This window comes from Micromonospora marina, assembly GCF_900091565.1.
GTDB classification, from domain to species: Bacteria; Actinomycetota; Actinomycetes; order Mycobacteriales; family Micromonosporaceae; genus Micromonospora; species Micromonospora marina.
Map to the genome: position 1 here is coordinate 111,309 of NZ_FMCV01000013.1, position 45,296 is coordinate 156,604.

The 45,296-nt window shown below is 73.2% G+C and carries 46 protein-coding genes, 1 tRNA gene and 2 pseudogenes; 18 read left to right on the plus strand and 31 right to left on the minus strand.

From position 1 onward, the window contains the following. Positions 1 to 148 precede the first annotated feature (148 nt). Together GA0070215_RS16915 and GA0070215_RS16920 are read left to right on the plus strand one after the other, a co-directional pair. Complete coding sequence (locus GA0070215_RS16915; protein ID WP_208600363.1) at positions 149 to 598, plus strand: hypothetical protein; 450 nt, start codon at positions 149 to 151, stop codon at positions 596 to 598. Between the two features lie 75 nt (positions 599 to 673). Further along, entirely contained in the window at positions 674 to 1,330 is a 657-nt protein-coding gene (locus GA0070215_RS16920; RefSeq protein ID WP_244167025.1) for a type 1 glutamine amidotransferase domain-containing protein, read from the plus strand. Position 1,331: 1 nt separating this feature from the next. Here GA0070215_RS16920 and GA0070215_RS16925 read toward each other — a convergent pair whose 3' ends face one another. Both GA0070215_RS16925 and GA0070215_RS16930 read right to left on the minus strand, forming a co-directional pair. Then, positions 1,332 to 1,943 (minus strand): histidine phosphatase family protein, encoded by a 612-nt coding sequence (locus tag GA0070215_RS16925; protein WP_091047322.1) that lies wholly within the window; start codon positions 1,941 to 1,943, stop codon positions 1,332 to 1,334. A 49-nt stretch (positions 1,944 to 1,992) separates the two neighbouring features. Then, positions 1,993 to 2,295, minus strand: a complete 303-nt coding sequence (locus GA0070215_RS16930; protein WP_244167026.1) for a VOC family protein — start codon at positions 2,293 to 2,295, stop codon at positions 1,993 to 1,995. A gap of 180 nt (positions 2,296 to 2,475) precedes the next feature. Between GA0070215_RS16930 and GA0070215_RS16935 the strand changes: the two genes are divergently transcribed. Beyond that, positions 2,476 to 2,862: a VOC family protein gene (locus tag GA0070215_RS16935; RefSeq protein WP_091047231.1), complete on the plus strand. Its 387-nt coding sequence runs from the start codon at positions 2,476 to 2,478 to the stop codon at positions 2,860 to 2,862. Between the two features lie 84 nt (positions 2,863 to 2,946). Here GA0070215_RS16935 and GA0070215_RS16940 read toward each other — a convergent pair. Further along, positions 2,947 to 3,023 (minus strand) — tRNA-Thr (locus GA0070215_RS16940). Positions 3,024 to 3,388: 365 nt separating this feature from the next. On the opposite strand from GA0070215_RS16940, the gene GA0070215_RS16945 reads away from it, so the two are divergent. After that, on the plus strand, positions 3,389 to 4,480 hold the full coding sequence (locus tag GA0070215_RS16945) for an ABC transporter ATP-binding protein (protein WP_018788661.1): 1,092 nt from the start codon (positions 3,389 to 3,391) through the stop codon (positions 4,478 to 4,480). A 58-nt stretch (positions 4,481 to 4,538) separates the two neighbouring features. Here GA0070215_RS16945 and rlmB read toward each other — a convergent pair whose 3' ends face one another. Beyond that, complete coding sequence (gene rlmB, locus GA0070215_RS16950; protein WP_018788662.1) at positions 4,539 to 5,654, minus strand: 23S rRNA (guanosine(2251)-2'-O)-methyltransferase RlmB; 1,116 nt, start codon at positions 5,652 to 5,654, stop codon at positions 4,539 to 4,541. Further along, positions 5,654 to 7,069 (minus strand): cysteine--tRNA ligase, encoded by a 1,416-nt coding sequence (cysS, locus tag GA0070215_RS16955; RefSeq protein WP_091047235.1) that lies wholly within the window; start codon positions 7,067 to 7,069, stop codon positions 5,654 to 5,656. Before cysS ends, rlmB begins: the two co-directional genes overlap by 1 nt. Before the next feature lie 63 nt (positions 7,070 to 7,132). Here cysS and GA0070215_RS16960 point away from each other — a divergent pair, with 63 nt between their 5' ends. Further along, positions 7,133 to 7,780 (plus strand): IclR family transcriptional regulator, encoded by a 648-nt coding sequence (locus GA0070215_RS16960; RefSeq protein WP_018788664.1) that lies wholly within the window; start codon positions 7,133 to 7,135, stop codon positions 7,778 to 7,780. 150 nt (positions 7,781 to 7,930) lie between these two features. Beyond that, positions 7,931 to 9,055: a hypothetical protein gene (locus tag GA0070215_RS16965; protein WP_244167027.1), complete on the plus strand. Its 1,125-nt coding sequence runs from the start codon at positions 7,931 to 7,933 to the stop codon at positions 9,053 to 9,055. 134 nt (positions 9,056 to 9,189) lie between these two features. Here GA0070215_RS16965 and GA0070215_RS16970 read toward each other — a convergent pair whose 3' ends face one another. The 3 genes from GA0070215_RS16970 to GA0070215_RS16980 form a co-directional block, all read right to left on the minus strand. Further along, complete coding sequence (locus tag GA0070215_RS16970) at positions 9,190 to 10,878, minus strand: S8 family serine peptidase (RefSeq protein WP_167361525.1); 1,689 nt, start codon at positions 10,876 to 10,878, stop codon at positions 9,190 to 9,192. Positions 10,879 to 10,966: 88 nt separating this feature from the next. Continuing rightward, on the minus strand, positions 10,967 to 11,665 hold the full coding sequence (locus GA0070215_RS16975) for an HAD family hydrolase (RefSeq protein ID WP_018788667.1): 699 nt from the start codon (positions 11,663 to 11,665) through the stop codon (positions 10,967 to 10,969). Then, on the minus strand, positions 11,662 to 12,630 hold the full coding sequence (locus GA0070215_RS16980) for an EamA family transporter (protein ID WP_018788668.1): 969 nt from the start codon (positions 12,628 to 12,630) through the stop codon (positions 11,662 to 11,664). The genes GA0070215_RS16975 and GA0070215_RS16980 overlap by 4 nt, the downstream gene beginning before the upstream one ends. Positions 12,631 to 12,696: 66 nt before the next feature. On the opposite strand from GA0070215_RS16980, the gene GA0070215_RS16985 reads away from it, so the two are divergent. Next, the gene (locus tag GA0070215_RS16985) at positions 12,697 to 13,242 is read left to right on the plus strand and encodes a CGNR zinc finger domain-containing protein (RefSeq protein WP_091047247.1); all 546 of its coding nucleotides are present in this window, start codon (positions 12,697 to 12,699) and stop codon (positions 13,240 to 13,242) included. Here the strand turns inward: GA0070215_RS16985 and GA0070215_RS16990 are convergent. From GA0070215_RS16990 to GA0070215_RS17015, 6 genes and pseudogenes are all read right to left on the minus strand, one after another. Then, complete coding sequence (locus GA0070215_RS16990; RefSeq protein ID WP_091047251.1) at positions 13,206 to 13,805, minus strand: GNAT family N-acetyltransferase; 600 nt, start codon at positions 13,803 to 13,805, stop codon at positions 13,206 to 13,208. The genes GA0070215_RS16985 and GA0070215_RS16990 overlap by 37 nt on opposite strands. Before the next feature lie 54 nt (positions 13,806 to 13,859). Then, positions 13,860 to 15,269: a class II fumarate hydratase gene (locus GA0070215_RS16995; RefSeq protein ID WP_208600364.1), complete on the minus strand. Its 1,410-nt coding sequence runs from the start codon at positions 15,267 to 15,269 to the stop codon at positions 13,860 to 13,862. Between the two features lie 163 nt (positions 15,270 to 15,432). Next, positions 15,433 to 15,671, minus strand: a pseudogene (locus tag GA0070215_RS29140) (hypothetical protein); the annotation flags it as partial. Then, a complete protein-coding gene (locus tag GA0070215_RS17005; RefSeq protein WP_018788672.1) occupies positions 15,668 to 17,335 on the minus strand; it encodes a fumarate hydratase in 1,668 nt (555 codons plus the stop codon). The pseudogene GA0070215_RS29140 and the gene GA0070215_RS17005, both read right to left, overlap by 4 nt. A gap of 76 nt (positions 17,336 to 17,411) precedes the next feature. Beyond that, positions 17,412 to 18,848: an outer membrane protein assembly factor BamB family protein gene (locus GA0070215_RS17010; RefSeq protein ID WP_091047254.1), complete on the minus strand. Its 1,437-nt coding sequence runs from the start codon at positions 18,846 to 18,848 to the stop codon at positions 17,412 to 17,414. 119 nt (positions 18,849 to 18,967) lie between these two features. Continuing rightward, positions 18,968 to 19,456 carry an Lrp/AsnC family transcriptional regulator gene (locus tag GA0070215_RS17015; protein WP_091047257.1) on the minus strand — a complete coding sequence of 163 codons (489 nt, stop codon included), beginning with the start codon at positions 19,454 to 19,456 and terminating at the stop codon, positions 18,968 to 18,970. Positions 19,457 to 19,596: 140 nt separating this feature from the next. Here GA0070215_RS17015 and hppD point away from each other — a divergent pair, with 140 nt between their 5' ends. From hppD to hisC, 4 genes are all read left to right on the plus strand, one after another. Beyond that, complete coding sequence (hppD, locus tag GA0070215_RS17020) at positions 19,597 to 20,802, plus strand: 4-hydroxyphenylpyruvate dioxygenase (protein WP_018788674.1); 1,206 nt, start codon at positions 19,597 to 19,599, stop codon at positions 20,800 to 20,802. Between the two features lie 10 nt (positions 20,803 to 20,812). Next, positions 20,813 to 21,517 (plus strand): RDD family protein, encoded by a 705-nt coding sequence (locus tag GA0070215_RS17025; protein WP_091047259.1) that lies wholly within the window; start codon positions 20,813 to 20,815, stop codon positions 21,515 to 21,517. Between the two features lie 114 nt (positions 21,518 to 21,631). Next, complete coding sequence (locus GA0070215_RS17030; RefSeq protein ID WP_091047262.1) at positions 21,632 to 22,618, plus strand: RDD family protein; 987 nt, start codon at positions 21,632 to 21,634, stop codon at positions 22,616 to 22,618. After that, complete coding sequence (hisC, locus tag GA0070215_RS17035) at positions 22,615 to 23,718, plus strand: histidinol-phosphate transaminase (protein ID WP_018788677.1); 1,104 nt, start codon at positions 22,615 to 22,617, stop codon at positions 23,716 to 23,718. The genes GA0070215_RS17030 and hisC overlap by 4 nt, the downstream gene beginning before the upstream one ends. A gap of 121 nt (positions 23,719 to 23,839) precedes the next feature. On the opposite strand, the gene GA0070215_RS17040 is transcribed toward hisC, so the two are convergent. The 5 genes from GA0070215_RS17040 to GA0070215_RS17060 form a co-directional block, all read right to left on the minus strand. Then, positions 23,840 to 25,093 carry an outer membrane protein assembly factor BamB family protein gene (locus GA0070215_RS17040; protein ID WP_018788678.1) on the minus strand — a complete coding sequence of 418 codons (1,254 nt, stop codon included), beginning with the start codon at positions 25,091 to 25,093 and terminating at the stop codon, positions 23,840 to 23,842. Positions 25,094 to 25,160: 67 nt separating this feature from the next. Next, positions 25,161 to 25,643, minus strand: a complete 483-nt coding sequence (locus GA0070215_RS17045; RefSeq protein WP_018788679.1) for an SRPBCC family protein — start codon at positions 25,641 to 25,643, stop codon at positions 25,161 to 25,163. Between the two features lie 110 nt (positions 25,644 to 25,753). After that, positions 25,754 to 25,963: a DUF397 domain-containing protein gene (locus GA0070215_RS17050; RefSeq protein ID WP_018788680.1), complete on the minus strand. Its 210-nt coding sequence runs from the start codon at positions 25,961 to 25,963 to the stop codon at positions 25,754 to 25,756. A 178-nt stretch (positions 25,964 to 26,141) separates the two neighbouring features. Beyond that, entirely contained in the window at positions 26,142 to 27,341 is a 1,200-nt protein-coding gene (gene fahA, locus GA0070215_RS17055; protein ID WP_091047329.1) for a fumarylacetoacetase, read from the minus strand. Between the two features lie 53 nt (positions 27,342 to 27,394). Further along, entirely contained in the window at positions 27,395 to 28,261 is an 867-nt protein-coding gene (locus GA0070215_RS17060) for a hypothetical protein (protein ID WP_167361526.1), read from the minus strand. Between the two features lie 94 nt (positions 28,262 to 28,355). Between GA0070215_RS17060 and GA0070215_RS17065 the strand changes: the two genes are divergently transcribed. Continuing rightward, a complete protein-coding gene (locus GA0070215_RS17065; RefSeq protein WP_091047270.1) occupies positions 28,356 to 29,552 on the plus strand; it encodes a homogentisate 1,2-dioxygenase in 1,197 nt (398 codons plus the stop codon). Positions 29,553 to 29,587: 35 nt separating this feature from the next. On the opposite strand, the gene GA0070215_RS17070 is transcribed toward GA0070215_RS17065, so the two are convergent. The 4 genes from GA0070215_RS17070 to GA0070215_RS17085 all read right to left on the minus strand — a co-directional run bounded on the left by GA0070215_RS17070 (position 29,588) and on the right by GA0070215_RS17085 (position 32,463). After that, positions 29,588 to 30,574 (minus strand): tetratricopeptide repeat protein, encoded by a 987-nt coding sequence (locus tag GA0070215_RS17070; RefSeq protein WP_026268659.1) that lies wholly within the window; start codon positions 30,572 to 30,574, stop codon positions 29,588 to 29,590. A gap of 49 nt (positions 30,575 to 30,623) precedes the next feature. After that, positions 30,624 to 31,106: a 2-C-methyl-D-erythritol 2,4-cyclodiphosphate synthase gene (ispF, locus tag GA0070215_RS17075; RefSeq protein ID WP_026268660.1), complete on the minus strand. Its 483-nt coding sequence runs from the start codon at positions 31,104 to 31,106 to the stop codon at positions 30,624 to 30,626. Between the two features lie 122 nt (positions 31,107 to 31,228). After that, positions 31,229 to 31,924 (minus strand): 2-C-methyl-D-erythritol 4-phosphate cytidylyltransferase, encoded by a 696-nt coding sequence (ispD, locus tag GA0070215_RS17080; RefSeq protein WP_091047273.1) that lies wholly within the window; start codon positions 31,922 to 31,924, stop codon positions 31,229 to 31,231. A 53-nt stretch (positions 31,925 to 31,977) separates the two neighbouring features. Beyond that, complete coding sequence (locus GA0070215_RS17085; RefSeq protein ID WP_007073334.1) at positions 31,978 to 32,463, minus strand: CarD family transcriptional regulator; 486 nt, start codon at positions 32,461 to 32,463, stop codon at positions 31,978 to 31,980. Between the two features lie 327 nt (positions 32,464 to 32,790). Between GA0070215_RS17085 and GA0070215_RS17090 the strand changes: the two genes are divergently transcribed. After that, a complete protein-coding gene (locus GA0070215_RS17090) occupies positions 32,791 to 33,486 on the plus strand; it encodes a hypothetical protein (protein WP_091047276.1) in 696 nt (231 codons plus the stop codon). 181 nt (positions 33,487 to 33,667) lie between these two features. Here GA0070215_RS17090 and GA0070215_RS17095 read toward each other — a convergent pair whose 3' ends face one another. The 4 genes from GA0070215_RS17095 to GA0070215_RS17110 all read right to left on the minus strand — a co-directional run bounded on the left by GA0070215_RS17095 (position 33,668) and on the right by GA0070215_RS17110 (position 37,319). After that, positions 33,668 to 34,102, minus strand: a complete 435-nt coding sequence (locus GA0070215_RS17095) for a hypothetical protein (RefSeq protein WP_244167028.1) — start codon at positions 34,100 to 34,102, stop codon at positions 33,668 to 33,670. A 39-nt stretch (positions 34,103 to 34,141) separates the two neighbouring features. Further along, positions 34,142 to 35,194 (minus strand): type III polyketide synthase, encoded by a 1,053-nt coding sequence (locus tag GA0070215_RS17100; protein WP_091047280.1) that lies wholly within the window; start codon positions 35,192 to 35,194, stop codon positions 34,142 to 34,144. A gap of 159 nt (positions 35,195 to 35,353) precedes the next feature. Then, positions 35,354 to 36,520: an acyl-CoA dehydrogenase family protein gene (locus GA0070215_RS17105; protein WP_091047284.1), complete on the minus strand. Its 1,167-nt coding sequence runs from the start codon at positions 36,518 to 36,520 to the stop codon at positions 35,354 to 35,356. Between the two features lie 40 nt (positions 36,521 to 36,560). After that, the gene (locus GA0070215_RS17110) at positions 36,561 to 37,319 is read right to left on the minus strand and encodes a methyltransferase domain-containing protein (protein WP_091047287.1); all 759 of its coding nucleotides are present in this window, start codon (positions 37,317 to 37,319) and stop codon (positions 36,561 to 36,563) included. A 45-nt stretch (positions 37,320 to 37,364) separates the two neighbouring features. Here GA0070215_RS17110 and GA0070215_RS17115 point away from each other — a divergent pair, with 45 nt between their 5' ends. The 4 genes from GA0070215_RS17115 (at position 37,365) to disA (ending at position 41,949) form a co-directional block, all read left to right on the plus strand. Further along, positions 37,365 to 38,195, plus strand: a complete 831-nt coding sequence (locus tag GA0070215_RS17115) for a UbiA family prenyltransferase (RefSeq protein WP_036346982.1) — start codon at positions 37,365 to 37,367, stop codon at positions 38,193 to 38,195. Positions 38,196 to 38,337: 142 nt separating this feature from the next. Next, on the plus strand, positions 38,338 to 39,081 hold the full coding sequence (locus tag GA0070215_RS17120; RefSeq protein ID WP_026268662.1) for a hypothetical protein: 744 nt from the start codon (positions 38,338 to 38,340) through the stop codon (positions 39,079 to 39,081). A 104-nt stretch (positions 39,082 to 39,185) separates the two neighbouring features. Next, a complete protein-coding gene (gene radA / locus GA0070215_RS17125) occupies positions 39,186 to 40,628 on the plus strand; it encodes a DNA repair protein RadA (protein ID WP_091047332.1) in 1,443 nt (480 codons plus the stop codon). Between the two features lie 130 nt (positions 40,629 to 40,758). Then, positions 40,759 to 41,949 (plus strand): DNA integrity scanning diadenylate cyclase DisA, encoded by a 1,191-nt coding sequence (disA, locus tag GA0070215_RS17130; protein WP_018788695.1) that lies wholly within the window; start codon positions 40,759 to 40,761, stop codon positions 41,947 to 41,949. Between the two features lie 8 nt (positions 41,950 to 41,957). Here disA and GA0070215_RS17135 read toward each other — a convergent pair whose 3' ends face one another. The 3 genes from GA0070215_RS17135 to GA0070215_RS17145 form a co-directional block, all read right to left on the minus strand. After that, positions 41,958 to 42,722 (minus strand): hypothetical protein, encoded by a 765-nt coding sequence (locus tag GA0070215_RS17135; RefSeq protein ID WP_091047291.1) that lies wholly within the window; start codon positions 42,720 to 42,722, stop codon positions 41,958 to 41,960. Between the two features lie 105 nt (positions 42,723 to 42,827). Next, positions 42,828 to 43,391 carry a peptide deformylase gene (locus GA0070215_RS17140; RefSeq protein ID WP_091047297.1) on the minus strand — a complete coding sequence of 188 codons (564 nt, stop codon included), beginning with the start codon at positions 43,389 to 43,391 and terminating at the stop codon, positions 42,828 to 42,830. Beyond that, the gene (locus tag GA0070215_RS17145; RefSeq protein WP_018788698.1) at positions 43,388 to 43,900 is read right to left on the minus strand and encodes a glycine cleavage system transcriptional repressor; all 513 of its coding nucleotides are present in this window, start codon (positions 43,898 to 43,900) and stop codon (positions 43,388 to 43,390) included. The genes GA0070215_RS17140 and GA0070215_RS17145 overlap by 4 nt, the downstream gene beginning before the upstream one ends. Before the next feature lie 96 nt (positions 43,901 to 43,996). Between GA0070215_RS17145 and GA0070215_RS17150 the strand changes: the two genes are divergently transcribed. Next, positions 43,997 to 44,896 (plus strand): HhH-GPD family protein, encoded by a 900-nt coding sequence (locus GA0070215_RS17150; RefSeq protein WP_091047335.1) that lies wholly within the window; start codon positions 43,997 to 43,999, stop codon positions 44,894 to 44,896. 219 nt (positions 44,897 to 45,115) lie between these two features. On the opposite strand, the pseudogene GA0070215_RS17155 reads toward GA0070215_RS17150, so the two are convergent. Then, a pseudogene (locus tag GA0070215_RS17155) lies at positions 45,116 to 45,296 on the minus strand (AAA family ATPase); the annotation flags it as partial.

Below are 45,296 nucleotides of genomic sequence, written 5' to 3' on the forward strand. Positions count from 1 at the left end.
TGTGACGGGGGTAGTCACTGGTGTAGATATAGCGATACATCGAAGAACGTAAAAGAGGCTGGCTGGATCCCGCCGAAGACACTGACCGAACGGCTGAGGAGAAGCGGTGACCCGGAACCGGGTGGTCTCGTCGCGCGTCCGAACCGGCATGAGAGCTGCCCCCGCCGTGGCGGCCGTCGCCGCCCTACTCGCCCCGCTCGCCGGCTGCGCCCGCACCGAAGCGCCACCCGTCATCACGGACGGGCCCTCGCCGCTGGCCGCCGAGGTCGTGCTCGTGAAGTCGGGCGGCATCGCCGGGGTGAGGGACACCGTCACCGTGCGGTCGGACGGCCACTGGACGAAGACCGACCGGACCGGCGCCTCGCAGGAGGGCCGGCTCGCCGTGGCCGACTTCGCCCGGCTGCAACGACTCGCCACCGACCCCCGGCTGGCCGCCGAGGCCACTGCGACCGAGAACCCGGACAACTGCGCCGACGGGTTCACCTACCGGCTCACCGTCGGCCCGGCCGAGAGCGGGTACGTGGACTGCGGGCCCGCCGCCCGGCAGCCGGCCGTCACCGCCGAGGTGGTCGAACTGCTCACCCGCGCCACCGGCTGATCCGGCTCTCAAACCCCCTGCCGCTGTGACATCGGCCTATGGCCGGCGGACGGCGGCCACGCCAGCATGGACGGCATGACTCGCGCACTCATCGCCCTGACCAGTCACTCCGAGCTGGGCCGCACCGGCCGCTCGACCGGCTACTACGTCGGCGAGGCCGCCGAGCCGTGGGAGGTGTTCCGGGCCGCCGGGTACGACGTCGACCTGGCGTCGGTGGCCGGCGGGGAACCGCCAGTCGACGGGCGGGACGAGAACGACAGCACCCAGAACGACTTCCTCGCCACCGCCGGCGTCACCGACACCCCGAAGGCCGCCGACGTCGACCCGGAGCGGTACGACGTGATCCTCTTCGCCGGTGGCCACGGCACCATGTGGGACTTCCCCGACGACCCCGACCTGGCCCGGATCGCCCGCTCGGTCTACGAGCGCGGCGGCGTGGTGGCCGCCGTCTGCCACGGCCCGGCGGCGCTGGTGAACCTCACCCTCTCCGACGGCTCCCGGCTCGTCGCCGGCAAGCGGGTGACTGGGTTCACGAACAGCGAGGAGGCGGCCGTCGGCCTCACCGACGAGGTGCCGTTCCTGCTCGCCGACAAGCTCGGCGAAGCGGGCGCGCAGCACGTACCGGCACCGGACTTCACCGAACACGTGGTGGTCGACGGGCGCCTGGTGACCGGCCAGAACCCGCAGTCCGCCCGCGCCGTGGCCGACGCCGTGGTGAAGCTGCGCGCCTGATTCAGATCCGGTGGTCGTCGGGCAGGCCGGTGGCGCGCAGCTCGGGCGGCAGGTGGGCGACGTCGTTGAACGCGATGAGCGCCGGCGGTCCGCCCGAGCCGTAGCGGATCACGGTGAGCCCGCAGTTCTGCTGGTTGAGCCCGATCCATCGGCGCTCCGGCGCGTCCAACGCGTTCAGCACCAGCCAGGCGACCAGGAAGTTGTGGGTGACGACCAGTTCGCGTACGTCACCCTCGGTGGGGGCGGTGGCGAACCGGGCCACCGCCTCCGCGGTGACGCGCGGCCCGTCGCGCCGCTCCCGCTCGGTGAAGCCGGCCAGGAACTCCGCGTACGACTCCGGCAGACCGGCCGGGTCGGTGTCGTGCGGCATGTGGTCGCCGGCGCGCTCGTCCGCGCGTACCGGGACACCTGGTAGCGACGCCGCGACCAGCGCGGCGGTCTCCGCGGCCCGGCGGGCCGGCCCATGGTGTACGGCGGTGAGCCCGGCCCCGAGCAGCCGCTCGCCCAGCAGCGTCGCCTGCCGCCGGCCCCGCTCGGACAGTCCGGTGTCCGCCTCCTCCTCCGGCCGGTCCTGCTCGCCGTGACGGACCAGGTAGAGCAGGCGGCTGGGCATCGGCACCTCCACGGTCGGGGACCGCGAGACTAGCCCGCCGCCGCGCCGTTCACCGGCCCTGATGCATCTCGCCGATCCGGATCCGGTTGCCGAACGGGTCGCGGATGCCGAAGTCGATGCCGTACGGCCGGTCGGTCGGCTCGTCGGTCACCTCGACGCCCTTCGCGACCAGGTCCGCGTACGTCTCGTGCGCGTCGTCGGTGGTGAAGAACAGCAACCCGCCCGCGGCGTCCTTGGCCAGCAGCTCCCGGACCTGCTCGGCGGTCTTCGGGTCCAGGGCCGGCGGGCCCGGCTTCTCCAGCAGGATCTCCCGGCCCGGGTCGCCCGGCACGTCGACGGTGAGCCAGCGCATGAAGCCGGCATGGTCACCCCGTTCCTGGCACCCGGGTTCCTCGCCGCCAGCTTCGCGGTATCCGGCGACCGTTACGACCCAGCGCAGTCGAATCCCGCCCGCATCGGGTCTAGCCTGAAGCCGGCAGGCTCAGCCAGGTCCGAGAGGGCACGGAAAATCGCCCGGCGGGGAGAAGACATCGTGGAACGCGTGACAGGCATCGGCGGCGTCTTCTTCCGCGCCCACGACCCGGACCGGATCAACCACTGGTACGCCACCCATCTCGGCGTCGAACTGGCACCGGAGTCCTACGACGTGTCCTCCTGGTGGCAGAAGCCCGGTCCTACCGTCCTGGCAGCCATGCCGGCGAACTCCGAGCACTTCGGCGGCCCCGAGTATTCCTGGTCGCTCAACTTCCGCGTCGACGACCTGGACGCGATGGTCGGCCAGCTGCGCGACGCGGGTATCGACGTCGAGGTGGACCCCGAGGAGTACCCGAACGGCAGGTTCGCGAGCCTCAGAGATCCGGAGGGCAACATGGTCCAGCTCTGGGAGCCGGCCGGGGCCGACGCCCGTGGGCCCGCCTGACCCTCGCGCGGGGTGCCGTCGTGGCGCTGCTGACGGAGCCGGGCGTCCCGCGGCGGCATCGGCCCCGGAACGCCTTTGTGGAACTGGAGCCCCCGGCCGGGATCGAACCGGCGACATCTCGCTTACAAGGCGAGTGCTCTGGCCAGCTGAGCTACAGGGGCGCGTGCGTCGCGCTCAGCATAGCGACTGAGCCCCGGAAATCCCGCCTCGCAGGGCTCCCGAGCACGGAAAACGTCGGCATCCCGACCGGCACGACCGATGGAACATCGCCCCGCCGCGCTCACGGGTGGGGAGATTGATGCCTCGCAGTGCCTTCCTGACCGTTATGCGTATGCGATCCGTCCCATCCCACGTGCCACGCCTTGGCACGATCGCGAAAGCCGTTTATCGTGCAGTGACACGGACGACACTCCGGCCGGCCTCGGCTGCCTGAGCGGCGACCCCGTTGGCCGGTGCCTTGGGCGCCGGTCGCTCCTTCACTCGGATCGTCCGGCACGTTCCTGCCGGTGAAAGGAAGCGCTCCATCATGGCTACGGTCACCTACGCGAAGGCGTCCCGGATCTATCCGGGCACCGAGCGCCCCGCCGTCAACCAGCTCGACCTCCAGATCGGTGACGGGGAGTTCCTCGTCCTGGTCGGTCCGTCCGGCTGCGGTAAGTCCACCAGCCTCCGGATGCTCGCCGGCCTGGAGGACGTCGACGACGGCGCGATCTACATCGACGACCGGGACGTCACCCACCTCCCGCCGAAGGCCCGCGACATCGCGATGGTCTTCCAGAACTACGCTCTCTACCCGCACATGACGGTGTACGAGAACATGGCGTTCGCCCTCAAGCTGCGCAAGACCTCGAAGTCGGAGATCGACCGGCGGGTCAAGGAGGCGGCCGGGCTGCTCCAGTTGGAGGAGTTCCTCAGCCGCAAGCCGAAGGCGCTCTCCGGCGGTCAGCGCCAGCGTGTCGCCATGGGCCGGGCGATCGTCCGCGAGCCGCAGGTCTTCCTCATGGACGAGCCGCTGTCGAACCTCGACGCCAAGCTGCGCGTGCAGACCCGCACCCAGATCGCCTCGCTCCAGGCGAAGCTGGGTGTCACCACCGTCTACGTCACCCACGACCAGGTCGAGGCCATGACCATGGGTCACCGGGTGGCGGTCATGCTCGACGGCGTGCTCCAGCAGGTGGACACCCCGCGGGCGCTCTACGACACCCCGGCCAACGTCTTCGTCGCCGGCTTCATGGGCTCTCCCGCCATGAACATCAAGACGGTGAAGCTGACCGACCAGGGCGGCGCCTTCGCCGAGATGATCGTGCCGCTGACCCGCGAGCAGGTCCAGGCGGCCCGCGCCGAGGGCGGCGACGGCAAGGTCACAGTCGGTTTCCGTCCGGAGGACTGCGACCTGGTCAGCCCGTCCGAGGGTGGCATGCCGGTCGTGGTCGAGCTGGTCGAGGACCTGGGCTCGGACGCCAACATCTACGGCCACGCCGCGCTCGAGGGCCACAACGAGCGGTTCGTGGTCCGTACCGACCGGCGCAGCATGCCGAACATGGGTGACACCGTGTTCGTCAAGCCGCGTACCGGCCGCAGCCACGTCTTCCACGCTGCCAGCGGCCAGCGGATCTGACGTACGCGAGAAAGGGGCGGCCCGCCACGGCGGACCGCCCCTTTCTGTTGTTCCCGGGTCAGACCTCGACGGACCGGCGACGGGCGACCTCGGCGAGCGTGACCGCGGCGGCGACGCTGGCGTTGAGCGACTCCACGTCGGAGACCATCGGGATGCTGACGGTGAGGTCGCAGGTCTCCCCGACCAGGCGGGACAGCCCGCGCCCCTCCGAGCCGACCACCACGACGAGCGGGCCGACGGCGGCCTCCAGGTCGTACAGGTCGGTCTGTCCGTCGGCGTCCAGGCCGACCACGACGAAGCCGGCCTCCTTGCACGCCTTGAGCGACCGGGTCAGGTTGGTCACCTGCGCGACCGGCACGCGCGCGGCCGCGCCCGCGCTGGTCCGCCAGGCGGTCGCGGTGATCCCGGCGGCACGCCGTTCGGGTACGAACACACCCTGCGCGCCGAACGCGGCGGCGGAGCGGATGACCGCGCCGAGGTTGCGCGGGTCGGTGACGCCGTCCAGCGCGACCAGCAGCGGGGCGGCCTGCTCCAGCGCGGTGGCGACCAGATCGTCGAACGGCTCGTAGGCGAACGGCGGCACCTGGAGGCCGACGCCCTGGTGCAGCACGCCGCCGGTCATCCGGTCCAGCTCGGCGCGGCTGACCTCGAGGATCGCGATGCCGCGGTCCGCGGCGGTGCGGACGATCTCCTTGACCCGGTCGTCGATGTCGATGCCCTGCGCGGTGTAGAGCGCGGTCGCGGGCACCTGGGTGCGCAGCGACTCCAGCACCGGGTTGCGCCCGACCAGCAGTTCGGGGCTGTCCTTCGCCGGGTTGGCCTTGCGGCCCGGCGCGACCCGGGGACCGCCCCGGCCGGCGGGCTTGCCCTTGCCGCCCTTGAGTGGCACACCGGCCCGGCTGCCCTTGCCCCAGGTGGTGTCCTTGGTGCCGGGCTGACCGATCTTCGGCGCGCGGCCCTCCTCGGCGGCCGCGCGGCGTTCCTTGTCCTGCTTCCAGGCGGTGCGCTGGGGCAGCTTCTCGGTGCCCGAGTACGCCTTGTGCCAGGGCCGCTCGTCGGCGGGCAGCGTGCGGCCCCGCCCGGCCAAGGAGTCCTTGTTCTTGCCACCGGTGCCCTTGGGGGCGCCCGCCTTCGGCGTCAGTCGCCGGCCACGGCGCTGCGAGTTGCCGGCCATCAGTCCTGCTCTCCAATAGTCCAACGCGGGCCCTGGGGGGTGTCCTCGACGACCACGCCTGCCTGCTTGAGCTGGTCGCGTACGGCGTCGGCGGCAGCCCAGTCCTTGCGGCTGCGGGCCTGCGCGCGCTGCTCCAGGGCCAGCGCGATCAGAGAGTCCACCACGCCGCGCAGGTCGTCCGTGCGGCCGCCGCCGGTCCAGGCCGGGTCCAGGGGGTCGACGCCGAGGATATCCAGCATCGCCCGGGTGGCGGACAGCGTCGTGCGGACGGTCACATCGTCACCGGCGGTGAGTGCGGTGTTGCCGTCGCGGACCACCTCGTGCAGCGCCGCCAGCGCCGCCGACGTGTTGAGGTCGTCGTCCATCGCGGCCACGAAACCGCCCGGCAGGTCGCCGGGTCGGCCCGGGCCGACCCGCTCGGCCGCCCGCTGCACGAAGCCCTCGATCCGCCGGTACGCGACGGCGGCCTCCCGCAGCGCGTCCTCGGAGTAGTCGATGCGGGACCGGTAGTGCGCCGCGACGTAGTAGTAGCGCAGCTCGACCGGGCGCACGCCGAGCGAGGCCACGTAGTCGAGGTCGAGCGTGTTGCCGAGCGACTTGCCCATCTTGGTGCCGCCGATGCCGAGCAGGCCGTGGTGCACCCAGTAGCGGGCGAACGGCAGGTCGGCGGCCTGCGACTGGGCGATCTCGTTCTCGTGGTGCGGGAACGTCAGGTCGAGCCCGCCGCCGTGGATGTCGAACTCGGGGCCCAGGTAGCGCCAGCACATGGCCGAGCACTCGATGTGCCAGCCGGGTCGCCCGCGACCCCACGGCGACGGCCAGTAGGCGTCGGCCGGTTCGCCCGGCTTGGCACCCTTCCAGAGCGCGAAGTCACGCGGATCCCGCTTGCCCCGGTCGGGGCTGTCGCCGGCGGGCTGCATGTCCGCCGGGGCCTGGCCGGACAGCGAGCCGTACGCGGGCCAGGACGCCACGTCGAAGTAGACGTCGCCGGAACCGTCGGTCGCCGGGTAGGCGTGGCCGGTCTCGATCAGCCGGGCGATCAGCTCGTGCATCTCCGGGACGTGCCCGGTGGCCCGCGGCTCGTACGTCGGCGGGAGCACGTTGAGCGCCCGGTAGGAGGCGGTGAGGATCTGCTCGTTGGCGTACGCGATCGACCAGAACGGCCGGCCGTGCTCCATCGCCTTGGCCAGGACCTTGTCGTCGATGTCGGTCAGGTTGCGGATGAACGTGACCTCGAAGCCCTTGCTCAGCAGCCAGCGGCGCAGCACGTCGTAGTTGACGCCGGAGCGAAGGTGGCCGATGTGCGGCGGGGCCTGGAGCGTGAGACCACACAGGTAGACCCCCACCTTGCCGGCTTCCCGCGGGACGAAGTCCCGCACCGATCGGGTGGCGGTGTCGTACAGGCGTAGCGTCACCTCACAAGGGTAGCCGTCCGCACATTTCCGGGTTGGCCGGAGCCGGGTCGTACGCTGCGTGCTGTGGACACGGCGGCGCGCACGGGAGAGACGGCACAGACCCTGGACCGGGGCCTGCGGCTGCTGCACCTGGTCGCGGACGCGCCGGGCGGGCTCACCGTCACCGAGGCGGCGCACCGGCTGGGCATCGGCCGCGCGGCCGTCTACCGGCTGGTCGGCGCGTTGACCGGCCACGGGATGCTCCGGCGCGACGGCGAGGGCCGCCTGCGCATCGGTGTGGGCGTGCTGCACCTGGCGCGCCGCGCCCAGCCGCTGCTGGCCGAGGGGGCGCTGCCGGCGCTGCGCCGGCTCGCCGAGGGGAGCGGGGCGACCGCCCACCTGACAGTGGTCGAGGGCGGCGAGGGGGTCGCGCTCGCGGTGGTCGAACCGAGCTGGACGTCGTTCCACGTGGCGTACCGGACCGGCACCCGGCATCCGCTGGAGCGGGGCGCCGCCGGTCGGGCGGTACTGGCCGGGCGGGCCGGCGATCCGGGGCCGGTGAGCACCAGCGGTGAGCTTCAGTCGGGCGCGTTCGGGGTGGCGGCGCCGGTGCTCGGCGTGCCCGGTCTGGAGGGCAGCGTCGGGGTGGTGTCGCTGACCCCGCTCGACGTGGCCGAGGTCGGCGCCCAGGTGACGGCAGCCGCCGGGGCGGTGGCCGCCGCTCTCTCCTGACCTTCGTACGTCTGTGGATCATGTGCAGGTCGAGGGCCATAGCACACGGACAGAACCGGTCGGGGGTTGTCCACAGGGCGCGGCAGGCGGCACGGCCACGGCTGTCCACAGGGGTACCGATCTCGACCCGCGCGCCGCCACGCTCGTCACATGCCACCTCATCCTCATCGCCCACCGGAGTTGGCCTGGCAGGTCTTCCGGGGCTCGGAAGCGATCCGGCGCGGGCTGCTGTCCCGGCACCATCTGCGGGGCGCGTCCTGGATCCGGCTCCGGCAGGACGTCTACGCCGACGCGCGGCTCGCCCGCGACCACGCGCTGGCCTGCCGCGCGGCGCTGCTGCGCATGCCACCCGGCGCGACGATCGCCGGCCCTTCGGCGGCCTACCTGCACGGGGTCGAGCACGCCGCCGGCTTCGACGACGACGTGCACGTCCTGCTGCCGGCCACGGTCCGGGCCGACTCCCAGCCGGGTGTCCGGGTGCACCACGCCCCGATGTCGAGCACCCGCAGCGGCCTCCTGGTCCCCGTCGGCGCCGGCGCACCCGCGCGAACGAGCCCACCCGCGGGCACGAGCGCACCCGGCGCAGCACCGACGGCGGTCGACCGCCCACCGGGCCGGACCAGATCGCCGCACCCGGCCGACCCCCGCAACCGCCCCGGGCCGCCCGGTCCAACCACCCCACCCTCAGCCGCGGCATCGAACCCGTTCGCACCCACGACCCTCGGCGCGACGATGATCATGACCGGGCCGCCGCCACGGACCGAGCCGGCCGCCTGCGCCTGGGAGACCGCGGTCTGGGCCGATCCCGTGAAGGCGGTCGGCATCATCGACGGGCTGCTGCGCGCCGGCTCGGTGAACCGGTCGGCGCTGGCGAGCGAGGCGGCCCGCAACGCCTGTCGTCCCGGTGGGCGGCGGGCGTCGTGGGTCTTCGGCCTGTCGGACGGGCTGGCCCAGTCCCCGCCCGAGTCGCACCTGCGGGTACGCCTCGTCTTCGCCGGCCTGCCGCGTCCGGTGGCCCAGCATCCGGTGCGCGTGTCGACCGGCCTGATCCTGCACCCCGATCTGGCCTGGCCGGAGTTCCGGGTCGCCGTCGAGTACGACGGTCTGTGGCACTCCGACGCGGACCGGATGCACCTCGACCGGCCGCGGCTCAACCAGCTCGTCGAGGCCGGCTGGCTCGTGCTGCATGCGACCGGCCGCCGTCTGCACAAGGATTTTCCCGCCCTGGTGCGGGAGATCCGCGCCGCGCTGGTGGCCCGAGGGTGGCGCCCGTGACACCGCCCGCCGCCGCCCCACCACCCCGCCGCGCCACCAACCGCCGAGACGCGGTCCGCCGCCGTGCGGACCCCGGAACGCCGAGGTGGCGGTGTCCGGAGCTCCGGACACCGCCACCTCGGGGGAAAGAGTCGTTACGGTCGGACGTTCGGCTTGACCGGGGTCTTCACCGCGGCGTAGGCGTCGACGATGCCGTAGCCGTAAAAGCCGTTGAAGTTCAGCGAGCCCGCGCAGTACGCGTCGAACTCGGCGTCCCGGCCCTCGTCGGTGTAGCTCTGCAGCCGCGGCTCCGGGCAGGCGTGCTCGGCCGCCGTCCGGTAGAGGTGCTGCTCGACCAGGTCCGGGGCCATGCCGTAGCCGTTGCGGCCCTCCTTCTTGCCGTGCTTGCTGACGATCAGCGCCGCCACGCCCGAGACGTGCGGGGACGCCATCGAGGTGCCCTGGAGGTAGGTGTAGTAGCCACACTCACCCTTGGCGGTGCACTGCTTGAACACCGAGTCCTCGAAGCCGGCGACGATGTTGCCGTCCTCGTCGACCGCCCCTTCCTCCTGGAGCACCTTCTTGGGGTACGTGGAGAGGATCATGTTGGCGTCGGTGCGGTACGTGTCGGTGCCGAAGCCGTCCCGGAACCAGCCACCCGGCGCCGCCACCGAGATCTGCTCGGTGCCGTAGTTCGAGTAGTCGGACTTCTTGCCGGACGGGCCGACCGCCGACACGCCGATCACGTGCGGGCCCTCGACCGGCAGATCCCAGCAGGTCGCGTTGTCGATCGGGCGCGGGTACGGGTCGGCGCCGTAGTCCGGGCTGCTCACGTCGGTGCGCGGCGCGCCCAGGTCCTCGTGGTTGTTGCCGAGCGAGCCGACGAGGGTGACGCCCTTGCGGTGGGCGAAGTTCAGCGCCCGCTTCATGGCCTCGATGATGGTGCGCTGCTCGGCCTGCGCCTCCGGCGAGTCGACCGGGTTGGCGGTGCAGTTGTAGAGCCACGGGTCGACGTAGAAGGACATGTTGACCACGTCCAGCCCGGAGCGACCAGCGTGCACCAGGGCGTTGACCACCGGGTTGAGGAAGAAGTAGCCGCTGTCCTGGCCACCCTTCAGATCGACCAGGGAGACGTTCGGGGCGACGCCGGAGAGGCCGAAGCCGTTCGCGGCGGCGCCGATGGTGCCGGCCACGTGCGTGCCGTGCCCGCCGTCGTCGGTACCGACCGGGTCGAGGCAACTCGCCACCTCGCACGGGCCGTCGACCTCGGGGATGTCCGGGGCGAAGTTGCGCGACAGCGCCCAGTTGAAGTTCGGCGCCAGGTCGGGCTGGCTGGCGTCGACGCCGGTGTCCAGGACACCGACGGTGACCCGGCGGTCGCCCGGCTCGACCTTGCGGGCCTTGTCGGCCCGGATCATGTCCAGACCCCAGAGCTTGTCGTCGAGCGGGTCCATCTTCTTGCCGTTGTTCCTGGCGGCCTTGCCCTTGGTCGCCGCGGCGGCCAGCAGGTGCTCCTGCTCGACCCGGTCCAGCTTCGGCTTGCGGCCGATCGCCTTCTCCTCGGCCGCGCCGACCAGCGCGGCGGCCGCGGTCGCCCGGCTGGCGAAGTCCGCGCGGTCGCTGGTGACCTGGAACAGACCGACCTCGTCGGTGCGGGCGACGACCTTGCCGCCGGCGGCGGTGATCGCGGCGACCGCGGCGTCGCCGGAGACACCGCTCTCGGCCAGCACGGTGAAGGTCCGGTTCTCCGACAGCGCGGCGTTCGCCGGAACGCTCAGACCGGTCACCGTGAGTGCCAGCGAGGCCGCAGCCGCGACCGCGCCGACGGTGAAGCGCTTGCTCACCACATCAGATCCTCTCGTTGAGGGACGTGGTGCCATCCCACATCACGGGAGCGGGTTCCGCCAGATCGAAGTCCGTTATCGGCCGCTACTAGGCATTCGCGTTCGTCACGGTGATCAGGGCCGCCGGTAGTTCGGCCAGCGTGGACACCTCGGCGTCCGGTTCGAGGCCGCGAGGGCGGGGCAGTCCGGCCCGGTTGAGCCAGACGGCACGCAGCCCGGCCCGCTGAGCGGCCACCACGTCGTGCTCCGGCGAGTCACCGACGTGGACGATCCGCGACGCCGGCAGCCCGGTCGCCGCCACCACCGCCGCGAAGAACTCCGGCGCCGGCTTCTTGGGCAGGCCGCCCTCGTGCGCGTACAACTCGAAGGCGAACTGCCCGGCGAGGCCGCAGCGTTCGGCGCGGCTGTTGCCGTTGGTGGCGAAGCCCAGCAGGTGGTGCGGGCGCAGCGCCGCCAGCGCGGGCAGTACGTCCGGGAAGGGGCGGCTCAGCTCGTACCGGCGGGCGAAGAACAGCGCCGCGAACTCGTCCAGGTCCGCCTCCAGCCCGGCCCGGGCCAGCGAACGGGTCAGGGCGATCCGCCGGATCTCCTGCACCGGGACGGCGCTGAGCGCGCCGAAGACCGCACCCCAGTCCTCCTCCAGGTCCGCGAGCACCACCCCAGCCGCCGCCGGGGTCCGCCGCCGCATCTCCTCGAGTACGGCGACGAGCGCGCCGGTGACCGCCGGGCGCAGGTCGACGAGTGTCTCGTCGGCGTCGAAGACGACGGCGCCACGTGGCCCGCTCATCGCTCGCCGGTCAGCACCGGCTCGGCCGGGGCAGTCGCCGGCGCCGACGGTGTGCCCCGCAGTTCGTCCGCCCGGACCAGGGCGACGCCGCCGAGGATGAGCGCGCCACCGGCCAGCTGGATCAGGCTGGGCAGTTCGTCGAGCACCAGCCAGGCGATCAGCACCGCGAACATCACCTCGGTGAGCCCTACGAAGGAGGACAGCCGTGCCCCGAGCAGCCGGGTGCCGGCGACCCCGGCGAGGTACGCGACCACGGCGGCGATCAGCGACAGCCCGGCGATCGGCACCAGCCAGCTCACCCGGTGCCCGCCGAAGGTGACGTCGGCGGTGCCGGCGGCGAGCGGCAGCGCTCCGATGCCGCCGAGCAGCAGCAGCGCCAGCGCGCCGACGGCCATGCCGCCGCTGGCCATCACCACCGAGGGCAGGCCCGCGTCGATCCGGCCGGCGATGACGAAGTATCCGGCCAGTCCGACGCCCGCGCCGAGGCCCCAGAGCACGCCCACCGGGTCGAGCCGACCGGCGCCGGTGAGGTCGAGGACGAGCCCGAGCCCGCACAGGGCGGTGACCGAGCCGGCCACTGTGAGCAGTCGGGGGCGCTGCCCGTGGACCAGCCACATCCATCCGACCACGAGCACGATGCCGAGGTATTCCAGCAGGAGCGCCACGCCGACCGGGAGGTAGCGGACCGCGTTGAAGAAGCACGCCTGCGCCGTGGCCACGCCGAGCAGCCCGAACAGCACCACGCTTCCCGCGTTGCGGCGCAGCACCGCCCACCTGCCGCGCAGCGCCAGCAAGGCGGGGACGGCGAGCACCAGGGCGGCGATGCCGACCCGGGCGATCACCACCGCGACCGCTGACCACTCGCCGGTGATCAGCGGGCGGGCGAAGGTGCCCGAGGTGGCGAACGTGATCGCGGAAAGCAGTGCCAGGCCGAGCCCGACGCTTGACCGTTCACGCACCGGCATCTCCTGGTCATGAGTCAAGGGAAGTTATGCTGATGACGCTAGGCGTCGCCTCCGACAGGAGTCAAGTTGCTTTTCGCTCATGACACCGAATGCGCGCTGGTCGCCGCCGCCGCGCTGGTGAACACCGCCGGCGGCCGGGACGGACTGCCCGACGTTCCCGCACTGGACGCCTTCTTCACCACCCACGGGTGGAGCGGCCGGCACGAGCACACCGACGTCGAACTGCGCCAGGTCCGCGCGCTGCGGCCCCGGCTGCGCCGCATCTGGTACGCCGACACCGACGAGGTGGTGGCGATCGTCAACGGCCTGCTGCGCGAGTCACACGCCCTGCCGCAACTCGTCCGGCACGACGACGAGCCGTACCACGTGCACGCCGTGCCGCGGGACGCGCCGCTGGCGACCCGGATGGCGGTCGAGGCCGCGATGGCGATGGCCGACCTGGTCCGGATGGGCGAGCTGAGCCGGCTGCGGCACTGCGACCACCCCGACTGCGACAACGTGCTCGTCGACCTGTCCCGGAACCGGTCCCGCCGGTTCTGCGACGCCGGCTGCGGCAACCGGGCCGCGGTGAGCGCCTACCGGGCCCGCAGGGCCGCCGCGTCCCACTCCTGACGGGTCGCGGGCCAGGCGTCGCGGCGCAGCTCGCACTCCACCTCGCCGTGCTCCGTACCCGGAATCGGGTCGTCGAAGGTCAGGTGGAAGGTGCGGACGTAGCGCAACCCGGCGCGGGCCATGACCGCGCGGGAGCGGTCGTTGACCGCCATCGTCTGAGCCCACACCCGGCGGACGCCGACCGTGTCGAACGCGTGCCGCACCAGCGCCCGCGCGCCCTCGGTGGCCAGCCCGTGTCCCCACGTGGCGCGGCGCAGCCGGTAGCCCAGTTCCGCCTCGGCGCCGTCGCCGGACGGGTCGAGCGAGTGCCAGCCGAGGAACTCGCCGGTGAACCGGTCGAGCGTCGCCCAGCGGCCGAGCCCGGGGTGCCGGGCGTACTGCGCGAGCACCCGGGGCAGGACCTCGTCCCGGAACGTCCGGGCCGAGGTCGGCGCACCGCCGGTCAGGAAGCGCATGACCTCCGGGTCGGCGTCCAGCGCCACCAGCCGGTCCACGTCGTCCATCGTGAACCGGCGCAGCGTCAGCCGCGCGGTCTCCAGCAACACGCCGCCGTCGTCACGCACGGTCGGATCATGCCGCGCCCACCGTGACGGGTCGAGGCAATTACCGGCACCGGCTCAGGGGTGGGTCATCCGGAGCAGGTCCAGGGCCTCGTCCAGCTGGGTCTCGGTGAGCTTGCCGGAGTCGACGTGCCCCCGGGCGATCACCACCTCGCGGATGGACACCTGCTTGGCCAGCGCCTCCTTGGCGATCGAGGCGGCCTCGTCGTACCCCAGGTGGCGGTTGAGCGGGGTGACGATCGACGGCGAGCCCTCCGCGTACGCCAGGCAGACCTCGGCGTCGGCGACCAGGCCGGCCACCAGGCGCTCGGCGCACAGGCGGCTCGACGTGGCGATCAGCTTGATCGACTCCAGCAGGTTGCGGCCCATCACCGGGAGCATCACGTTCAGCTCGAAGTCGCCCTGCGAGCCGGCGAACGCCACCGCCGCGTCGTTGCCGATCACCTGGGCGCAGACCTGCCGCATCGCCTCGGCCACCACCGGGTTCACCTTGCCCGGCATGATCGACGACCCCGGCTGGAGGTCCGGGATGCGCAGCTCACGCAGCCCGGCGCGCGGGCCGGAGCCCATCCACCGCACGTCGTTGACGATCTTGTAGAGGCCGACCGCGACGGTACGGAGCTGGCCGGACGTCTCCACCAGCGCGTCGCGGGCGCCCTGCGCCTCGAAGTGGTTCCGCGCCTCGGTCAACGGCAGCCCGGTCGACTCCCGCAGCTTGCCGATCACCCGGTCGGCGAAGCCCAGCGGCGTGTTGATGCCGGTACCCACAGCGGTGCCGCCCAGCGGCAGCTCGGCCAGGCGGGGCAGCGCCGCCTCCAGCCGCTCGACGCCGTAGCGCACCTGCGCGGCGTAGCCGCCGAACTCCTGCCCGAGCGTGACCGGAGTGGCGTCCATCAGGTGGGTCCGCCCGGCCTTGACCACCGTCTCGAACTCGGCCGCCTTCTCCTCCAGCGCGCCCGCGAGCTGCTTCAGCGACGGGATCAGGTCCTCCACCACGAACTGGGTGGCGGCCAGGTGGATCGACGTGGGGAACACGTCGTTACTGGACTGCGACGCGTTGACGTGGTCGTTCGGGTGCACGTCCCGGCCCAGCTCGCGGCTCGCCAGCGTGGCGATCACCTCGTTGGTGTTCATGTTGGACGAGGTGCCGGAGCCGGTCTGGAACACGTCCACCGGGAACTGGTCGTCGTAGCCGCCCTCGGCCACGTGCGCGGCGGCGGTGGCGATCGCCTGCGCCACGTCCGTGTCGATCACGCCCAGCTCACCGTTGACCAGGGCCGCCGCGCCCTTGATCTGGGCCAATGCCTTGATCTGGGCCGGTTCCAGGCCGCGCCCCGAGATCGGGAAGTTCTGCACCGCACGCTGGGTCTGCGCCCGCCACAGCGCCTCGGCGGGCACCTCCACCTCGCCCATCGAGTCGCGTTCGATCCGGTAGCCGGTCGCCTCTGGAGTCGTCACGCGTACCATCCTGCCGCGCCGCCGGTCGGTGTGCAGGGAAAGTGGCGCGGTCCGCAGCCCAGCCCGGCCAGCGACCTCTGCTCGTGGCGGGCGCCGAGCCGGGTGGCGTCGGTCAGCACCCGCCGGCGCAGGTCCAGCGCGCTGGCGACGTCACCCTGGTCCAGGATGGCGTGTCGGCCGGCAGCCCGAGCGCCGCGAACCGCTGCCGCGACACGCAGATCTGGAACTGGGTCCGTACGGTCGCCGGTGGACGCTCCGCCCTGACGGCGTCGACCAGTTCTCCACCGGTACCACCCGGCCGGGACGCAGCAACAGCATGGCGACCACGGTGCGATCCCGGCCCGCGGTGACGGTGGCTTCGCCACTGCCCGGGAACGTTCCCGGGCACCCCTCGCGTACGTCTGCGGTCAGCGCCGGCCGACGGTGAGCACCGGCTTGGTGACCTCGGCGAAGAAGTCGTTGCCCTTGTCGTCGACGACGATGAAGGCGGGGAAGTCCTCCACCTCGATCTTCCAGACCGCTTCCATGCCCAGCTCGGCGTATTCGAGCACCTCGACGTGCTTGATGCAGTCCTGCGCCAGGCGGGCGGCCGGGCCGCCGATCGAGCCGAGGTAGAAGCCGCCGTGGGCCTGGCAGGAGCGGGTGACCTGGGTGGACCGGTTGCCCTTCGCCAGCATCACCATCGAGCCGCCGGCCGCCTGGAACTTCTCCACGTACGCGTCCATCCGGCCGGCCGTGGTGGGACCGAACGAGCCGGAGGCGTAGCCCTCGGGGGTCTTCGCCGGGCCGGCGTAGTAGACCGCGTGGTCGCGGAGGTACTGCGGCATCGGCTCGCCCGCGTCCAGCCGCTCGGCGATCTTCGCGTGCGCGATGTCCCGCGCGACGACCAGCGGACCGGTCAGGGACAGCCGGGTCTTCACCGGATACTTCGACAGCTCGGCCCGGATCTCGCCCATCGGCCGGTTCAGGTCGACGCGGACGACCTCCTCGGTCTCCAGCGTCTCGTCGGTCACGTCGGGCAGGTAACGCGCCGGATCGGTTTCGAGTCGCTCCAGCCAGACGCCCGACGGGGTGATCTTCGCCACCGCCTGCCGGTCGGCCGAGCAGGAGACCGCGATCGCCACCGGGCACGAGGCGCCGTGCCGGGGCAGCCGGACCACCCGTACGTCGTGGCAGAAGTAGCGCCCGCCGAACTGCGCGCCGATGCCGAAGTTGCGGGTCAGCTCCAGCACCTCGGCCTCCAGCTCCAGGTCACGGAAGCCGTGCGCGCTCATCGAGCCCTGGGTGGGCAGCGCGTCCAGGTATTTCGCGGAGGCGTACTTCGCGGTCTTCAGCGCGTACTCCGCGGAGGTGCCGCCGATGACGACGGCCAGGTGGTACGGCGGGCAGGCCGCGGTGCCGATGAGCCGCAGCTTCTCCTCCAGGAACTGCATCATCCGCGTCGGGTTGAGCAGCGCCTTGGTCTCCTGGTAGAGGTAGGACTTGTTGGCCGAGCCGCCGCCCTTGGCCATGAACAGGAACTTGTACGCGTCGGCGTGGCCGTCCGGGTCCTCGGCGTACAGCTCCACCTGGGCGGGCAGGTTGCTGCCGGTGTTCCGCTCGTCCCACATGGTCAGCGGGGCGAGCTGGGAGTAGCGCAGGTTGAGCCGGGTGTACGCCTGGTAGACGCCGCGCGAGATCGCCTCCGCGTCGGTGCCGTCGGTGAGCACGTGCCGGCCGCGCTTGCCCATCACGATCGCGGTGCCGGTGTCCTGGCACATCGGCAGCACGCCGCCGGCCGCGATGTTCGCGTTGCGCAGCAGGTCGAGCGCGACGAAGCGGTCGTTCGGCGAAGCCGCCGGATCGTCGATGATCGAGCGGAGCTGAGCGAGGTGGGCCGGGCGCAGGAAATGGGCGATGTCGTGCATCGCCTCCGCCGTCAGCGCGGTCAGCGCGCCCGGATCCACGGTGAGGAACCGGCGGCCTCCCGGGCCGTTGACGACGTCCACGCCCTCGTCGGTGACCAGGCGGTATTCGGTCAGGTCGGGACCGGTCGGCAGCAGGGGTGCGTACGAGAAGGCGGCGGCACTGCTCATGACCGAAAAGCCTAGGGCAGAGCCGTCGATCGGTGACACCCGCAGGTGGGTCGTGGGACGACGCTCTCACCCACTGTCACTTGCCGTCGGCGCAGAGTTCCCGTTTCGGCCCGCAACTGCCCTGGTCGTCGGGCGGGCGCCAGCTGCCACCCGGGTCCGGCGCCACCGGCGCGCCGTCCTGGCCCGGCCCGGGCACGTCGCCCGTGCCGGCACCCCAGCGGACGTACCCGATCTCCCGCCCCTCACCGATGATCATGCCGTTCGGGCCGACCGCCAGCGCGTTCGCCGAGGTACGCAGCTCGACCAGCACCCGGCCCTCCCGCGGCTCGACCGCGATCAGCCGGGACGGCTTCTCCTCGCTGATCACCGCCGCGTACGGGGTGAGCGCCGCACCACTCTTGCCGCCCGCCGGCCGGGTCCAGCGGGTCCGGTCGGCCGACAGTTCCCGGCCCAGCAGCGAGCCCTTGTCGGCACTGCGCACCACGGCGTACCGGTCGTCCACGGCGAGCAGCTTCTCGCCGTCCGCGCCGACCTGGAGCAGCCGGCCGTCGTACCCGTCGAGCACCGTCTCACGCCCGTCCGGGGCGACCCCGATGATCACGTTGCGCCCGCCCTGCGGGTCCTCCCGCTGCACGCAGCCGGCGTAGTCGGCGGTGCGCAGGTTGATCCCGGTACGCCGCCACACCTGCTGACCGGTCGCCGGGTCGACGGCGGTCACCGCGTAGTAGCAGCTCCCGTCGCGGGAGGTGGCCGCGATCCGCAGCAGCCGGCCGCCGACCACGGCGAGCCGCTCCTCCCGGCCGGGCTGGACGTTCTGGAGCACCCGGCCGGTGGCGGTGTCCACCACGTGCACCCGTCCGTCGACCGGGAAGCCGAGCAGCGGCGGGACGGACTCCGGCCCGGCCACCCCGCCGTCGATCCGGGTGGCGCCGAGACGCCGGGTGCCGAGGAGTTCCGGGTTGTCGGCGAGCACGCCGCTGTGCACGCCGGGCAGGAACGCGGTCCACAGCGGAGCGGTGCCACGCGGATCCCAGGCGCGCAGCGTGCAGTCGGTGGCCTGCACGCAGTACGCGTCCAGCAGCAGGTTGCGGTAGGTCCAGACGGCTATCGCGCGGTCGTCGCGGCGGCGGGTCACGCCGGTCACCGGGTCGAGCACCTCGTACCCCCTGTCGAGCAGCTTGCCCACGGCGACGACCGACTCGCGGCCGCTGCCCGCGACCGCCGACCAGTCGGCCTTGCGCTCCCACAGCTGGCCGCCGTCGGCGAGGTTGCGCGCCTCGATCCGGGTACGCTGCTCGACGATCACGGTGTCGCCGGCGATGGTGACGCTGCGCGGCGTGCCGCCGACGCGCTGCTGCCAGGCCACGTCCGGCTCGCTGATCGGCTTGCTGCGGTCGACCCAGTCCCACAGCGCCGGAAACGGGTTCCAGACGCCGGTCGCGGCAAGGACGACCACGGTGACGAGCCCGAGCAGCAACCAGCCGCGTATCCCTAGGCCCTTCACACCGCACACGGTAGCGACGATCACCGGTCCCCCGGTCCGCGTGCGGGGCGTGTCGCGGCGCTTCTTGCCCCGGCAGGTGTTAATACGGGGCCCTTCCACCTCCTGAGGCGTTAATAGGGGGCCCTTCCTTACGCGCGGGCGGCGGAGCGGACGAGCGGCAGCGTCCGGTACGGGATCTGCTCGGCCAGCGCGATGATGGTGGACGCCCGGCGGATGCCCTCCGAGGCGACGATCTGGTCGATGACCCGCTGGAGGTCGGTGTTCGACCGGGCGACGATCCGGCAGAGCAGGTCGCTGGAGCCGGTGATGGTGTGTGCCTCCAGCACCTCGGGGATCGCCGCCAGGTGCGCGGTGACCTGGTCGTGGCCGTGCCGCTGGCTGATCTCCAGCGTGACGAAGCTGGTCACCCCGAAGCCGATCGCGGCGGGGGTGATGTCCGGCCCGAACCCGGTGACGACACCCCGGCCGACGAGCTTGTCGAGCCGGGCCTGCACCGTTCCCCGGGCCACACCGAGGCGGCGGGAGCACTCCAGCACACCGATCCGGGGCTCCTCCGCCAGCAGTTCGATCAAGCGGGCGTCCAGCTCGTCGAGCTGTACATCCTGACCAGTGTTCATGGTGCCCTACCGTACCGAATGCACAACCTGACCAGGAATAACGTCGACTGTTGCCCAACTCGCCGCGGTCCGTGGATCCTCGCCGGAAGAGCACATCCACGGCGGCCCACGAGGCCGGCCGGTACGCGAGGGAGGCCACCATGACCCAGGCGATCGACCGACCCCAGTCGACCGAGGAGGTCGACGTCGACGCTCTCGTCGGCGCAGTCGACCACGACATCACCCGCGACCCGTTCCCGGTCAAGGGCATGGACCACGTCCACTTCCTGGTGGGCAACGCCAAGCAGGCCGCGCACTACTACTCCACCGCGTTCGGCATGACCTGCGTGGCGTACCGGGGGCCGGAGCAGGGCTACCGGGACCACGCGCAGTACGTGCTGACCAGCGGTTCGGCCCGCTTCCTGCTGACCGGCGCGGTACGCCCGGACGCCGACGGCGCCGAGCACGTGGCGAAGCACAGCGACGGCGTCTCCGACATCGCGCTGGAGGTGCCGGACGTCGACGCCGCGTACGCGCACGCCGTGGCTCAGGGCGCGACCGGCCTGGTCGAGCCGCACGACGTCAGCGACGAGCACGGCACCGTGCGGATGGCGTCCATCGCCGCGTACGGCGACACCCGGCACAGCCTGATCGACCGGTCCCGCTACACCGGGCCGTTCCTGCCCGGGTTCGTGGCCCGCGGCCCGATCGTGAACCGGCAGCCGATGATCGACGCCGGCATCCAGCCGAAGCGGTTCTTCCAGGCGGTCGACCACGTCGTCGGCAACGTGGAGCTGGGCCGGATGGACGAGTGGGTCGAGTTCTACAAGCGCGTCATGGGCTTCTCGAACATGGCCGAGTTCATCGGCGACGACATCGCCACCGACTACTCGGCGCTGATGAGCAAGGTCGTCGCCAACGGCACCCGCAAGGTGAAGTTCCCGCTCAACGAGCCGGCAGTCGCCCGCAAGAAGTCGCAGATCGACGAGTACCTGGAGTTCTACCAGGGCCCCGGCGCCCAGCACATCGCGGTGGCCACCAACGACATCCTGGCCAGCGTGGACGCCATGCGCGCCGCGGGTGTCGACTTCCTGGAGACCCCGGACTCGTACTACGAGGACCCGGAGCTGCGGGCCCGCATCGGCGAGGTCCGGGTGCCGATCGAGGAGCTTCAGTCCCGCAAGATCCTGGTCGACCGGGACGAGGACGGCTACCTGCTCCAGATCTTCACCAAGCCGGTGCAGGACCGCCCCACCGTCTTCTTCGAGCTGATCGAGCGGCACGGCTCGCTCGGCTTCGGCAAGGGCAACTTCAAGGCCCTGTTCGAAGCGATCGAGCGCGAGCAGGAGAAGCGCGGGAACCTGTAACACTGTCCGCGTGACCCAGCCTCCTCCGAACCCGACGCCGCCGCCCGCCGGTCCTCCACCCGCGGGCGGCGGCTTCGCGCCGCCCGGCGGACCGGCGGTGCCCGCACAGCACGTTCCTCCGGGGTACGCCGGCCCGCCCGGCTACCTGCCGCCCGGGTACGCCCCACCCGGGTACGCCCCGGCGCCCGTCCCGCCCCCGGTGGCGCCGAACGGGCAGCCGCTGGCGAGCTTCGGCGACCGGCTGCTCGCGTACCTGATCGCCACCGCCGTCGCCACGGCGGTGGCGCTGGTGCTGTTCGCGCCGGTCGTCTTCCTGATCTTCTTCCGGATGATCGACGAGGTCGAGCAGGCCGGCCCGGCGGGACCGGACCCGGCGACGTTCTGGACGGACGTCTTCCTGCCGCTGCTCGCCGCCGAGTTCGGGGTCCTGCTGCTGATGCTCGCCTTCTACTGGATCCACCACGTCGAGTACGCCCGCCGGACCGGGCAGACGTTCGGCAAGAAGGTGATGAAGCTGCGGATCGTGCCGGTGCAGCCGGGCGCCGCGCTGACCCGGGGCGTGCTCGGCAAGCGCTGGCTCGTCGAGTTCGCCGGCGGGATGTTCGTGCCGTTCCTCAGCTACCTCGACGGTTTCTGGCAGCTGTGGGACAAGCCCTGGCAGCAGTGCCTCCACGACAAGTTCGCCGGAACGGTCGTCGTTAAGGTTGCCCCGTGAGCGCGAGGAGTGAGCCGGGCCTGCGAGCCCCGCAGTCGCGAACGAGGACGGCATCGTGAGCGCGAGGAGTGAGCCGGTTTTGCGAACCCCGCAGTCGCAAGCTAGGACGGCATCGTGAGTTTGGAACCCGGCTGGTACGTCGACCCCGCCGACACGGCGACCCGCAGGTGGTGGGACGGCGAGGGCTGGATCGGTGCGCCGATCCCGGTCGACGTCACCCCGCCCGACGGTCCGCCGCCCGCCGAACCGGAGCCCGCGCCGGCCACCCCGGCGCCCGCCGCCGACAGGCCGGCCTCCGGTCCCGGCCGCCCCGACGCGACCCCGGCGTCCGGCACGCCGGGCGCGCCGAGCCCGTGGCCGGGCCAGCCGGGCCCGGCGAACCCGTGGCCCGGACAACCGGGCCAGGCGGGACAGCCGGGTCAGACGGGACAGGCCGGGCCGGGCATGCAGGGACCGCCTCCGGGCTGGCCGTACCCGCACTGGCCGGGCGCGCAGCCGATCCCGCGTCCGCACGGACTGCCGCTGGCGTCGTACGGCGTCCGGCTGGTCGCGCGCCTGATCGACCTGGGCATCGTGTTCCTGCTCAACGCCGTGGTCAACGGCTGGTTCGTCTGGCGCTACGTCGAGGCCATCTCCCCGTACCTGCGTGCATCGGTGCGCCAGGCGCTCAACGGTGACACGTCCACCGAGGGGCTGCCCCAGATCGACGACCAGGCCGGCGGCCTCCAGATCGCCATCCTGGTGATCGCCACCGCGCTCTGGTACGCGTACGAGGTGCCGTCGATGGCGGCGCGCGGGCAGACCTTCGGCAAGCGGGTGATGGGCGTCCGCGCGCTGCCGGTCGAGGCGGACCAGCCGCTCGGCTTCGGCCGGGCCACCCGGCGCTGGAGCACGCTCGGCCTGCCGACGCTGCTCTGGTACTGCTGCGGGCTGGGCCTGCTGCTCCAGCTCATCGACGCGATCTCGCCCCTGTTCGACCAACCGCTGCGCCAGGCCCTGCACGACAAGCGGGCGCAGACGGTGGTGGTCCAGCTCCCCCGCAAGCGTGACACCAGTACCGCCCCGCCCGAGAGCGCCGACACCCCGGGAGACACCCCATGACCGAGACCGGACGCCACCAGCCCGCGCTGCGGCTGACCCGCGCCGACCTGGACGCGCTGCCCAACTACGTGCCCGGCCGCAGCCCGGCCGACCTGGCCCGGGAGCTGGGCCTGGCCGAGGCGATCAAGCTGGCCAGCAACGAGGTGCCGTACGGCCCGCTGCCGGGCGTGGTGGAGGCGGTCGCCGAGGCCGTCGCCGGTTCGCACCGCTACCCGGACATGGGCGTGGTGGCGCTGCGCCAGGCGCTCGCCGAGCGGTACGGCGTGGACGCCGACCGGATCGCCACCGGCTGCGGCTCGGTGGCGCTGGCCGAGCACCTGGTCCGCGCCACCTGCCTGCCCGGTGACGAGCTGCTCTACTCGTGGCGCTCGTTCGAGGCGTACCCGATCATCGCAGCGACCAGCGGCGCGACCAGCGTACGGGTGCCGAACGACGCCGGCCACGGGCACGACCTTTCCGCGATGGCGGCGGCGGTGACCGACCGGACCCGGATGGTCCTGGTCTGCAACCCGAACAACCCCACCGGTACGGCGGTGCGCCGGGCCGAGCTGGACCGCTTCCTCGACGCGATGCCGGACGACGTGCTCGTGGTGATCGACGAGGCGTACCGGGAGTTCGTCACCGACCCCGAGGTGCCGGACGGCCTGACCTACCTGGACCGGCCGAACGTGGCGGTGCTGCGCACGCTGTCCAAGGCGTGGGGCCTGGCCGGTCTGCGGATCGGCTGGCTGGTAGCGGCGCCGGAGGTGGCCGCCGCGGTGCGCAAGGTGGTCACCCCGTTCTCCACCAGCATGGCCGCCCAGGCGGGCGCGCTGGCCGCGCTGGCGCAGGCCGACGAGGTGGAGCGGCGCTGCGCGCTTGTCGTAGCCGAGCGGGACCGGGTCACCGAGGCACTGCGCAAGTTCGTCCCGGACGTGCCGGACAGTCAGGCCAACTTCGTCTGGCTGCCGCTGGGCGAGCGGGCGGTGGAGTTCGGCCGGGCGTGCGAGGCGCGCGGCGTGATCGTCCGCCCGTTCCCGGGCGACGGCGTCCGGGTCACCATCGGCACCCCGGCCGAGAACGACGCGTTCCTGGCCGCCGCCGAGGCCGCGCTGGCCTGACCGGGCGCGCCCGGCGCCGGTCCGTCAACCCCCTACGGACCGGCGCCGGGCGTCTTCGTCTAACCGATCCAATAAGAGCACTATAGATGCTTTTGTCCGTTTTTGACGTTGACTCGCCGGATCAGGTCACGGCGAACAGCACCGGTTCCGCCATCAGGAAGTAGCCCTGGTCGTCGTCCTCCGGAGCGGCGCTCTCCCGCAGCCGCTCCACCGCGACGTAGCCGTCCACCGCGTACGCCCGGCCCGGCCGCCAGCCGATCCCGTCCCGTCCCAGGTCGAGCACGAAAGTCGACCGGGTCGTACCGGTTAACGGGTCGACGGTGACCAGTTCCCGCCGGTCCGTCAGCAGGTGCACCCGTCCCGGCTCGGTCGCGAGCACCCGGGCCGGATGGATGTCCGGCCGGCGCCACAGCTCCTCGCCGGTACGCGCCGACCGCCCGACCACCACCGGGCCCGACGTGTCCACCGCCCGCTCGCCGTCGAGCACCGTGTCCGGATGGTCCAGGCCCGGCGCGGCGGCCGGCTCGCCCGGGTCGGTCACCAGCCAGCCCCGACTGCCCGCGCCGTCCGGCCCGGCGGTACGCAGTCCGCGACAACCGGAGTGACCGTCGCGGCAGCCGACCGGCGTGACGACGAGCCGCTCCGGCGCGTCCGGCGGCCGCCAGCGGGTCCGTACGGCACCGGTCGCCGCGTCCCGCAGTTCGACCGTGGCGGGGCCCTCGCAGCGGTCCACGCCGACCAGCTGTCCGCTGGCGGTCGTACCCACGTCGGACCGGCAATCCCGGCTCACGTCCGCACGCCAGAGCCGGCGACCGTCGGTGAGGTCGTACCCGCCCATGCCGCCCGGACCGGTCGCGAGCAGCACCGTCCGCCCGTCGGCCGTACGTGCCACGTGCAGACCGGCCGGATCCCAGACCGTGGCGGCGAAAGTGCGTCGTGGCTCCGGCACGGACCCCGGCTGCGGGCCGTCCGCCCGCCAGGCCACCCGTCCGGTACGCGCGTCGAGCGCCACCAGCTTCCCGTCGGACCAGCGGCTGACCACAGTGGTCCCCTCGGCGAGCACTCCGACCAGCTTCGCCGGCCAGCGGCGGAAGGACCAGAACGGGGTGACCCGGTGCCGGCCGGTGACCGGCTGGTCCGCGTACACCTGACGGGCGCCCGCGTAGACGCGGAGGCGGCCGTCCACGACGAGCGGCGCCACCGGCAGCCGCGCGAGCACCCCCGCGGTCGGCGCGGGCGCCGCCGGGTAGGGCTCCCGGGCTGCGGTGTCGACCTCGGCGGGCGCCAGCACCCGGACGACCACGGCGACCGACGCCGCGACGGCGAGCACCGCCACCAGCGCCACCACGACCCGCTGCCTCGCGGCCTTCGCCATCCGCCACCTCCGCCCCGGCACCCTACCGGCCGCATGCGGGCCGGGTGCGGGGAGCGGCCGGGTCGGCTCAGGCGGCCTCGGTGGATTGGGCGGGACCGGCGGCCAGCGCCAGGTCGGCCAGGTCACGCCGGAGCGCGCCCTCGACCGCGCGGGCCGCCAGGCCGCCGAGGATCAGGGCCAGCACCCGCCCGTACGCCCGGGTCGGCACCGCCTCCTGCTCGACTGTGACCTCGGTGCAGCCACGCCGTCGCCGCTCGACGGTGCGCAGCGTCCAGGTGATCCGGTAGTCGGCACCGGCGCCGCGCGACCCGAGCACGAGGCGGCCGGGCGCGACCGCCTCGAGCACCTCGAACTCCTCCGGCTCGGTGCCGCCGTCCGGCCGGATGCGGGTCTCCCGCCACACGGTGCCCGGCCCGAACCCACCGGCGGCGAGAACCTCGACCGCGTCCACCGCCGAGAGCCAGTCGGCGCGGGCCGGGAGGTCGGTGAGCAGCCGCCACAGGTCGGCGTCCTGCGCTTCGATGGATGCGGAAACCGTCACCGTCGACATGGCACCTCCCGTGTCGTACACGGTACGGGCCGTGACCGGGAAACGGGGAGCCTCCCGGTGACATTTCCATCACCGGTGCCCCGGCGGGGGCACCGGTGTGGCGCAGACGGTCAGCCGCGGAGCGCGCCGCCCCGCAGCGCGGTGACGAACGCGGCCCATCCCGGCGGGCTCACCGCGAGCGCCGGACCGTCCGGGTCCTTGGAGTCGCGTACGCCCACCACGCCGTGCGCGGCGACCACGTTCGTCGCCACCTCGACGCAGAGGCCCTGGTCGTTCGAGCGGCTGCTGGTGCGCCAGACGGCACCGGTCAACTCGGTCATGCTCGGTCCTTCCTGTTCCGGCTTCCGCGGGTACGCCCCCCGACCCGGCACCACCGGCGGCTCCGGTTCGACCGGGAGCCGCCGTCCGGGGCGTACGTGATCCGGAGCGATCAACGCCGAAGGAAACGGCCCCGGTCGCACATCGGGTGCGACCGGGGCCGGTTCGGAAGGTCGGATGTCAGCGGGCCGGCAGGATCGCCCCGGTGACCTCGCCCAGCGCGACTGAGGTGCCGTCCGGCCCGGGCGCGGTGGCGGTGATCGTCACCGTGTCGCCGTCCTCCAGGAACGTCCGCTCGCTGCCGTCGGCGAACTTGACCGGCTCGGATCCGCCCCAGGTCAACTCCAGGAACGACCCGACCTGACCGCGCTGGGGACCGGAGACGGTGCCGGAGGCGTAGAGGTCGCCGGTCCGCAGCGACGCGCCGTTGACGGTGAGGTGCGCGAGCTGCTGCGCCGGAGTCCAGTACATGCCGGCGAACGGCGGCTCGGCGACCCGCTCGCCGTTCCACTCGACCGACAGCGTCAGGTCCAGCCCGAGGCGCGGGGTGTCGCGCAGGTAGTCCTGCACCGGCGGATCCTGGTCGGGCGCGGGCACGAACGCGTCGGCCAGCGCCTCCAGCGGGGTCACCCACGCCGAGACGGAGGTGGCGAACGACTTGCCGAGGAACGGTCCGAGCGGCTGGTACTCCCACGCCTGGATGTCCCGGGCCGACCAGTCGTTCACCAGCACCACGCCGAAGACGTGGTCGGCGAAGTCGGCCACCGGCACCCGCTCGCCGAGCCGGCTCGGCACTCCCACCACGAAGCCCACCTCGGCCTCGATGTCCAGCCGGACCGAGGCGCCGGTGGTCGGGCCCTGCGCGCTGGCCCGCTGGCCGGTCGGGCGGGTCACCGGGGTGCCGGAGACGACCACCGTGCCGGCCCGGCCGTGGTAGCCGATCGGCACGTGCTTCCAGTTCGGCAGCAGCGGCGGCTGCCCCGGCCGGAAGATCTGCCCGACGTTCGAGGCGTGGTGCTCGGAGGAGTAGAAGTCGACGTAGTCGGCCACCTCGAACGGCAGCGCCATCTCGACCTCGCGCAGCGGCACCAGCAGCGGCTCGGCCGTCGCCCGGTGCTCCGCCTCGGTGAGCAGCTCGACGACCCGCTGCCGGACCGCCGTCCACTGCGGGCGGCCGAGCGCCATGAAGGCGTTGAGTGTCGGCTGGCCCAGCGCGCCGCCGGCCAGCACCAGACCGGCGGCCTCCGCGCCGGCCAGGTCCAGCGCGAAGTCACCGATGCGGACGCCGACGCGCGGCTCGTCCTCGCCGTGCCGGAACACCCCGTACGGCAGGTTCGTCACCCCGTACGGCGAGCCCGCCGCCCCTGGTACCCAGGTCATGCCGATCCGACCGGGCATGCCCTCACGGCCCTCGCTCCGCTCGGTGCGTTCGCTCATGCCTCGTAGCCTCCGTTCACCAGCCCCAGCCGGATCAGATCGGTAAGTGGTTCGGAGACGCTGCACGAGCCGTACCCGACCCACAGCGGGCGCTCGGCGTCGCGGTGCGCCCGGGCGGGCTCGACCACGCGTACCGGGTCGGTGGCGGCGAGCAGCTCGGCCACGCCGTCCACCTCGGCGCCCCCGACGGCGGCGAGCGAGGCACCCAGGACGTTGACGAAACCATGGTGGTTGAAGCCGGTCTCCGGGTCGCGGTGCCGGATCGCGTGGTGCAGCCCGGCGGTGAGCTTGAACGGCAGCTTCCGGTCCCGGCAGGCGCAGATCACCGCGGCCAGCTCCACCGGGGTGGGGAACAGCTCGGCGGCGAGCCCGCCGGTACGGAACTTGGCGGCCACCGGCAGCCCGCCGGCGCGCGCCTCGGCGAGCGTGTCGAGCGCGCCCATCAGCCCGAGGGTCAGCGGGATCTCCGCGTACACGGCGGTGCCGTCGAGCCGGCCGGCGAGCGTCATCAGCTCGGACAGCCCGGGTTGCGGGTCCTCGCCGCGCTTGGCCACCGGCGCCTCGATCTGCCGGGCGGTCACCCCGTCGGGCGCGAGCGCGTCCAGCGCCTGCGGGAGCTGGTCCAGACCGGTGTCGCCGATCAACCCGATCACCAGTCCCTCGGCCGGGTCCACCAGGCCGTTGAGCGACCCGCGCTGGATCTCCGAGGCGGGCAGCAGCAGCGGGCCGACCAGGCCGGCGTACCAGGCGGCGCGGTGGGTGCGGTGCGCGGTCACCGCGTCGGGCAGCGCGGCGTTGCCGGGCGGGAAGACCGCCGCGTCGTCCACCAGGCCGGAGAGGAGGCGGGGCACCTGCGTTGACACGAGACAAGAATGTACGGGACGCTACGAGGAACGGACAACAGCGTCCGATTATCGGACGTCACCGGCCGGAGAACGGGACATATCGGGAGGCGAGATGCCGTACTACCGCAGCGTCGGCGACGTGCCGCGCAAACGCCACACCCAGTTCCGCCAGCCCGACGGCACGCTGTACGCCGAAGAACTGGTCGGCCAGGAGGGCTTCTCCTCCGACTCGTCGCTGCTCTACCACCGGCACGCGCCGACCGCGATCCTCGCCGCGCAGGAGTACGCCCCGCCCACCGTCACCCGCGTGCCGAACCTGCCGCTCAAGCCGCGCCACCTGCGCACGCACAAGCTCGACGGCACCGGCGCGGACCCGGTGCTCGGCCGGCAGTACCTGCTCGCCAACGACGACGTACGCATCGCGTACGTGCTCGCCGACCGGCCGTCGCCGCTGTTCCGCGACGCCACCGGCGACCACTGCCTCTACCTGGAGTCGGGCACCCTGCGGGTCGAGTCGCCGTTCGGCGTGCTCGACGCGGTCGCGGGTGACTACGTCGTCATCCCCACCTCGACCATCCACCGCCTGGTACCCACCGGCGACGAGCCGACCCGGCTGCTCGCCGTCGAGGCGTCCGGCCACATCGGGCCGCCCAAGCGCTACCTCTCCGTACGCGGGCAGTTCCTGGAGCACGCGCCCTACTGCGAGCGCGACGTCCGCGGACCGGACACCCCGCTGCTGGTCGACGGCGAGGAGGTGGAGGTGCTCGTCAGGCACAGGTCTCGGGCCGCAGGCCCGGGTGGCAGCGGCACAGCCTGGACGCGTCACGTCTATGCGAACCACCCGTTCGACGTGGTCGGCTGGGACGGGCACATGTACCCGTGGGCGTTCTCCATCCACGACTTCGAGCCGATCACCGGGCGGATCCACCAGCCGCCGCCGGTCCACCAGACGTTCCAGGGCCCGAACTTCGTGATCTGCTCGTTCGTGCCGCGCAAGGTGGACTACCACCCGGCCGCCATCCCGGTGCCGTACAACCACCACAACGTCGACTCCGACGAGATGCTGTTCTACACCGGCGGCAACTACGAGGCCCGGCGTGGCTCCGGCATCGAGCAGGGCTCGATCTCGCTGCACCCGTCCGGCTTCACCCACGGCCCGCAGCCGGGCGCCGCCGAACGCTCGATCGGGGCGGAGTTCTTCGACGAACTGGCGGTCATGGTGGACACGTTCCGCCCGCTCGACCTCTGCGACGCGGCCGCCGCCTGCGAGGACGACGGCTACGCCTGGACCTGGGCGCGCGAGTCCTGACGGCGGGTACGTGGTGATGCCGGCGCAGGTCCCTCTCACCGGCGAGCGAACGCGGTGAATCCGGCCACCACCGACGCGGTGATCGCCCCGACCAACGGCCACGGGCCGCCGACCAGCGCGTACCCGAGCAGCAGCACCACCGCGGCGGCGGCCGCGTAGACCGGCACGACCAGGCCGCGCGACATCGCCTCCCGCAGGCCGGGCCACCACGTCGCCGGGCGTCGCAGCAGCACCGCCACCGCGACCACCGCCAGCACCGCGAACAGCCGGGACGCGCCCGGCGAGGCCGGGGCCAGGGCGCCGACCAGCACGCTCGCGACCAGGGACAACCCGGCCACCGACAGCAGGAGACGCCGGATGCCGGCGTCCACGGTCCGCGCCGGGTCGGGACGAGCCACCGGCAGGTCGGCCATCGCGGTCAGGTGTTCCAGCGTCTCGGCGTACCGGCGCCGTTCCAGCCGGGCCACGCCCACGTCCTGCCCCGCCTCACCCAGCTCCGGGTCCAGCCGCAGCGCCTCCCGGTAGGCCCGCTCGGCCAGGTCGAACAGTTGCAGCCGCACCGCGACCAGGCCGAGCACAAGGTGCGCCTCCGGCTCGTCCGGCGACAGCTCCACCGCGCGCCACGCCGCGTCCAGCGCCGCCTGCCCGTTGCGTGACGCGGAGAGGATGGCGGCGGCGCTGCGCTGCGCGTACGCGTCACCCGGCGCACGCGTCAGGATCTCGTCGGCGGTCGCCGCGGCCTCCTTCCAGCGCTCCAGGTCGAGCAGCGCGAACCCGCGCGTCACGAGCGCCGGCACGACGATCCCTGCCGTGTCGGCGGCGGCGAGCGCCTCGGCGGGCCGGTCAGCGGCCAGGTGCATCCGGGCCAGCATGGTCAACGCGGGTACGTGCCCGGGCTCGGCCGCGAGCAGCGCGGTGAGTTCGCCGATCCCCTCGTCGTAGCGCCCCAGCTCGGCGAGCAGGTGGGCGCGTTGCAGGTAGCCGTCGGCGGCGGACTGGTCGGGAGCGGCGTCACTCGGCATCCCGGCGAGCGTATCCGCCCCGCCCCAGCCGCCGTTCCCGGCCACCGCGTCAGTCGGCCGGGGCCTCGTAGACCAGGGCCACCGCGATCCCGGCCAGCCCTTCCCCGCGCCCGGTGAAGCCGAGGCCGTCGGTGGTGGCGGCGGAGACGGTCACCGGCGCGCCCACCGCCTCGGAGAGCACCCGCTGCGCCTCCTCCCGGCGCGGCCCGATCTTGGGCCGGTTGCCGACGACCTGCACCGACACGTTGCCGATCCGGAAGCCCGCCGCCCGTACCCGGCGTGCGCTCTCGGTCAGCAGCGCCACGCCGGAGGCGCCCGCCCACTCGGGCTGGCCCACCCCGAAGTTCGCGCCCAGGTCACCGAGACCGGCGGCGGAGAGCACGGCGTTGCAGGCGGCGTGCGCCGCCACGTCGGCGTCGGAGTGACCGGCCAGGCCGTCCTGGTCCGGCCAGTGCAGGCCCGCGACCCAGCAGGGCCGCCCGGCCGCGAACGCGTGCACGTCGGTGCCGACAGCCACCCGAGGAACGATCATGACCAGAGGGTACGCGTCGCGCCTCGGCGGCGGCCCGGGCTGTACGAGTGGAGCGTCGCTCTGACCGGCACGCGTTCAAAATCCGGAACAAGCCGCCACCCGCGAGCGGCGGGCGGCGCGCGTCAGGCGCCCGTGGTCAGCAGGTGTTCGGCGAGGGCCAGGTCGAACGGGCGGGTGATCTTCAGGGCCAGCTCGGAGCCGGGTACGCAGGTCACCGCGATCCCCTGCTTCTCGACCAGGCCCGCGTCGTCGGTCAGCGCGTCACCTGCCGACCGGTGCGCCGCGACCAGCACCGACCGGCGGAAACCCTGCGGTGTCTGCACCGAGCGCAACGCGGACCGGTCGACGGTGCCGAGCACCCGTTCGGTCGCGTCGACCTCCTTGATCGTGTCGACCACCGGCAGCACCGGGATCACCGCGTCGTGCCCGTCGCGGACCGCCGCGGCCACCGACTCGACCAGATGGGGCGGGGTGAGCGCGCGGGCCGCGTCGTGCACCAGGACGATCTCCGGACCGGCGGGTACGGCCGCGAGGGCCGCCGCCACCGACGCCTGGCGTTCGGCGCCACCGGGCACCACTGTCACCGGGGCCACGGGGGCGAGCATCGCGCGTACCGCCTCGACCTCGGTCGCCGGCGCGGCCACCACGATCGTGTGCACCGACGGCGCGGCGGCGATCCGGCGGACCGCGTGCACCAGCAGCGGCTCACCGGCGAGCAACCGGAGCGCCTTCGGGGCACCGGGGCCGAGGCGTACCCCGGCACCGGCCGCAGGAACGAGGACCGCGACGTCACCGCGCGGATCGAGCTGCGCGGTCACGTCGCGGTCCTCGGATTCGTTCGCTGCGGGGTGGGTAGAGGCAGACGCGTGGATCAGGCCTCGGTCAGCACCTTGTCGAGCAGCGTCTCGGCCTCGTCCTTGGTGCTCTTCTCCGCCAGCGCGACCTCGCCGACGAGGATGTCACGAGCCTTGGCGAGCATCCGCTTCTCGCCCGCCGACAGGCCCCGCTCCCGCTCCCGGCGCCACAGGTCGCGGACGACCTCGGCCACCTTCAGCGGGTTACCGGAGGCCAGCTTCTCCAGATTCGCCTTGTAACGCCGCGACCAGTTGGTCGGCTCCTCGGTGTGCGGTGCACGGAGCACGTCGAAGACCTTGCCCAGGCCCTCTTCGCCAACCACTTCGCGCACACCCACGATCTCGGCGTTCTCGGCGGGAACCCGGACCGTCAGGTCACCCTGTGCGACCCTCAGGACGAGGTATTGCTTGGGCTCGCCCTTGATGACCCGAGTCTCGATTGCCTCGATGAGTGCGGCCCCGTGGTGGGGGTAAACAACGGTCTCGCCGACACTGAAAACCATAGGTTCGAAACCCCTTTCGCTGTGTCTAGGGTAACACGCTCAGGCACCGATGTCTCACCGCTGTCCTGACCGTTGGCGCAGCTCAGGGGCCCTGTGAGAGGTATTTCTTCAGCTTGACAGGCGGTCAAACCGATGGTTTAGACACGCTCCGTGAGGAACACGTGACAACCCGGTAAGGGCGCACGGGAGCGTCAGATCTAGGGCTATGCGCTCCTCCCATGGTAGCTGCGTAACTCCGTCCGCGCCCAGGTGTGGCGTTACGGCGGCCGGTGCGGGACGCTGGTGAGGGACGTGACGTCCGCTCACCGAGACGTTCCTGGGGGTCCGATGGGCGTGCCTGACGCTGACGGCCAGGGGCCGCCGGACGGTCTGCCCGGCCTGCCTTCGGAGTGGGGCCGGGTGGTCGTCCCGGACGACGCCTCGGCACTCGCCGACGAGGCCCGGCAGGTCCGCCGGGAGCTGCGCCGCACACGGCAGGGCTCCGGCCGGCGTACCGTTCCGGCCCGCCTCGGGCTGCCGACGCTGATCCTGCTCGTGTCGGTGCTTGTCACGCTCGCCGGGCTGGCCGCCGTGACCTGGCCGCGTGCCGCCACCCGGCCCGGCGCGCCGACGGTGCTCCCCCGCTCCACCACCGCGCCGCAACCGGTCGGCCCGCTGCCCGCGCTGGACCTGGTCGGCGCGGACGACACGCCGGTGCCGCTGCGCAGCCTGCTGCCCGCCATGATCATCCTGGTCGACGCCTGCGCCTGCGGCGAGCAGGTCGGCACCGCGGCGCGCGCCGCCCCGGCCGGCGTCACCGTGGTCACCGTGACCGAGGGCCGCAGCGCCGGGCCCGCGAGCGTCCCGGGAGTACGCCCGCTCGGCGACCCGGCCGGCGGCCTGCGCTCCTACCTGCACCTGTCCGCCCACCCGGGCACCGCCGCCGCAGTGCTCGTGGACCGGCAGGGCTCGCTGGTCCGGGTGGTACCGGAGCTGGGCCCGCTGTCGGACTACGGCGCCGACCTGGCCCGGCTGGGCGGCTGAGGCGCCGGGTGCGGGACCGCTGTCAGTAGAGCGCTTCGAGCCGGGCGTTCAGCTCGGCCCGGCCGCTCACCCCACTGAACCGCACCAGCACCGGCGCGCCGGTTCCGCCCAGCACGGGGACGTCCAGTCGCCCGCCGCACCGCAGCACCCGCCGTGCGTCGCCGATCCCTGCGCCGGACAGCTACACGGCGATCGACCCGTCACCGGAGCAGCTCACCGACAGCCGGTAGTCGTCGCCCTGCGAGGGACTCACCTGCCGCACGACGGGCGGCCCGCCCGGCACCAGCCGGGACGTCTCCCGCCACACCACGTGCGACACCTGCAGCACGCGTGCCGCGCCGTTCGCCTCCACCCGGACCACCACCGACCGGTCCGGCTCGGCGGCCGGCCCACGGCGCGCCCGGAGCGTCGGATCGCCACCCGGGCGTGCGGGCCAGGCGTCACCGGTCGACGGGTCGACCCGCCAGGTACGGGAGATCGGCTCGGCGGTCGCGGGAGCTGCCGTGGCCGCACCCGGCTCCGGTGCCGCCGCCCGCCACCAGGCCGCGCCGGCCACCAGCGCCAGAACGGTCAGGACGGTCAGCGGTACCCGCCCGTCCCGCTCGTCAGAGGCCATGACGGCAGCGTATCCACGCGGCCCGATCGGGGCGAGCGGTCAGCCCACCCGTTCCAGCAGTACCGCGTAGAGCGTCAGTCCCGGCCCGAACGCGACCATCACCACCCAGCGCGGCGGCGCCGGCTCCGTACGCCACAGCCGGTCCAGGATCAGCAGCACCGTCGGGGACGAGCAGTTGCCGTGCTCGGCGAGCGTGCCCCGGGAGGCGGCGAGGCCGTCCGGTGGCAGGGCCAGCTCGCGCTCCACCACGTTGAGGATCCGCGGCCCGCCCGGATGCACCGCCCAGCCGTCCACGTCGGAACGCTCACAGCCGTGCCGCGCCAGCAGGTCGTCGATCAGCGTCCGTACGTGCCGGGAGAGCACCTGCGGCACCTTCGGCGACAGCCCCATCCGGAACCCGGTGTCGGTGACGTCCCAGGTCATGTGGTCGGCCGTGGAGGTGTCGGTGACCGAGGTGACCTCGCGCAGCGCGTAACCCCGGCCGCCGGGGACGACCACGGCGGCGACCGCGGCGTCCGAGAACAGCGCGTGGGAGACGATCTGCTGGGTGTCCACCCGGGCACCCGGTGGCTGGATGTGCAGGCTGGTCAGCTCCGCGCAGAGCAGCAGCGCGGGCCGCCCGCGGGCGGTGACGAAGTCGCTCGCCGCACCGAGCCCGGGCAGGGCCGCGTAGCAACCCATGTGCCCGACGAACATGCGCTGGGTGCTCGGGGACATGCCCAGATCGCGGGCGAGCAGGATGTCCAGCCCCGGGGTGGCGTACCCGGTGCACGAGCAGACGATGAACAGGCCGACGTCGGCGGCGTCCAGGCCGGCCGCGGTGAGTGCCCGGCTGACCGCCTCCTTGCCCAGCGGCAGCGCCTCGACCTGGTAGCGGCGCATCCGGCGCTCGGTCGGCCACTCCGAGACGTCCTCCAGCAGCGGATTCACCGCCGCCTGCCGCCGGGTCACGCCCGAGTTCGCGAAGATCCGCTCGGCCAGCGCCCGGGTGTTCCCCTGGAAGTGCCCCGCGAAGAAGCCCGTCCACAGTTCGTCCTGCCGTGCGGCCGGCGGTTGTGCCGTACCCAGACCCGCGATCACCGGCATGCCCACGTCCCCCACCCATCCCTCATCTCTCGCACCGACTCCTGCTCACCGTGCCGCTCTTCGTTCGCGACTGCGGGGCTCGCAACACCGGCTCACTCCTCGCGCTCACCGTGCCGCTCTTCGTTCGCGACTGCGGGGCTCGCAACACCGGCTCACTCCTCGCGCTCACCAACGAGGGAGCGCGCTGTCCCGGTCCGGGTCGCCGCCGAGCGCGGCGATGCCGAGCCAGTCGGCGCACACGTCGGACGTGGCCGGATGCAGCGAGCCGCAGCGGGCGTCCCGGTAGAGCCGCTCCAGCGGATGCCCGCGCCGGGTCGCCGACGTGCCCGCCGCCTCCAGCATGGAGGCCGCCACCTCGGCGGCGGTGGTGCCGGCGAGCAGCTTGGCCCGCCACACCCAGCGGTTCGTCTCGGCGTCGCCGGGTGCCTCGTCGACCCGCCGGGCCGCCTCGGCGACCACCAGCTCGGCGGCGGCGGTGGCCGCGTCGGCCCGGCCCAGGCGGGCCCGCACGGCGGGCAGACCGGCGAGATTACGCGCGTTGAGGTGCTCGGCCGCGGCGTCGACAGCCGCCCGGGCCACGCCGACGTAGACCGCCGCGTAACTCGCCACCAGCCAGTGCGGCATGAGTTGGGCGACGACCAGGGCCAGCCCCTCGACGCCGCCGAGCAGCCGGTCGGCCGGGACCGTCGCGTCCAGGTGCACGTCGTGCGAGGAGGTGGCCCGCATGCCGAGCGAGTCCCAGGTCGGCTCGACCGTGATCCCGTCGCCGGCCGGCACCAGGAACTGCGACACCACCGACTGGTCGGCGGCGCTGCGGGCGGCGACCAGGTAGCCGTCCGGATGGCCGGCGCCGGAGCAGAACGTCTTGCTGCCCTTGATGTGCCAGCCGCCCTCGACCGGCTCGTAGACGGTGCTGAGCTGGGACAGCCGGGCGCCGGCACCACGTTCGCTCATCGCGACCGCGTACCAGGCGCCGTCGGCCGCCGCGCGCAGCAGCCGGTCCCGCGCCGCCAGCGCCTCGTCCGGTACGCCGAGCGCCTCGGCCAGTTCCTCGGTGACCGCGCCCAGCGCGCCGGTGACCGAGGCGTGCATGTTGAACACCAGCGCGGTCGCGCCGTTGCCCCGGGCCAGTTCGGTGGCGACCGCGGCGTACTCGGCGAAAGTCGCGCCCGTACCGCCCAGTTCGGGCGGCACCATCAGGCCGAACAGCCCGGCCGCCCGCAGGTCCGCGAAGTCGTCCACGGGGAACGAACCGTCCCGGTCGTGCTCGCCCGCGCGGGCGGCCAGTCGCGGTGCCAACCGGCGGGCCGCCTCCAGCGCGTACACAGTCATGTCGCCCCCTTCTCGCGTCCTTTACCCCGGGCGGCCCCGGCTACCCGCCCCGGCGCCCCCAGCCCTGGTACAGCACCGCCGTCGACCGGGTCGGCACGATGCGCGGCTCGGTCCGGTCCGGACGGTCGGCACCGCCGCGCATGCGACGCAGCAGCCAGGTCAGCGTGCCGCCCAGCTCCGGCCGGACCCCGCGTACCGCCAGTGGCACGCCGCGCCGGGCGCACTCGGCGACCAACTCGCGGGCGTCGACGAACAACCGTGGGTCGTGGATGCCGCGCGGCACCGTGGGCAGCCGTTCGCCCAGTTCCACCGCGACCAGCCGGGCCAGCAGCGTGTCGTTGAGCGTGTCCAGCACCAGCAGGCCGCCCGGGCGCAGCAGCCGGCACGCCTCGGCGACCGCCCGCCGCCAGAGCGGTACGTGCTCCAGCAGTTCCCCGGCGGAGACCACCGCCGCGCAGCCGTCGGCGAGCGGCACGGCTGTCGCGTCGGCCTGGATTACCGTCACGCCGTGCGCGGCAGCCTGGTCGAGCGCGGAGCGCGTCAGGTCGACCCCGACGTGGCGGTAGCCCTTGCCGGCCAGGTGCGGCGCCAGCAGCCCGGCGCCACAGCCCAGGTCGACGAGAAGGTCGTCCGGCTTGGCCGCCGCTGGTACCAGCGCCGCCCGGGCCCGGGCCAGCCAGTGCAGCATCGCGAACGCCCCGTCCGGCCGCCACCACTCGCCGGCCAGGTCGTCGTACTGCCGGGGGTCGTTCGGCGGCAGCACCCGGTACGGAGTGGACACCGGCGACGCGTCGGGCATGCGTCGAGCGTGGCACGACTGCCCGGTAACGACCAGACTTCTCTTATGTCGACACGGGTGTTAGGGCTGGTCAGGGCGAGCCATCCGGAGCCCGCTGCGGCGGTCACGGTGGTCGCCGCGCTGCTCGCCGCCGGCGTCGGGCACTCCGCGGCGGGCGTGGCGGCGGTGGCGCTGACGGTGCTGGCCAGCCAGCTCGCCGTGGGGTGGAGCAACGACCTCATCGACGCCGATCGGGACGCGGCGGTGGGGCGTACCGACAAGCCGGTGACCACCGGCGAGGTCGCCCGGCCGACGCTGGCCCGGGCCACCGCGGTGGCCGCCGTCGCAGTGCCCGTGCTGGCACTGGCCGGCGGTCCAGCCGCGGCGGCCTGCGCGACGCTGGGCCTGGTCTCCGCGCTGCTCTACAACCGGCCGCTGAAGTCGACGCCGGTGTCGGTGCTGCCCTACGCGGTCTCGTTCGGCGCGCTGCCCGCGTTCGTGGTGCTCGCGCTGCCCGGCTCGCCGGTGCCCCCGGCCTGGCTGGTGGCCGCCGCCGCGCTGCTGGGCGCCGGGGCGCACTTCGCCAACGTGCTGCCCGACCTGGCCGACGACGCCCGGACCGGGGTGCGCGGCCTGCCGCACCGGCTCGGGCCGGTGGGCAGCCGGCTGGCCGCCGCCGGGCTGCTGCTCGCGGCCACCGTCGCGCTGGTCCTCGGTCCGCCCGGGCCGCCGTCGTGGACCGGCCTGTCGGCGGTCGCGGCCGCCGTCGCCGTGCCGGCGGTCGGCTGGTACGCGGGACGCGCGACCGCCGGACGCTCGGCGACCGCCTTCCGGGCGGTGCTGGTGGTGGCGCTCATCGATGTGGTGCTGCTGGTGACGAGCGGCCGGGTGGTCTGAGGAGTCCCCGCCGAAGGTGGCATTGCCGGGTCCGCGTGCGGGCCTCGATCAGCTCCAACTACCCTGGAGCGCGGTCTGCGCGGGTATGGCCACCCCGTGCCCGGCGGTCGACCGGGCGGGGATCGTGACGAGGAGGACCGACGTGACGCGCTCGATCAGGGGTTCCCGGGGGCCGGCCCTGCTGCTGGCCGGCACGGCGGCGGCGAGCCTGCTGCTGTCCGGGTGCGGCGCCGGGCAGATTTCCGAGACCGCCAACAAGATCCCGTCGGTCCAGGGCGTCAACGTCCAGACCTCCGACGACCTCTACAAGGTGCGCGGGCTCTACGTGCAGTTCCCGGGCCCGACGGGCTACGAGGCCGGGTCGAACGCGCCGGTCAACGTGGTGATCTACAACGACAGCAAGAAGCCGGTCACCGTCACCGTCACCACCGACAGCGCGCGCGACATCGTGCTCACCGGTTCCGGCGCGGGCGAGAGCGGCGCGGCCACCCCGACCGGGTCGCCCACCGAGCCGGCCACCGCCTCGCCGACCGCCACCGACCCGAGCGCGTCGCCGAGCCAGTCGCTGGAGGTGCCCGCGTCGCCGTCGGCCAGCCCGTCACCGAGCGAGTCCGCGCCCGCCGGTCAGCCGGCCCGGATCGAGATCCCGGCGCTCAGCTACGCCCAGCTCAACGCCGGCAACCCGCGCTTCCTGCAGCTCATCGGCCTCAACCAGGAGCTGCTCGTCGGCCAGCAGGTCAACCTGACCTTCGACTTCGGTGACGGCAAGGTCATCACGACCCCGGCGCCGATCGGCGTCCCGCTGACCCCGGCGGCCACGCCGTCGAAGATCGTGAACCCGCGTGAGCACGTCGGTGAGGACGGCGGCGCCGAGGGCGGCCACTGACCTCCGTACCCTTTCCGCCGGCACCGCCGCCGTGGCCAACGCCACGCCGGCGGTGTCGCCGTTGCGGGTGGGCTTTCGTCGTACGGGCCGGTTAGCGTCCGGTGGTGACCACGCCCCGATCGACCCGTGCCGGCGCCGGCCGCGGTCGCGCCGCCACCCGTGAACCCCGCCCGGCCTACGAGTGCGACGCCTGCGGCCACCAGCCCCCGAAGTGGGTGGGCCGGTGCCCCGAGTGCGGCGAGTGGGGTTCGGTGGTCGAGTGCACCGTCACCGGCCCGACGGTCTCCGGCCGGGTGGTCAGCTCGCGGATGCCGGCCGAGCCGGCCCGGCCGATCGCCACCATCAGCGCCGCGCCCGCCCGGGCCCGTCCCACCGGCGTCAGCGAACTCGACCGGGTGCTCGGCGGCGGGCTGGTCCCCGGTGCGGTGGTGCTGATCGCCGGTGAGCCCGGCGTGGGCAAGTCGACGCTGCTGCTCGACGTGGCACAGCAGTGGGCGGCCGGAGCCGGCAGCCCGTCGCTCGTGGTCAGCGGTGAGGAGTCGGTCAGCCAGGTGCGGCTGCGCGCCGAGCGGATGGGCACCCTGCACGATCAGCTCTACCTGGCCGCCGAGAGCGACCTGTCGGCGGTGCTCGGCCACCTCGACGCGGTGAAGCCGGGGCTCCTGGTGCTCGACTCGGTGCAGACCATCTCCACCACCGGCACCGAGGGTGTGCCCGGCGGCGTCACCCAGGTCCGCGCCGTCACCGCCGCCCTGGTCGCGGTGGCCAAGGAGCGCGGCGTCGCCACCGTGCTCGTCGGGCACGTCACCAAGGACGGCCAGGTGGCCGGTCCCCGCGTTCTGGAGCACCTGGTCGACGTGGTGCTGCACTTCGAGGGCGACAAGCACTCCTCGCTGCGCATGGTGCGCGGCGTGAAGAACCGATTCGGCGCGGCCGACGAGGTGGGCTGCTTCGAGATGCACGAGGGCGGCATCAGCAGCCTGGCCGACCCGTCCGGCCTGTTCCTGACCCGCTACTCCGAACCGGTGCCGGGCACCTGCGTGACGGTGGCGATGGAGGGGCGCCGGGCACTGGTCACCGAGGTGCAGGCGCTGATCGGGGCCACGGTGGCCGGCTCCCCCCGGCGTACCGTTTCCGGCCTCGACAGCGCCCGGCTCGCCATGGTCCTCGCGGTGCTCCAGCGCCGCACCGAACGGCTGACGCTGCACGACCGGGAGGTCTTCGCCGCCACCGTCGGCGGCATCCGGGTGGTCGAGCCGGCGGCCGACCTGGCCGTGGCGCTCGCGGTCGCCTCCGGCGGGCTCAACCTGGCACTCAACCCGCACCTGGTGGCCATCGGCGAGGTGGGACTCACCGGCGAGGTCCGCCGCGTCGGCGCGGTACCCCGCCGGCTGGCCGAGGCGGCCCGGCTCGGCTTCCGGCTGGCCCTCGTGCCGCCCGGGTGCGGGCCAGAGAGCAGCGGCGCCGGGCCGGAGAACATGCGGGTGATCGAGGTCACTGACGTGCGGGCCGCCCTCCAAGCGGCCGCACGCGCGTCGGCGGAGTGACAGGGGTGGGATCCACGGGGCGTTTCCGGGCAGGCCACGCAGGCCGCACCGATTCGCCCGACCCGGGCATCGTGACACATCACAGTAACCACGAGAGCACCCACCGCATGGCAGTCCGTAGACTGTGCCCGTGCCGATCGACCGCGATGCCACCAAGCCCGCTACGGCGACGCCGCACGCCCGTACCAGCGCCGTGAGCGGCAACCCCGCCCGTGCCATCAGCGTGAGCGTCAACGGAAGCGTCGGCGGCGGGGCCGGCGCTGATCCGCTGCGCGCCAACCTCGCCCTGATGGCTCCCGGCACCGCCCTGCGGGACGGCCTGGAGCGGATCCTGCGCGGCCGCACCGGCGCGCTGATCGTCCTCGGCTACGACAAGGTGGTCGAGCAGATCTGCACCGGCGGCTTCCCGATGGACGTGGAGTTCTCCGCCACCCGGGTCCGTGAGCTGTGCAAGATGGACGGCGCTGTGGTGCTCTCCAGCGACGGCACCCGGATCGTGCAGGCCGGCGCGCACCTGATGCCCGACCCGTCCATCCCCACCGAGGAGTCCGGCACCCGGCACCGGACCGCCGAGCGGGTGGCCCGGCAGACCGGCTACCCGGTCATCTCGGTCAGCCAGTCGATGCGGATCATCAGCCTCTACGTAAACGGCCAGCGGCACGTGCTCGACGACTCGGCGGCCATCCTGTCCCGCGCCAACCAGGCACTCGCCACGCTGGAGCGCTACAAGCTCCGGCTGGACGAGGTCTCCGGCACGCTCTCCGCGTTGGAGATCGAGGATCTGGTCACCGTCCGCGACGCGGTGGCGGTGGTGCAGCGGCTGGAGATGGTCCGGCGGATCGCCGACGAGATCGCCGGCTACGTGGTGGAACTGGGCACCGACGGCCGCCTGCTGGCGCTCCAGCTCGACGAGCTGATGGCCGGTGTGGACGCCGACCGCACCCTGGTCATCCGCGACTACCTGCCGACCGGCCGAAAGTCGCGCACGCTCGACGAGGCGCTCGTCGAGCTCGACCTGCTCAGCGCCACCGAACTCATCGACCTCGTGGCGGTGGCGAAGGCGATCGGCTATCCGTCCGCCTCGGACGCGCTCGACGCGGCGGTCAGCCCGCGCGGGTTCCGCCTGCTGGCGAAGGTGCCCCGGCTGCCGGTCGCCGTGGTCGACCGGCTGGTGGTGCACTTCGGCAGCCTCCAGCGGCTGCTCGGCGCGACCGTTGAAGACCTCCAGGCGGTCGAGGGCGTGGGCGACGCCCGCGCCCGTGGCGTCCGCGAGGGCCTGTCCCGGCTCGCCGAGGCCAGCATCCTCGAACGGTACGTCTGACCGGCCGCTCAGCCGGTGATCGTCAGCTTCACCGGCTCGCTGATCTTGGTGCCGACGCGGGCGAACACCTGGTACTCGCCGATCGCGGCGAACTCACCGTTTGCCAGCCCGCTCGCGCACTTGTTGTCCCGCTTGCCGTTCCAGCCCAGCTCGTAGGAGCGCTCGAAGTTCGGCGTGAACGACTGCGGGTCCGAGCCCGTGCCGGTGCCGCACGTGTCCGACGACCAGATCTTCTCCGCGCCCGCCTTGATGTACAGCTCCTGGAGGTCGGCCCCGACGTCTCGGCTGCACGTACGGGTCGACACGTTCTTGACCTTGAGGCGCAGCGTGACAACTGCGCCCCGCTGGGCGGTCTGCGGCACCGCAACCGGCGTCACCAGCAGCTCGGAGTCGGTGCAGGTGCCGTCGTCGGAGACCGGCTGACCGGTAGCGCCACCGTTGCCGGTGCCGCCCCCGTTGTTCGCGCCGCCGCCGTCGTCCCCACCACCGGTGTTCCCGCCACCGGTGTTCCCACCACCGGTGTTCGCCCCACCGTCACCGGAGTCGCCCGGTGTCGGTGACGGGCTGCCCGACTGCGGGGTCAGCACCGAGTCCGACGGGTCGGGCCCGGCGGAACCGGTCGGGGACGGGTCGGTGCCCGGCGCGCCGGTGTTGCGGTCCGAAACGGTGCAGGAATAGAGCAGGACAATCAGGAAGAGCAGCCCGGCTCCGAGCACGACGGCACGACGCCGCCAGTACACAGCAGGGGGCAGGGGGCCGACCGTCAGACGCATGATGCGCCTACCGTAGCCGCGCGGCGCACGGCTCGCCGGTCCGACGCGCCGGTAACCCGCCGCCGTACGGCCGCTTTCGTCCACACTGGATCGCGACGGCCACCGTCAGAGGTAGACCTTGCGCTGGTAGATCGCGTGCGCGCCGGCCACCCGGTCGAGGAAGAGCAGCCCGGCGCAGTGGTCGATCTCGTGCTGGAGCGCCCGCGCCTCGAAGCCGTCCGTCACCAGCCGGACCGGCTCGCCGCTGCCGGGAAGCGCGCCCTCGACCACCAGACGGCTGGCCCGCTTCACGTCGCCGGTCAGGTCCGGCACCGACATGCAGCCCTCCCGCCCGGCCTTCCACCGGGACGCCTCCACCACGCGCGCGTTGCAGAGCACGAACGTGCCGTGCACGGTGACCGCCTTCGGGTGCCCCGTGACGTCCACCGCGAACACCTGCGCGCTGACCCCGACCTGCGGCGCCGCCAGTCCCACACAACCGGGCGAGACGCGCATCGTGGCCACCAGGTCCGCGGCGAGGCGCACCACCTCGGCGGATGTGGGGTCGACCTCCGGCCCGGGCCGGCTCAGCACCGGCTCCGGCGCGGTGACCACCGGGCGTACCGCACCGGGAACGCCGAGCTTCTCCGGTGTCCAGCCGCCCAGGCCCGCGTACTCCGGCCCGGTCACAGCAGATCCGTGTCCGCCGGGCGGAGGCTGACCCCCACGCCCAGCTCCGCGGCGACCCGGGTGAGGCGACCGGCCACCTCGTCGGACACACCGGGCGGCAAGTCGACCTCGGCGACCACCACGTACAGCGAACCGGTCAGCCGGGTGCTCAGGTCGGTCACGTTTCCGCCCGCGTCGGTAAGCACCCGGGTCATGGCCGCGACGATGCCCATCCGGTCGGCGCCGTGCACCGCCAGCACGTACGGCTCACCCGTGGGCTCACTGCCACCGTCGGGCGTGACAGCACGTACGGTCGCCAGCAGGCGCCCGTCGGCGGCGAGCGGAGCCAGCGCGGCCTCGACGTCGGCGGCGGCCGGGCCCACGCAGATCAGCGTCATCGCGAAGTGTCCACGCAGCCGGGTCATCGTCGAGTCGGTGAGGTTCGCGCCGAGCCGGGCGAGGACCTCCGCGACGTCGGCCACGATGCCCGGCCGGTCCCGGCCGATGACGGTGATCGCGAGCTCGTTCATTCGGACATTCTGCCCCGACGCCCATGATCGATCGCGCCCGGCCACCCGGCCCGCCCAACCTGCGGGAAAGACCGCCGTGACATGATCGACGGCGCGATGTCCGATCCCACATTCGCCACCCAGGTCAGCCGGTGGTACGAGCGCAACGCCCGCGACCTGCCGTGGCGCAAGCCCGGCATCGGCGCCTGGGCGATCCTGGTCAGCGAGGTCATGCTCCAGCAGACCCCTGTGGTCCGGGTGGTGCCCGCCTTCCAGGCGTGGCTGGCCCGCTGGCCCGAGCCGCGCGCGCTCGCCGAGGACACCCCGGCCGAGGCGATCCGGATGTGGGGGCGGCTCGGCTACCCCCGCCGGGCGGTACGCCTGCGCGAGTGCGCGGTGGCGATCGTCGAGCGGCACGGCGGCGTGGTGCCCGACCGGCTCGACCAGTTGCTGGCGCTGCCGGGCGTCGGCACGTACACGGCCCGCGCGGTCGCCGCGTTCGCGTACGGGCAGCGACACCCGGTGGTGGACACAAACGTCCGGCGCGTGGTGTGCCGGGCGATCGCCGGTGAACCCGACGCCGGCCCCACCACCCGCCCGGCCGACCTGGTCGCCACCGAGGAACTGCTGCCGGTCGAGCCGGCCGCCGCCGCGTTGGCCAGTGCCGCGTTCATGGAACTCGGGGCCGTCGTCTGCACCGCCCGTGCGCCGCGCTGCGCGGTCTGCCCGGTCGAGTCGAGCTGCGCCTGGCGGGCCTCCGGGCAGGCTGCGCCCACGGGTCCGACCCGCCGGCCGCAGCGCTACGCCGGCACCGACCGGCAGGTGCGCGGACTGCTGCTCGCGGTGCTGCGGGAGTCCACCGGTCCGGTGCCGCACCAGCGGCTGGACCAGGTGTGGCACGACGACGTCCAGCGGGCGCGAGCGCTGGCCGGGCTGGTCACGGACGGCCTGGTGGAACCGGTGGGCGAGGAGTCATTCCGCCTGGCCGGCGACGGCCCCGCCGTCCCCCTTCCCTAATCCCGCACCCGCCGCGCCCCGGCCCAGCCCAGCCCGGCCCGGCCCGGCCCGACCCGGCCCCGTTGATCATGAAGTTGACCGCAACTTCCGTCCGATTTGTCGCCGTCAACTTCATGATCGACACGTGCGGGCGGGGCGGGGTGGGCGGTGCGGTGGGCAGAAGAAGGCGACGGCCCCGGTGGCTTTCGCCTGCCGGGGCCGTCGCCCTTGATGCTCTGGTTATGCGGCGTCGTCCGCGCCGGTGGCGGCGGTGCCGCCGAGGTCCGCCGGGACCGCGTCCGGCACGGCGTCCGGCCGGTCCGCGCCCCGGAAGACGAGCTTGGACTTGTCGATGTTTTCCGGGTCGCCCTCGCAGTCCACCACCACGATCTGGCCCGGGGTCAGTTCGTTGAAGAGGATC

Coding starts and splice junctions, on each gene's coding strand:
- GA0070215_RS17015 (WP_091047257.1), bottom strand. CDS start 19,456: ATGAACACTGGTCAGGATGTACAGCTCGACGAGCTGGACGCCCGCTTG.
- GA0070215_RS17050 (WP_018788680.1), bottom strand. CDS start 25,963: ATGACCGAGTTGACCGGTGCCGTCTGGCGCACCAGCAGCCGCTCGAAC.
- ispF (WP_026268660.1), bottom strand. CDS start 31,106: ATGATCGTTCCTCGGGTGGCTGTCGGCACCGACGTGCACGCGTTCGCG.
- hppD (WP_018788674.1), top strand. CDS start 19,597: ATGACCCAGGCGATCGACCGACCCCAGTCGACCGAGGAGGTCGACGTC.
- GA0070215_RS17135 (WP_091047291.1), bottom strand. CDS start 42,722: ATGCGTCTGACGGTCGGCCCCCTGCCCCCTGCTGTGTACTGGCGGCGT.
- GA0070215_RS16995 (WP_208600364.1), bottom strand. CDS start 15,269: ATGGTACGCGTGACGACTCCAGAGGCGACCGGCTACCGGATCGAACGC.
- GA0070215_RS17045 (WP_018788679.1), bottom strand. CDS start 25,643: ATGTCGACGGTGACGGTTTCCGCATCCATCGAAGCGCAGGACGCCGAC.
- rlmB (WP_018788662.1), bottom strand. CDS start 5,654: ATGGCCGGCAACTCGCAGCGCCGTGGCCGGCGACTGACGCCGAAGGCG.
- GA0070215_RS17005 (WP_018788672.1), bottom strand. CDS start 17,335: ATGAGCAGTGCCGCCGCCTTCTCGTACGCACCCCTGCTGCCGACCGGT.
- GA0070215_RS17090 (WP_091047276.1), top strand. CDS start 32,791: ATGGGCGTGCCTGACGCTGACGGCCAGGGGCCGCCGGACGGTCTGCCC.
- GA0070215_RS16945 (WP_018788661.1), top strand. CDS start 3,389: ATGGCTACGGTCACCTACGCGAAGGCGTCCCGGATCTATCCGGGCACC.
- GA0070215_RS17145 (WP_018788698.1), bottom strand. CDS start 43,900: ATGAACGAGCTCGCGATCACCGTCATCGGCCGGGACCGGCCGGGCATC.
- GA0070215_RS17070 (WP_026268659.1), bottom strand. CDS start 30,574: ATGCCGAGTGACGCCGCTCCCGACCAGTCCGCCGCCGACGGCTACCTG.
- GA0070215_RS17105 (WP_091047284.1), bottom strand. CDS start 36,520: ATGACTGTGTACGCGCTGGAGGCGGCCCGCCGGTTGGCACCGCGACTG.
- GA0070215_RS16925 (WP_091047322.1), bottom strand. CDS start 1,943: ATGCCCAGCCGCCTGCTCTACCTGGTCCGTCACGGCGAGCAGGACCGG.
- hisC (WP_018788677.1), top strand. CDS start 22,615: ATGACCGAGACCGGACGCCACCAGCCCGCGCTGCGGCTGACCCGCGCC.
- GA0070215_RS17110 (WP_091047287.1), bottom strand. CDS start 37,319: ATGCCCGACGCGTCGCCGGTGTCCACTCCGTACCGGGTGCTGCCGCCG.
- GA0070215_RS16965 (WP_244167027.1), top strand. CDS start 7,931: ATGCCACCTCATCCTCATCGCCCACCGGAGTTGGCCTGGCAGGTCTTC.
- GA0070215_RS17085 (WP_007073334.1), bottom strand. CDS start 32,463: ATGGTTTTCAGTGTCGGCGAGACCGTTGTTTACCCCCACCACGGGGCC.
- GA0070215_RS16915 (WP_208600363.1), top strand. CDS start 149: ATGAGAGCTGCCCCCGCCGTGGCGGCCGTCGCCGCCCTACTCGCCCCG.
- GA0070215_RS16920 (WP_244167025.1), top strand. CDS start 674: ATGACTCGCGCACTCATCGCCCTGACCAGTCACTCCGAGCTGGGCCGC.
- GA0070215_RS16975 (WP_018788667.1), bottom strand. CDS start 11,665: ATGAGCGGGCCACGTGGCGCCGTCGTCTTCGACGCCGACGAGACACTC.
- GA0070215_RS17115 (WP_036346982.1), top strand. CDS start 37,365: ATGTCGACACGGGTGTTAGGGCTGGTCAGGGCGAGCCATCCGGAGCCC.
- GA0070215_RS16930 (WP_244167026.1), bottom strand. CDS start 2,295: ATGCGCTGGCTCACCGTCGACGTGCCGGGCGACCCGGGCCGGGAGATC.
- GA0070215_RS17065 (WP_091047270.1), top strand. CDS start 28,356: ATGCCGTACTACCGCAGCGTCGGCGACGTGCCGCGCAAACGCCACACC.
- GA0070215_RS17150 (WP_091047335.1), top strand. CDS start 43,997: ATGTCCGATCCCACATTCGCCACCCAGGTCAGCCGGTGGTACGAGCGC.
- GA0070215_RS17040 (WP_018788678.1), bottom strand. CDS start 25,093: ATGGCGAAGGCCGCGAGGCAGCGGGTCGTGGTGGCGCTGGTGGCGGTG.
- GA0070215_RS17095 (WP_244167028.1), bottom strand. CDS start 34,102: ATGGCCTCTGACGAGCGGGACGGGCGGGTACCGCTGACCGTCCTGACC.
- fahA (WP_091047329.1), bottom strand. CDS start 27,341: ATGACCTGGGTACCAGGGGCGGCGGGCTCGCCGTACGGGGTGACGAAC.
- GA0070215_RS16980 (WP_018788668.1), bottom strand. CDS start 12,630: ATGCCGGTGCGTGAACGGTCAAGCGTCGGGCTCGGCCTGGCACTGCTT.